Source organism: Streptomyces sp. NPDC002623, assembly GCF_053592635.1.
Genome location: NZ_JBSFWB010000028.1, coordinates 56510 through 113800, shown reverse-complemented (window position 1 = coordinate 113800; position 57291 = coordinate 56510). Strand labels below are relative to the sequence as shown.

Sequence of the window (57291 nt, the reverse complement as noted above, 5' to 3'; positions counted from 1 at the left end):
CCACGGCAATCTCGTCCGGAGTCATACACCCTCAACGTCACACCAAGCCCCAAGGACACGCACCACTCCAGCCGACCTGACCAGGCACTACTAGGGGCGAGACCCAGCCTCACCTGCATGGGGAGCCGTCTCCGCGCCGGCCGTCGGCCGCCCAGAAGTTCCAGGAGCCGACAGAGCGAACCAGACCATGCCTGGCTGAAGGGGCCAGGATCTCTCGCAGGTCGTGCACCCGTACCCGCAGTGCCGGGTCCGGTCCGTCTTGCCTGCCAGGCGGTGAAGACCGGTTCGATCAAAGCTCGACGGACGTCGGACTCGGCACTGCGGTACGGGCGACGAACACTCACGCCTTACGCCTCACGTCCGTGAATACCGATCACCCATCGAATGCATCTCAACAGGCGCGGGCGGCGGTATGCGAGCCGTGCCCGGTGCCGTGGTGCAGGGGTCGGGTGACGACCGCTCCAGGGCACCGGTGACGGCGGCTACCAGGGTCGGGCTCCCTGCGAAGGCGAGGGCGGCGCGCCTCATGGCGGCGGGGTGACCGGCTCCCTCCAGTCGCGCGAGCTTGCCCGTGGCAGCGGCGACCGGCAACGCCGGGTTCATCACGAACGCGGCTGTCAGCAGAACGGCTGCGAGGTCGGACATGACCAACTTCCTCCAGTGGTCGGATCGGTGACGCGACCCAAATTGCCGGAAAAGGTGTTCGTCATGGTTCAGCGGGAGAGGATGAACACAGATGGACACCAAGTGGGGAGAAAGGTGCAGGAGGAACAGAACGAGCGCGCGCTGAGAGAGCTGCGTGGCAGGCTCACCGACGCGGTGGACCAGGCCCGAATGACTCAGACGCAGCTGGCGGCTCGCGCGGCGGTGAGCCGTACCACCGTGTGGAACGCCCTCAGAGAGGGTGGTCCGGTTCCCGCGGGCGCGACGGTCGCGGCCTTGGCACGGGCGTTGCGTCTGAAACAACCCGACGTGAACGAGCTGTTGAGGTTGCGGCGGACCGCCGCCGCGGCAGGTGACGCCACCCGCCTGGGAGAGTCGGCGCGGGGCGGGGTGAGCGCTCGGCGGGGCCCGCAGCCGCCCGGGGCGGTGTGCCGGGTGCTCGGGGACGTGCCGCTCGAAGCGGACTGCTTCGTGCCGCGGCCGGGACTGCGCGCACGTGTGGAGACCGCGGCCACGGGCGGGACCGTGGCGCTCAGCCAGGTGGTGCTGACCGGCATGGGCGGGGTGGGCAAGACCCAACTGGCCGCCCGTCACGCCCGCACGGCGATCGACAGCGGTCAGGTTGACCTGGTGCTGTGGGTGACGGCGGCTTCGCGCACCGCGGTCGCGGACGCCTACGCCGACGCGGCCTCCCGACTGCTGGGTGCCGGCCGTGAGGACCCGCAGGCCGCGTCCGAGTTCCTGAACTGGCTGAGGCTCGGCCCGGGAACGGCAGACGGCGGACCCCGGCCCGGCCTGCGGTGGCTGGTGGTGCTGGACGACGTGCCGTACACCGCCGCGGTCCGGGGGCTCTGGCCCCCGCACGTCCCACACGGGCAGACGCTGGTCACCACTCGATTCCGGGACGTCTCGCTGCTTCGGGCGGGCAGCCGACGCGTCGAGGTCGACCGGTTCACCTCCGCGGAAGCGGTCTCCTATCTGACCGCCAAGCTCGAAGCCCTCGGCCGGGCGGACGACCTGGCGCAGCTCACGGGTCTGGCGGAAGACCTCGGGCGGCTGCCGCTCGCACTGTCCCAGGCGGTTCCCTTCATGCATGCCCTGCACCTGGACTGCGCGGGCTACCGCACGCGTCTCGCCGGCCGGGCACAGACCCTCACCACTGTCCTGCCGACCGATATCGGACTTCCCGACGATCAGAACAAGACGGTGGCGGCCGCCTGGGATCTCTCCATTGACCGGGCCGACCGGCAGCCACGCCGGGGCCTCGCCCGTCCCCTGCTCCACGTCCTTTCGCTGCTGGACCCCAACGGCGTTCCCGCCCCGGTGCTCGACTCTCCGCCTGTACGGAGTTACCTGGCCACCCATCGCACTCCGCTGTCGGACCCGGATGCCCCTGTGAGGCAACCGGGCGACGAGCCGGGCGAGGTCGGCGACATCGGTGAAGTCCTGCGGAATCTGGAACAGTTCAGTGTCATCGACTGTGCCTCGGACAACCCCCATCGTGCCGTACGCGTGCATCAGCTCATCCAGCGCGCGGTTCGCGAGCAGCTCTCCCCCGAGCACAGAGACCAAGTCGCTCGCGCGGCTGCTGACGCCCTGACGGCCGCCTGGCCTGACGTCGAGCGAGACACTGACCTCGCCGCCGCCCTGAGGGCCAACACCGCTGTCCTCGCCGGGCACGCCGGAGAGGCCCTGTACCGGCCGGTCACTCACCCCGTGCTCGGCCGTAGCGGCACAAGCCTCGGGACGTCAGGCCAGGTCGGTGCGGCCCGCGACTACTATCAGCACCTCGCCGAGCAGGCCGTCGCCCATCTTGGTGAGCACCGCCCCGACACCCTCCTGTTCCGCCAGCAGGCGGCGCGTTGGCAGGGGGAGGCGGGGGATGTAGCCGGAGCCGCGGCTGCCCTGACCGATGTGCTGGCGGAGCAGCGACGCCACCTGGACGCCGACCACCCCGACCTGCTGGCGTCCCGGAACAGCATCGCGTACACCAAAGCCCTGGCAGGGGATCTGGCCGGAGCCGTGGCCGACTTCATCGACGTGCTCGACGACACGCGGCGGGTGCTGGGCGACGACCACCCCGACACCCTCCTGTTGCGCAACAACCTCGCTCGCTTCCGTGGCGAGGCGGGGGACCCCGCCACCGCGGTGACCGAGTTCCAGGAACTGCTCGAAGACCAGAAGCGGTTGCTGGGCGACCACGATTCGGACACCCTCATGACCCTCAACAACCTCGCCTATCAGCAAGTGATGGCCGGGGACATATGCACAGCCACTGCGACGTTCGCCGAACTCCTCGATGTGCGGTCACAGGTGCTGGGCGCCGACCATCCGCACACCCTCGACACCCGCAACAATGTCGCCTACCTGCAAGCACGGGCGGGTGACGTTGTCGGGGCCGCGTCCGCGTTCGCCCGACTGGCCGAGGACAGTGCACGGATCCGGGGCGCGGGCCACCCCGCCACCCTTCAGGTCCGGTCCCATCTGGCCCAATGCTGGGGGCAGGCGGGTGATGCCGTCCGGGCTGCCACCGCCCTCGACGACATCGTGCGGGACTGTGTGCGGCTGCTGGGCCGGGAACATCCCCACACCCTCAAGAGCTGGAGCTTTCTCGCCGAGTGGCGAGTCAGAGCGGGGGACCCCTCCGGGGCGGCAGCCGCCTACGCAGACCTGCTGCCCCTGCAGACACGCGTGCTGGGTGCACACCACCCGGACACCCTGAAGAGCCGGCAGGAACTCGCCCGCAGGTCCGCGAGGTAGGCGGCGTCGGCGGCGGGGGCCAGCTCCGCCACCCAAGGAGGTGAGTTGCTCCTGGTGCGTGCGATAGGTCTGGCTGGTGCAGCGGGCGGCCGGGGCGCTGGCCCCCGCGATCAGCAACAGTGCTCGCTGTTCCTCCAGTAGGTCCGCCATGCCGTGCAGAAAGGCGCTCAGCCGCCGGCGCGGCGGTTCGCCCGCGTGCCCGGCGAACTCCTCCTGGAAGCGGGTCTCGTTCTCCTCGACGGCGACGGAGGGCGCCGCCACGTCGGCGATCGACGGGAACAGCAACTCCTCCAGCCGGAGCACCACTTCTTCCACGTGCCGAACTGGCAGCCACACCGCACCCGGTACGAGGGCTCGGGGTACTTGCCAAGGCAGCACCCGAGAACGAGCTGAAGAACCCGCTCGATGGTTCTGACCGGACGGCACCGAGGTGGAGCTGTTCTCCTCGGATCTGCAGCGCACCCGGCGGACGGCCGATGCGGTGGCCGAGCTGTTCGGCGTGAAGCCGGTCCTGGATCGCAGGCTGCGTGAGAAGTCCTACGGCGAGGCACCCGTCATCTCGACTCCGCCCAATCTGGCTGACCTCAACCTGCCGCTTCGACGGCCCGCCGCTCTCACGGACGGCGGGCCGACTGACGGCACGCAGGATCTCGTCCCGGTTCTTCGCTCGCTTGATCCATGCCGGAAGGCAGGCCACCAACGTCATCTTCCGTCCGGTGTGCCCACAACCACCCGTGCCGGGTCTCGACCTGGAGCCACAGCGGCATACCGAAGTACGGATCCGTCGCCGGTCCCCCGCCGAGTTTCCGCGATCGTGAACTACGGCCCCGTGTCGGGTAGTTACGGCTGTACGTCTTCCGTGCTTGTTCGGGTACCGCGGCAAGGAGCCTTCGCCTATGTTCACCCCACGGTGAGTGGGCATGTACACAACGAGAAGGGGGTTTGATGACTACTGAGGGCGTGGACCGGGTGTTCCAGTCGCTGAGGGCTGGTGATCCGGTCGCCATCGCGGGATACCGGATCACTGCTCGGCTGGGCGAGGGCGGCATGGGCACGGTGTATCTGTCCTACACGCCAGGCGGGCGGCCGGTGGCCATCAAGGTGATTCGGCCGGATCTGGCCGGTGACCCGGAGTTCCGCCGCCGCTTCAGGCAGGAGGTGCAGGCCGCGCAGCTCGTGCAGGGCCTGTACACCGCGCCGGTCATCGACAGCGACACGGAGGGGGAGCGCCCGTGGCTCGCCACGGCCTATGTGGCAGGTCCCTCCCTCCAGGCCGCCGTGACCCGGCACGGGCCGCTGCCCGTTCCCGCCGTGGTGCTGGCCGTCGCCGGGATCGCCGAGGCGCTGCAGGCCATCCACGGCGCCGGCATCGTCCACCGCGACCTCAAGCCGTCCAATGTGCTGCTGGCGGCCGACGGTCCGCGTGTCATCGACTTCGGCATTGCCCGCGCCGCCGACGCCACCTCACTGACCCGCAGCGGCGTCATCGTCGGCACTCCCGCCTTCATGACCCCCGAGCAGGCGTCCGGTGCGGCCTGCACGCCTGCCACGGACGTCTTCGCCCTCGGTCAGGTCGCGGTCTACGCCGCCACCGGCGCCCCGGCCTTCGGCGAGGGCACCTCGCACACCGTGCTCTACCGCATCGTGCACGAAGAGCCGAGTCTCACTGACCTGCCGGAAGAACTGAATGAGCTGGTCACTCGCTGTCTGGACAAGGACGCAGGCCTTCGCCCCTCGCCCGCCGAGATCATTGATCTATGCCAACGGGCCTCGCCGCAGACGGAACTGCGCCGCCCGGACGGCTGGCTGCCGCCCGCCGTGGCCGCCGACATCGATCGCCACACCGCCGCGCCGGTCCCCCCACCGCACCCCGCCAGACGCAAACGGATCGCGCTGGCCGTGGCGGCCGTCCTGGTAGCTGCTCTCGCGGGTGCGGGCGTCACCGCTCTCCTGGGGAACGACGACGGCGGGAACAAGGATCTCGGCCAGGACACAACCAAGCAACCAGGCCGAACCAGCAGCCCGAACAGCCCGAACCTGAGCAGCCCGAGCCCGAGCGGCCCGTCAGAGGCGAACACGGGCAGCAGCCCGGCGACGACGGAGCCACCGGCAGACCCGAAACCTGCTGAATACAAACTCAACATCCCGATGGACTACAGCATCAGCCTCGCCGACGAACCACCCCGCCCCTACACCGGAGATGGCGCCCTCTACGACGGAGACTTCGGCTATGGCGAGGGATACTTCGCCACCGACACGGGCGCCAGCAGCGAGAACACGCTCGTGCTGCTCAGGAGCGGACAGACGGGATCCCTGGACACCTGCCGCACGGACACCCGCTACACGACACAGATCTCGCGGGAGAACGTCGGCAAGGGAAGCCAGATCTGCATCACCACGGGCGCAGGCCATATTGGACTCGTCACCGTACGAAGCTACTCACCGGATGACGAGCCCGCGGTATATGTGACTGTGGACCTCACCATCTGGCGCAACGCAGTGGAACCCGAGGACGACTCGTGAGCAGCGGGACAGGCCGCGTTCGTCCAGAGCACTGGCCATGTCCCGGCCGACCGTCCGCGCGACATCGAGATCGGCCCGCAGCCGGATCGAGGCGGTGTTCCCGGACTCGATGTCCGCGATCATGACGTGGTGGCCGGCCTCGCGCGCCCCGGCAATCAGAGCGGTGAGCAGCGCGGAGCCGATGCCGAGGCCGTGACGGCCGTCGCGGACGTAGACCGAGTCCTCCACGGTGTGCCGGTATCCGTCGAGCTCCCGCCTTGGTCCGTAGAACGCGAACCCGGCCACCTCGCCCTCGACTTCGGCCACGCACGCCGAGCCGCGCTCCAGGTGTGCGGCCAGCCATGCCTCACCCTCGGGGGGGGGGGACTGCTGGGTGGTGGTCCACAGGGCGGTGGTGCTGGGGAAACTGTCGGCGGCGTTCCAGCTGAGTGTCGCCTCGCTGCTCGCGCTGGCCGAGGGCGCGCAGGACGATCCGTACGCGAAGCCGGGGGTACGTCGCGGGGCCGATGCTGCCGAGAGGACCGACCCCGCGACCGGCTACCGGCGCCGGCAGATCGTCGGCCCGGACTTCCCCGCCGAGATCGCCGAGGTCCGTCTGCCGCCCGGTGCCCGCGTGCCCTACCCGGCCGCGGCCTTCGCCTTCGTCCGGCAGGTCGTCTGGGTCCTCGACGGGCGGCTCACCTTCCACGACGGGGATACGATCCACGAACTCGCCGCAGGCGACACCATCGAACTCGGCGAGCCCGCCGAGCGCGTGTTCGCCAACACCACACAGGCGGAGTGCCGTTACGCGGTCGTCCTCACCCGAGGGGCGCGGCCGTGACCCGCGCACTGTCCCCGGGCGGTACGTTCCTGCCGGCCGCGATCGCCGGCGGGGCGATCGCCGACAACTACGCCCTCCAGCCGGCACTCACCGAGGTCGCCGCCGACCTGGACGTCCCGCTCTCCCTGATCGGCCTCGTGCCGACCGCCGCGCTGATCGGGCTGCATGGCGGGCTCAGCTACGCCCCACCTGCTCCAGGATGAGCGCGACGTCCTGGTCGCCACCCGCTGTCCGGCCTGTGACACCCCGCACGCCTGGGTCGTCGGCCGAGACACACCCCCACCAGGCGACCAGGTGGCCCATTCCCCAACCACCGCCTGCTTTGCCGAGGTCGGCCTGCAGGGATCCTTCTGGGGGCTGCCCGACTGAGTCGGGGTCTCTGCTCGGACGGCCAGAGTCTGACGGGGCCTTGTGCCCAGGGAAGTCCGGGCGGCCCGGGCTGCCGCGGTCTCTTCCGTGTCGACCGACCGAGGGCGACGAGGGAAGAGACCGCGGTGTCGGTCAGCCGGTGGTGTCGGCCGTCTGCGGTGTCGAGTGCGGACGCGCGGCGGCGGGCAGCGGAATCCTCTGTGCCAGCCTGTCGCCCTCGACATCCAGGTCGGGCAGCAGCCGGTCCAGCCGGGCGGGGATCCACCAGGCCTTCTCCCGCGCGAGTGCCATCGTGGCCGGGATGAGGGTCATGCGGATGACGAAGGCGTCGATGAGGATGCCCGCGGCGAGTGCGAAGCCGGCCTGCTTGATCATGGGCTGGGGGTTGAAGACGAACCCGGCGAAGACCGAGACCATGATGGTGGCCGCCGCCACGACGACGGAGCTCGCGCGGGCGAAGCCGGTCACGGTGGCGTTCAGGGCGGTCGCGCCGTGGACGTGCGCCTCACGCATCGAGGTCACCAGGAACATCTGGTAGTCCATGGCCAGTCCGTAGAGGACGCCCGTGATGATGATGGGCAGCAGGCTCACGACCGGTGCGGTGGCGTCGAGCCCGATCAGTCCCTGCAGCCAGCCCCATTGGAATACGGCCGTAGTCATGCCGAACGCTGCCGAGACGCTCAGCAGGAATCCGAGGGTGGCGATCACGGGTACCAGGAGCGAACGGAAGACCAGGAGCAGGACGATCAGGGAGAGTCCGAGCACGGTGGCCACATAGAGGGGCAGTACGTCGGCGAGCCGGTCGGAGACGTCGATCGCCAGGGCGGTGAAGCCGGTGACGCCGATGGCCGCGCCGTGGTCCCGGCTGATCCGCGCGCTCTCGTCCCGTACGGCGGTGACGAGATCCTTGGTCGCGTCGTCGTTCGGGCCGCTGCCGGGAACGAGGCTCAGGATGGCGGTGCTGCCGGTCCTGCTCATGCCGGCCAGGGAGACCGAGGTGGTGCCCTTCGTGTCCCGCAGGTCCGCGGCCACCGCGGCAAGGGTCGCCGGGGCGAGGGGCTGTCCGCTCGCGGTGGAGTTGACGGCGACCAGGAGAGGGCCGTTGTAGCCGGGGCCGTAGGCGTCGCTGACCAGCTCGTAGCTCTGGCGCTGCCCGGTGTCGGCGTTGTAGCTGGCGCCGGAGGGCAGGCCCAGCTTCATGTCGGCGGCGGGCACGGCCAGGATCACGGGTATGAGGACGGCGGCCGTGAGGGCGGCGTACTTGTGGCGGACCAGGAGCTTTCCCCAGCGGTCGGCCCGGGTCGGTCCGGCGTCGCCGGCGGTCGACCCCGTGCCCGCCTTCAGCCGTTGTGCGCCGCGTCGGGTCCGTGCGGGGCACACGCCCTCCTTGACCAGGCCGAGCAGCGCCGGCAGCAGGGTCAGGGCGAGCAGGACGGCGACCGCGATCGTGGCGGCCGCCACGAGGGCCATGGTGGAGAGCAGGGCGATCCGGATGACCAGCAGCCCGGCGAGGGCGATGATGACGGTGCTCCCGGCGAAGAAGACCGCGCTCCCGGCGGTGCCGATGGCTCGGCCGGTCGCTTCGTGCGGGTCCAGGCCGTCGTCCAGGATCAGCCGGCGCTCCCGGTTGACGATGAACAGCGCGTAGTCGATGCCGACGGCCAGGCCCAGCATCAGGGCCAGCACCGCGGCGAGCGAGTGGATCTCGAACACCGTGGAGAGGGTGAAGGCGCCGCCGACTCCCACCGTGACCCCGACGAGGGCGATGACCAAGGGCAGGCCCGCGGCCACCACCGAGCCCAGGGTGATCAGCAGGACGAGGGCCGCGACGGCGACCCCGACGATCTCGCCGACGCCGACGATCTCGGGGATCTCCATCATCGACGCCGACGGCAGGACCTCCAGGCCACCGCGCGCGGCCCGCTGTTCGGCGGCCTCGACGGTGCTGTCGATCGTCCCGGAGGGCAACTCGTAGGTCTGCTCGTCGAACTGGAACTGCATCAACGCCGTCTTGCCGTCGGCGGAGACGATCACGCCCGCGACGGGTTGCCCGTTCGACTGCAGGGGAGCGGGGGTCCGGCCGCCGGCCCGCGCCACCGCTGCCTGGGCCTGGAGCAGCGGGCTGTCCGCGCCCTTGGCGACCTCCTGCGCCAGGACCTGCCGGGTGTCGATCACGTGGTCGTGACGGTAGACGGCGTCCACCGCCGCCAAGAGCGCCGCATGGGGCTTCGAGTCGTCGATCCGGGCTCCGTCCGGTGCCTTGAACAGCAGCATGCCCTGGCCCCCGGACGCCTCCGGAAGCGTCGTGGCCAGATCGTCGATGACCTGCTGGGACGGGGTGCCGTCGATGCGCACCTCGTTGCTGATCCTGACGGGGTTGACCGCGAGGAGCGCGACCACGGACGCCACCACCGCCAGCCAGCCGCCGATGACGTACCAGGGCTTTCCATAGGCGAACCTGCCCAGGCGGTACAGCAGAACGGACACAGAGCTCTCCCTGTCTGTCACGGCCCGGCAGTCCAGGCCACGCGATGAAGCGAGAGGTTACTATCAAAACGATAGGAGGCTATCAATCCGATAGTCGACTATCAATGCGATAGGCTTCTATCGTGGAGAAGGACGGTCCTCGCAGGCCTTCGTCGCGGAGCGGAGCAGGGAAGAGTCACGGATGGCAGCCATGAACGACCGCACCCCCCGGCGCCGGGTCGACGCCCGCTCCAGCGTGGAGCGCATCACCGCCGCGGGGCGGATCGTGCTGGGCAAGGGCGACGGCTCGCTCGAGCAGATCGCGGCGGAGGCCGGCGTGGGCATCGCCACGCTCTACCGCCACTTCCCGAACCGGGAAGCCGTCGTCCGCGCCGTCCTCGAGGACATTCTCGAAACCGACCTGCTCCCGCTCGTCGAGCGCGCTGCCGACGCCGCCGACACGCGCCAGGCGCTTCAGGGCATCGCCACGCACCTGCTCGACCTGATCACCGAGGAGCGAGGCATGGTCGCCTTCGCGGGCAACTTCGCCGATGTCGCGGTGGACGTGCTCCAGGACTTCAGCGCCTCGCTCCACCCGCTCCTGGTGCGTGCTCAGGAGGCCGGCGAGATCCGCTCCGACCTCACCGCCGAGGACATCCCGCACTTCCTCGTCATGGCTGTGGCCGGTCTCGCGCTCCCCGGGACCGCCCCCTCGCTGCGGGCCCGGTTCATCGCCCTGCTGTTCGACTCGCTCAACCCCGCGAACGCGACCCCGCTGCCGCCGCTGCTCTCCGGTCAGGACGACCTGCGCACCGCGCTCGGCAATGCCACACGCGCGAGCCGTGGCCTCTGAAAGCGCGCCGCGCAAGGTCCTGAACGGGTGCCGCATGCGAGCTTGTGCCGCCCGTGCGGCGCCGACGGCCTCGGGGCGCCTGGGCACCGGGAAGACCGCCCGTGATGCCGACGTTGCGCCTCTGCGAGCAGGCTGAGAAGGGAGGACGGCCGGGAGCGGGTGCAGGGCCGCCGGCAGCCGTTGTCAGTGACCGGATCTACTGTGAGGCCCGTGATCGCCCGTGTCGCGGGCGGGTCCATCACAGGAGCGCTGACCTGGGGTCGGCTTGGGTCCGAGGAAGGGGCGGCCGTGCGGCGCTGGGAGCTGGCTGACGGGGGAGAAGACAGCCCGATCATGTTCTGGGAGGTCGGGTCGGACGGCGCGTTGGTGATCGTCCGTCACGGAGAGGCCGGTGCACCGGGGCGTACGCGGGTCGAGGACTGCGGCTCGGCGACGGCCGCGGAGGTGTACGTGGCCGAGGCCGTGCGGGAGAAGGAACGCGAGGGGTACGCGCCCGTGGGCGCCGGCCACCCGCCGGACGCCGGGGGCACCGGACATGCCGGAGATGCTGCGGCGGCACCCGACGAGGACTCGTTCACGCTGCCCGCCGCCTGGCGGCAGAGCCTCCGCCCGCGCTGGGGCGGCATCCCCCGGTACTCGCACTCACCCCACGAATCGGCTCTCGACTCCTGGGACAGGCGGCTCGCGGCGGCGAAGGAGGAGGAGTGGATCGGCACGGTCCTCGGCGAGGCCGTTCCGGGCGTCGCCCCTGAGCCGGCAGCCGCCGCACGCCGCTATCTGGAGGGGACGGCGGATCCGGTCGGCGCCGCGGTCCTGGCCGTGGTCACCGACCGCGGGAAGTTGCTGTACGACGCGGTCGCCGATGCCTGGCAGCTGCGGCACGGGCGGGCCTTCGCGGCCCGCGCCACGGTGGAGCTGTTCGAGCTCGACCACGAGATCGAACACGGGGACGACCAGGGCAGGACCACCAGGCTGGCCGTCCTGCCCGAGGGCGACTCGCCGCAGCGGCTGTGGTTGCGCCGGGGCGCCGCCGACCGGGTGCGGACGCTGCTCTCGATGGCCGGTGAGGACGACTACCGCGAGGTGGTGGCGGCTCTGGCCGCGCACCGCGGCGGCGCGCGGCGCCGAATCGTGGTGTCGTATCTGGTCCCGAGCGAGATCGACTGGGTCGCGGAGTGCTGCGCCGACCCGGGGGAGAGCGGCCGGGAGGACCGTGTCGTACGTGCCATGCTGTTCGAGTTGCTGAACGACGAGGAGCAACTGCGGGCTCTGCTGCGGGCGGGCGGCGTGCCCGCCTACGACGGCAGGCTCTCCACCGCGGCCACGGTCGCCGAGGGCGTCGGCCCGGCCGTCGCCGCGCTGATCGCGGAGATCTGGCGGCACCGTATGCCGTCCCGCGGGGCATCGGCGGAAGAACTGGCGGGGATCCTGGCACAGTTACCGACGGACGAGGCGTTCGAGCTGCTGATGTCCCACGCGGACGACAGGCAGGTGCATCCGGCGCTGCTGGAGGCGGCGCGCCGGTATCCGGTGCGCGCGGCACGCCTCCTGGCCGACCGGGCGGCGCCCGCCCCCGGCCGCAACTCCTTCCTGCTGGGTCAGTTGCTGACCGCGCATGTAGCCACGCACGGTGAGCTGCTGGAGTCGCGGCTCGCACAGTTCCCGCCCAAGGCGGCCGAGGTGGTGCGGGAGCTGCTGCACCCGGCCGCCGCCGACGCCCCCGCCGACGCGCTGCCCGAGCTGCTGGTGAGCCCGCCGTGGACAGGCAGGCGGACGGCGCCGAATCCGAGAACCGTCAAGGGGCTCGTCGCCGGGAAGGAGACCCGCATGCTCTGGCAGCCCGGCGAGCGCGAGGCATGGGCTGCCGCCGTCGAGGAGCCCGAGCGGCGGGTGCGGCGCCGGCAGAACGAGCCGTATCCCGATGTCCGAACCCTGCGGGAGCAGTTCGCGGACCTCGACAACTACCGTCTGGCCGCGCTGTTCGCCGACGGCCCGGACATGTACCGCCCGCTGCTGGCGCAGTGGACTCCCGAGCACATGTGGGAACTCGTGAAGGAGCTGAAGCCGGTGGCCGCCCGATGGGAGGAGGACGCGCTGCCGCCGCTGCTGCACGCCGCGGCGCGGCAGCCCGCTGTGGCCGGCGGGCTGCTCCTGCCCTATCGGCAGCTGGAGGTCGCGCGTCTGATGGCCGACTGGTTCGTGCGGCTGAAGTCCGTCGCGCCCACGACCCGCGCCTGGTTCGCCCGGCACGGCGCGGACGCCGCCGCGCTGCTGGTGCCCGACGCGGCCGGTCCGGCGGGCGCGGCCCGCCACAGCGCCGAGCACGCGCTGCGGGCCATCGCCGCCACACACGGAAAGGACGCCGTACTCGACGCGGCGGCCGGTCACGGTCCCAAGGCGGTCGCGGTCGTCCGTGACCTGCTGTCGGCCGATCGTCTGGAGCTCGCGCTGCCGTCGAGGATGCCGGAGCCCGCCGCCTGGGCGGCCCCCCGGCTACTGCCTCGAGTGCTGCTGCGGGGCCGGACCTCGGCGCTGCCCGCCGAATCCGTGCGCCATCTGCTGACCATGCTGGCGATCTCCCGGCCGGGCGCGGTCTATACGGGCGTGGAGACGGTGAAGGAGGCGTGCGATCCCGAATCGCTGACCGCCTTCACCTGGTCCCTGTTCGAGCAGTGGCGGCTGTCCGGAATGCCGGCCAAGGAAAGCTGGGCGCTGCATGCCCTGGGCTGGTTCGGCGACGACGACACGGTGCGCCGGCTGGCGCCGGTCCTGCGGAACTGGCCCGGCGAGGGAGCACACCAGCGGGCCGTGGAGGGCCTGGACGTGCTGGCGGCCATCGGCAGCGACGTAGCCCTGATGCATCTGCACGGGGTCTCCCAGCGGGTGAAGTTCAAGGCGCTCCAGACGCGCGCCAAGGAGAAGATCGAGCAGGTGGCGACCGATCTGGGGCTGTCCGGCGAGGAACTCGCCGACCGGCTGGTGCCGGACTTCGGGCTGGACGCCGACGGCTCGACCGTCGTGGAGTACGGGCCCCGGCGCTTCACCGTGGGCTTCGAGGAGCAATTGCGGCCGTACGTCCTGGGCCAGGACGGCAAGCGGCGCAAGGACCTGCCCACACCGGGTGCCCGCGACGACGCCGAGCTGGCGCCGGCGGAACGCAAGCGGTTCATGGCGCTGAAGAAAGACGTCCGGACGGTGGCCTCGGACCAGGCGCGCCGGCTGGAGGGCGCGATGGTCGCGGGCCGCAGCTGGACGACCGGTGAGTTCCGCGAACTGCTCGTCTCCCATCCCCTGCTGTGGCAGCTGGTGCGGCGGCTGGTGTGGCTGTGCATCCCGGCCGCGACTTCGGAGAGGGCCCTGTACGAGACCCCGGCCATCGGCGGCGCCGGTGCGGTGACGGCGTTCCGGGCGGCGGAGGACCGCACCTTCGCCGACGTACGGGGCGAAGAATTCACGTTGCCGGAGGACGCCTCGGTGCGGCTGGCGCACCCGCTCCACCTCGGCGAGGAGCTGACGGAGTGGCAGGAGCTGTTCGCGGACCACGAGATCCTGCAGCCTTTCCCGCAGCTCGGCCGCGCCGTGCACCGGCTCACGGACGACGAGGCGGCCGCCGACCGGTTGGGGCGGTTCGAGAACATCACCGTGCCGACCGCCAGACTGCTCGGCCTGGAACGGCGCGGCTGGGAGCGCGACAAGCCGATGTTCGCGGGTGTGCAGTGCCGGCTGTCCAAACGGGTCGCGAAGGATCGCTGGATCATCGTCAGTCCGTCGGAGGGGTTCACGATCGGCGCCGTCGACGTCTCCACCGAGCAGTCGCTGGAATTCATAGGGCTGTCGGAGCAGCCCAGTGCGTGGAACCCGCCCGGGGAACCGTCCAGGCTCGCCTTCGCCGAACTCGACCCGGTGACCGCGTCCGAACTGCTCGCCGACCTCACGGAGCTGGTGGCGCGGTGACGACGACGCACGACACCGCACGGCACAGCTCGGTGAGAATTTGTCGCTGTCACCGATCCGGCTGGCTTAGAGGGCGCACGGACAGGCGCGTTGGGGCCCGAGGGAAGTAGTACTGGCACAGATCTGGCGATCGCGGAGATACGACGCTCTGTGATCGCCGGGGCGGCCTGTGCCTGAGCTTCCGTCATGGCTGACCGAAGCTCCGTCAGCTTCGACGGCTACGTGGCAGCTGCTCCTTGGCCTCGTACTCCTGCCGGGCCTGCTCTACCTTGCCCAGGTTGGCCGACCAGTCGGCGAGTGCTGCGAACAGCGGCCCCAGGCTGCGTCCCAGCTCCACGAACCGATGCCGCCCGTATTCATGGAGCGCCCACAGAATCGGAGTGGTCCAGCGGCTGAAGACGATGTCGACCACCGGGGCGATCGGACACGCCTGCTCAGGGACGAGGTCGATACGAGCCGCCGGAGTTGTGCCGTGGGTCATAGTGAGCCTTTCTTTCCATTACTTTCGTGTAGGTACCTACTATCCCCGTGCCGGTAGCTTCCGTTGGGCCCACAGAGGACTCGTCAACGGGAGCGAACATGATTGTGGTTACTGGAGCTACTGGCAACGTCGGACAGCCGCTGGTGCGGGCGCTCGACGGCGCCGACGCACTGTTCCTGCTGACCTCGGGCGACTTCGTATCGGCCGGTGGCAGCGTCAGCGACGTCCTCGATGTCGCGCGGGCGGGCGGAATCGGCCGGGTTGTCCTGCTGTCCTCCCAAGGCGTTGCCACAGGAAGCCACCCCTCGACACTGGAGGACCCCGTCACGGAGTCGGATCTGGAATGGACACTGCTGCGGCCAGGAGGTTTTGACTCCAACACGTTGCAGTGGGCCGAGATGGTCCGCGCGCAACGGATGGTCGGCGCGCCGTTCGGTGACGTCGCACTGCCGACCATCGACCCGGCCGACATCGCCGAGGTCGCCGCCGCGGCATTACGGGACGTCGGCCACGTCGGCAGGGCGTATGAGCTGACCGGACCGGCGCCGATCTCACCTCGGCAGCAGGCGATGGCGATCGCCGACGCGCTGGGTGAGCCGGTGCGGTTCGTCGAGCAAAGCCGCGCGGAGGCTCGGGCACAGATGCTGCAGTTCATGCCCGAGCCGATCGTGGAAGCCACCCTTGACATCCTGGGCACGCCGAAAGCCGCTGAGCAGCGGGTGAGTCCCGATGTCGAGCAGGTCCTCGGCCGCCCGCCCCGCACCTTCGCCGAGTGGGCTGCGCGCAACGTCTCAGCCTTTAAATGAGGGGTCGCGCAGGCAGGCGTGGTCATGGGGGGCGGTTCGGGCGTTCGTCTCAGCAGTGGGTCGTCCATGCCTGATGGACCAGGCTGCGCACGGTGATGATGGTGTCGGCGAGGTCGAGGAAGGCGTCGATGACGGTGGCTCGGCGCCTTCTCACCCTTGTGTGCGATGCGGCCGTGCAGGCCGCGTTCGTCGAGCAGGGTGTGGGTCTTGTCCGAGTCATAGCCGGCGTCCAGGTGCACGGTGATGTCGTCGGGCAGCGTGCCCGGTGCGGTGCAGCAGTTTGCGGGTCGCCTCCTCGTCGGCCGCCGAGAAAGTAGCCACCGGGAGATGGGAAGCCTCGAAGTCGCGGCCGCCGGTGTTCGGCCGGACCGCGACCTCGAGGGTCTGGCACCCCTCGGCGGCGGCTCAGGCAGCGATCTCCGCAAGGGACAGGGAGGGGAGGCAGGCGGTCAGGAATCCGAGCTTCATGGCGCGGGTCCGTCGGTGAGAGGGATGGGGGTCGGCCGGGAGGGGGGTCACACGTGCCGGTCGGCCGGGACCGTGGTCCACGCGCGCCGGTCCGCCGAGGCCAGGACCGCGTCGACGAGGTGGGCGGACCGCAGGCCGTCGAGCACGGTGGGCAGGCCGTCCGGGGCCTCTCCGCGCAGGGCTGCGTAGGTGTCCTTGACGAAGCTCTCGAAACACTCCAGGTAGCCCTGGGCGTGTCCGGCGGGTACGAGCGAGAGCCGGGCCGCCTCGCGGGCGTTCGACGCCGGATCGCGGACCACCGTCTCGGTGCGGTTCCCGTAGCCGAGCCACAGGGACTCGGGCAGCTCCTGGTCGAAGACGGCGCTGGCGTCCGCGCCGTCGAGCTCGAACCACAGCCGGTTCTTCCGGCCGGCCGAGACCTGCGAGACGGTCGCGGACACCAGGACCCCGTCCGTCGTCCGTCCGAGCACTCCGACCGCGTCCTCCGTGGTGACCGGGACGCGTACGGAGCCGACGAGTTGCTCGCCGGAGAACGTAGGGCCTCCGGCGTCGAGCCGTTCGGCGACCGTCGTGGCGGTCTCGGCCAGCACCTCGGCGATCCGGACGCCGGCCACCCACTCCACCAGGTCGAACCAGTGCGAGCCGATGTCGGCGAAGGCCCTCGACGGGCCGCCGGCCGCGGGGTCCACCCGCCAACTGGTGCTTTCCGGCGGGAGCAGCCAGTCCTGGAGGTACGAACCGTGGAGCAGTTGCCAAGGGCCGAAGTCGCCGGCCGCGACCCGGACCCGCAGTTCGCGGACCATGGGGTGATAGCGGTAGACGAACGGCACGGTGGCGATCCGGCCTGAGGCCACAGCGGTGTCGGCGAGCAGTTGGGCGTCGGCCGCCGAGGTGGCGATCGGCTTCTCGCAGACGACATGCTTGCCTGCGAGCAGCGAGTCGCGGGTCTGGGCGACGTGGAGGTGGTTGGGCGTGCAGATGTGCACCACGTCGATGCGGTCGTCGTTCAGGACGGCGTCGACGTCCGGGTAACCGACGTCGATCTGCCAGTCACGTGCCGCCGCCCGGCTCCGCTCCGGTGAGGAGGCCAGGACGCCGACCACGTCGGCGCCTGCCGCGCGTGCGCTGCGGACATGGACTCCCGCGATCATTCCCGCACCGAGGACGGCGACCCGTGGGCGCGGGATACGCGGACGTCGTACGTGAGTCTCGGTGACGCGCGGGGTGTGCGTGTGCCCAGTCGGGGCAGCCATGCAAGATCCTTTCGGCATGTGCCGTACGGGAGCTCGCTGTTCCGGTCTCATCCGCGGCCAACAGTAAGTGGCCGACTTCTGTCCGGAAAGCCCTTTGAATATTGTCGTTTCTGGAATATTAATCGTCCGTTGGTGTCGTCGGCCTCCAGGGGAGCGAACGTGGCAGCACGACTGGGCGCACCGGGCACCGGCTCGCGCCGTCACCCCGACGCGGTCCGCAGCCAGATAGCCCGGCTGGTCGCGGCGGGCGAGGCGTCCCACCGCCTCGACCTGTCCCGGCTCACCGGGCTCTCACGGTCCTCGATCCACACGCACGTGCAGGATCTGGTGGACGCGGGCCTGTTGCACGGGGAGGACGCGGGCGGCGGAGGAAGAGGCCGACCGGCGCTGCGGCTCAGCCTCGCGGGCGACGCGGGCGTCGTGCTCATCGCCGACCTCGCCCCCTCCTCGACACGCTGCGTGGTGGCCGACCTGACCCAGCGTGTGCTGGCCGACGTGGACTTCCCCTGGCAGCTTTCCGAAGGCCCGGAGTCCACCGTGGCCCTTCTGGTGGACCAGTTCGCCGACCTGCTCGAACGGGCGAAGGTCCCGGAGGACGGGCCCCGCGTCCTGGTCGTCGGACTGCCGGGCCCGGTGGATGTGGCACGGGGCATGGCGGTCCGCCCGCCGATCATGCCGGGCTGGGACGGCTTCCCGGTGACCGAACGACTCGCGAGCCTGCTCGGCTGCCCCGTCCTGGTGGACAACGACGTCAACCTCATGGCGCTCGGTGAGGCGCGGACGGTGCCGCCCGAGCAGTTGCCCCTGCTGTTCGTGACCGTCGGCGTCGGCGTCGGCGCCGGGTTCGTGCTCGCCGACGGGACTTTGCACCGGGGTGCCGACGGCGCGGCCGGCGACATCGGGCACATCCGTGTCCCCGGTGCCGAGGAGATGGTGTGCCGGTGTGGAAAGGTCGGCTGCGTCGAGGCAGTCGCGTCCACCGCGGCACTCGCGCGGGGCCTCACGCCGACCGGTGAGCCACCCCTCGACATGGCGGAGGACGGCGACGCGATGCGGGACTTCGTGGCACGGCTGCGCGCCGGCCTGCCGGACGCACTGCACGCGGTCCGGGCCGCCGGGGCCACGCTGGGTGAGGTCATCGCCCTGTGCATCCACATGCTGAACCCGCGGCACGTCGTCGTCGGCGGCGAGGTCGTCGAGGCCAGCGACGACCTGCTCTCCGCCGTGCGCGCCGTGGTGTACCGGCACGCCCTGCCGCTCGCCACCCGCGAACTGTCCATCACCCGCAGCGACTTGGGGCGGGACGCCTCGACCGTGGGGGCGATGGTGCTCGGCATCGAGCATCTGCTCTCGCCGACCGGGATCGGGCGCTTCCTGGCTCCGCGCGGCACTTCATGAGGTGAGCGGTACTCCATGAGGTGAGCGGTACTCCATGAGGTGAGGTGACGACGGAGCGGACCGCTCAGCGGACCGTCTCTCTTTGTCTCCTCCCACCGCCGCCGTTACTTTCCATCGCGTCTCGCACGTCCGGTCTCATCCACCGGCGGACTCGCTCCGCTCGACCGCGACCTGGGAGACACGGTGAAACAGCCCACCGCTCGTGCACACATCGGCGTCGTCGGCGCAGGCATGGTCTTCGACGCCTACGCCCGGGGCCTCGCCTGGTACGGCGACCTGCCCATCATCAGGGTGGGCGACATCGACGTCGGCCGGGCCCGCGCCAAGGCCGAGCTCCACAGCATCCCCGCGTACGGCACGCCCGACGAGCTCTACGCGGACCCGGATGTCGACATCGTCGTCAACATCACGCCCCCTGTGGCCCATTGGGAGGTGACACGGGACGCGCTCGCCGCAGGCAAGCACGTCTACAGCGAGAAACCCCTCGCCGCGACGGTCGCCCTGGCCCGCGAGAACCTGGCCCAGGCGCGGGCCGCCGGGCGCGTCCTCGCCGGCGCCCCCGACACGTTCCTCGGCACGGCGGGCCAGACGGCACGCGCGGCCATAGACGGCGGCCTGATCGGCACGCCCTTCGCCGCCACGTCCTTCGTCCGCTCGTCCAGGGTCGAGACCAGGCACCCCAACCCCGGCTTCTTCTTCCAGCCCGGCGGCGGCCCGACCCTCGACTGGGGCCCCTACCATGTGGCCGCCCTGGTCAACCTGCTCGGACCCGTCGCCGAGGTCGTCGGCACCAGCACGATCCCGAGCCCCCGGATCACCGTCACCGCCCCGGACCGTGTCGTCGACGAGGTCGAGGTCACCGTCCCGACGACCACGGCCTCCATCCTGCGCACGGTCTCCGGCGCGATCGTCACCACCCTCTACAGCTTCGACATCTGGGACATGACCCTGCCCCACATCGAGGTGTACGGCACAGAAGGCACCCTGAACATCCCCGACCCCAACCGCCACGACGCCCCGGTCCTCATCAAGCGCCGTACGGACACGGACTGGTCCGAACTCCCTCCGGCCATCCCGCCCACCCGCGCCCCGGAAGCCGGACCCTTCCGCGGCCACGGCGTGAACGACCTCGTCGAGTCCCTGCGCGGTGCGCCACTGCGCGTCCCGGGCGAGTTCGCGCTGCACGTGCTCGAGGTCCTGGAAGCGATCGAGCAGGCGACGTTCGCCGCCGGCGCCCAGGCCATCACCAGCCAGGCCGAGCGGCCCGCCGCCGCGGCCCTCCCGCAGACCGCCTCCGCCTGAACCCCTCCGGCCCCGCACGTCGGCACCGAACCCGCGCACCACCCGAATCGATCTCGCACCATCTGAGAGGAAAACCCCATGCAGCGCAGAACCCGTGCAGTCGCGCTCGCGGCTGCGGCGATGCTGGCAGGCGTCGGCGTCACAGCGTGCGGTGGCGGCTCGACCTCCGCCTCCGACGACAAGACGATCACCTACTGGGCCACCAACCAGAGCACCAGCCTCGACGCGGACAAGAAGATCCTCCAGCCGGAGATCGACAAGTTCACCAAGGAGACCGGCGTCAAGGTCAAGCTCGAAGTCATCCCCTCGGGCGACCTGCTCAACCGCATCCTCGCGGCGACGACCAGCGGCAAGGGCCCTGACGTACTCAACATCGGCAACACCTGGTCCGCGTCGCTGCAGGCGACCGGAGCCTTCGTCGGCTGGGACAAGGAACTGCTGGCCAAGGTCGGCGGCGCGTCCCGCTTCCTGCCGGCGGCGCTGAAGTCCACGGGCGCCACCGGCCAGGACCCGGCGAGCCTGCCGCTCTACACCAGTTCCTACGAACTCTTCTACAACAAGAAGCTGTTCAAGGACGCGAAGATCAGCTCGCCGCCGAAGACGTGGAGCGAGTTCGTCGCAGCCGCGCGCAAGCTCACCAAGGACACCGACAGCGACGGCAAGACCGACCAGTGGGGTCTTGGCATGCAGGGCGCCTCGCCCTCGTTCGCCGCGCACTGGGCGTTCATTCTCGGCACCCAGCACGGAGCCAAGGTGTTCGACGGCCACACCCCGAAGTTCGACGAGGCGAGCATGGTCGACGGGATCGACCAGTGGCTGTCCTGGATCGGCGAGGACGGCATCGTCAACCCGTCCGACGCCGAGATGACCGACAAGGTCGCTCTCCTGCAGAACTTCTCGTCCGGCAAAGCCGGAATGATCCTCGCCCAGTCGTCGACCGGCCTGACCCTGGGCCAGTACAAGATGACGACGGACGACTACGGCGTCGTCCCGGTGCCGGCCCAGGACTCGCCGGCCGCGGGAGCCAAGGACATCGGCTCGTTCGTCGGCGGCATCAACATCGCGGTCTTCAAGAACACCGGGAACCTCGACGGCGCCACCCAGTTCGTGAAGTTCCTGACCAGCGCCAAGGAGCAGGTGTACCTCAACAAGACCTACGGGACGCTGCCCTCCGTCACCGACGCCAAGGACCCGGCGTTCGACACCCCGACGCTGGCCGTGGCCCGCGAGACGCTCGACTCCCGGGCCGTACCACTTCCGCAGATCGCCGAGGAAGCGCAGTTCGAGACCCTGGTCGGCCAGGCGATGAGCTCCTTCGCCGCACAGACCGCGACCGGGAAGCAGCCCGGCAGGGACAAGATCAAGAGCGAGATGACCGCAGCTGGCCAGAAGCTCGAAGCGGGCAACTAGGAGCAGGACGATGGCAGTCATCACTCCCTCCGGGACACGAGAGAGCCCCGGGACCCCGGACACACCGAAGCGGTCCGCGCGAGGCAGCCGCTTCCGGGGGCGCGGCCGCCGCTGGATCCCATACGCCTTCCTGCTCCCCGCCCTGGCCCTCGAACTGCTCATCCACTTCCTGCCCATCGTGCTCGGCGTGGCGATGAGCGGGCTGCGGGTGACGCAATACCAGATCAGCCACTGGTGGGAGGCGCCCTTCACCGGCCTCGAGAACTTCAGGATCGTCCTGGACTTCGACGGCCCCACCGGCAAGGCCCTGGCCCAGTCGTTCCTGGTCACCCTCGGCTTCACGGCCGTCGTCCTGTCCGGGGCCTGGCTCGTCGGCATGGCGGCGGCGCTCGCGCTGCAACGCGGCTTCCGCGGCCGGGGCCTGCTGCGGACGCTGTTCCTCGTGCCCTACGCGCTGCCCGCGTACACCGCGGTCATCACCTGGCGTTTCATCTTCCAGCGCGACAACGGAATGCTCAACCACCTGCTCGGCCAGCTCGGGCTGATCGACGGCAACCCGTTCTGGCTGATCGGCCAGAACGCCTTCTGGGCCGAGTGCCTCGTCGCGATCTGGCGGATGTGGCCCTTCGCCTTCCTGATCCTCATGGCCGGCATGCAGGCGATCCCGGGCGAGGTCTACGAGGCGTCGAGCATCGACGGAGCCGGACCGTGGCGGCAGTTGCAGATGATCACCCTGCCGCTGCTCTCCTCGGTCAACAAGGTGCTGGTCCTCGTGATGTTCCTGCACACCTTCAACGACTTCAGCACCCCGTACCTGCTGTTCGGCGGCTCGGCCCCGCCCGCGGGGGACCTGATCTCCGTGCACATCTACCAGAGCTCGTTCGCCACCTGGAACTTCGGCCTCGGCTCGGCCATGAGCGTGCTGCTCCTGCTGTTCCTGGCGCTGGTCAGCGCCTGCTATCTCGCCTTCACCCGGAGGACCGGCCATGAACAATGACACCCCGGGCTACCGGATCTTCCGGTACGTCACGCTGACGCTGCTGTCGGTGTTCGTCCTCGCCCCGCTGTACGTCATGCTGGCCTCGTCGCTGAAGACGCTCCCCGACGTGCAGGGCGAGTTCACCTGGATCCCATCGTCGCCGACGATCCAGTCCTTCATCGACATCTGGCACACCGTGCCGCTGGCCCAGTACTTCGTCAACTCGCTGATCGTGGCCGTGTCCGCCACGGTGCTGTCGGTGCTGGTGGCGGTCTTCGCGTCGTACGCGCTCAGCCGCTGGAAGTTCCCCGGCAGCGGAAGCTTCAAGTCGGCCGTGCTCGCCACCCAGATGTTCCCCGGCATCCTCTTCCTGCTGCCGCTGTACCTGCTGTTCGTCTACGCCGACCAGAACCTCGGCACCGACCTCGTGGGCACCCGCACCGGGCTCATCGTCACATACCTGACCTTCTCCCTGCCGTTCGCGGTGTGGATGCTGGTCGGATACTTCGACACGGTGCCGCGCGACCTCGACGAAGCGGCGAAGATGGACGGCGCCGGCCCGCTGCGCACCCTGCTGCAGATCATCGTGCCCGCCGCGACACCGGGCATCGTCGCCGTGTGCATCTACGCCTTCATGACCGCCTGGGGAGAAGTGCTCTTCGCCTCGGTTCTCACCGACACGCAGACCCGCACCCTGGCCGTGGGACTGCAGGCCTACTCCACGGAGGCGAACGTCTACTGGAACCAGGTCATGGCCGCCTCGCTCGTCGTGTCCCTCCCGGTGGTCGCCGGATTCCTGCTGCTCCAGCGCTTCCTCATCACCGGCTTCACCGCCGGCGCGGTGAAGTGACCAACCGGCCCCGACAGATTGGACCTTGGCATGCCGACCATCGGCTTGCAGCTCTACACGCTGATGAACGTCCTGGACGACCGTCCCGCCACGCTCGCCAGGATCGCCGACCTCGGGGTGACCACGGTGGAACCCTTCCGCCTCGGCCGCACCGAGCTGAACCGTGCGGCGCGCCTGGCCGAGGCGCGCTCGCTAAAGGCCGACATCGACGCCGCCGGCCTCACCGTCTCCTCGACCCACGCCCGCCTGCCGGACGCGGAGGATCCTGGTTGGTTCTTCGAGGAGATGGCCGAGGCGGGCGCGCCCATCGCCATCGCCTCGACCCCTGAGGCTCTGCCCGGATTCACTCGCGACGCCCTGGTCTCGGCCGACGGGGTACGCAGGTACGCCGACCGGCTCAACGCCCTGGCCAAGGCGGCGTCCGCCCACGGCCTGCGGGTCGGCTACCACAACCACTACTGGGAGTGGACCCCGCTGGACGACGGCCGCTACGGCTACGACGTGCTGTGGGACGCCCTCGACCCGTCGGTCGTCGCCGAGGTCGACCTCTACTGGGCGCAGACCGCGGGCCAGGTCCCCGCCGAAGTCGTCGCCAGGCTCGGCGAACGCGTCGAGCTCGTCCACGTCAAGGACGGCCCGGCAGTACGAGGCGAACCCCAAGTCGCCGCCGGGCAGGGATCGGTGGCCCTGGCGGACGCGCTCGACGCCGGCCGGGACGCGATCCGGGTGCACATCATCGAGGCGGACGGGATCGCCGAGGGGGCGGACATCTTCGATCTGGTCGCGGAGAGCGTGACCTGGTTGAAGGAGCGTCAGGCCGGCAGGCCGTGAGCTTCGGAGCGTCATGACCGTGGTTGCGGGCCGTCGGCGCTCACAACCAGGCAGGCAGGGCGGGTACTGCCGCCCCCTCGGCGGTGGTGGCGCCGTGGCCCCTTCCCGCCAGGTAGGCCGTGATCTCGGCGAGTGGGCCCATGACCGTGACCGTCTCCCCGGCCTCGTCAGGGGGGCCGGGGAGCTGCCAGCGGGCGGGCGTGTCGGTCGGTTCGAGGAGAACCCCCGGCCCCGGGGCGATACCCCGTTTGGCCACGATGTCGTCGCACAGCGCGGTGAGGAGGTCGGCGGGGAGGGCGGCGAAGCCGGGCCCGCTGCCGAGGTCGACGGCGTGGACCCAGACTTCGCGGGTGCGCAGCCAGGGGATCTCGGCGGCGGGGACGGTGCGGCCCTGCGCGGTCAGCACCTGGGCTGCCCACCGGCCGGCGTCCAGTGCCTCCATCGCCTTCTCCAGGGCGTCGCAGGAGAGCCGGAGCCATTCGGTGAGACGTGCGCCCGGCTGCCGGCTTCCTTCCCTGATCCCCGCCGCGCGTTCCTCGGGGGAGGCGTACATCGGGGTCGGTGTGCCGGTGGCCGCCCAGTGGACGAGGTTGGCCAGGGCGTCCGCGTTGGCGGCGACATGCGCCACCACGTGTTTGCGGGACCAGCCGGGCAGTCGCGAGGGGGCGTCGTAGGCCCTCTCGTCGAGTTGGGCCGCGGTGTGGACGAGAAGGTCGGTTCCTGCCCGCGTCCAGCGGCGGGCGTCCACGAGCGAGCGGTTCATCGGGCGCCGTCCTCTTTGACGACCCGGTTGTGGAGGCGGCCGATCCCCGCGACCTCTGCCACGACGGTCTCGCCGCCCAGCAGGAAGCGCGGCGGCTTGCGAGCCTGCCCGACGCCGCCGGGAGTGCCGGTGGCGATGATGTCACCGGGGTTGAGCCGCACGATCGTGGACACGTACTCGACGAGGGCGACGGGGTCGAACAGCAGGTCGCCGGTGGAGTCGGACTGCATGACCTCGCCGTCCACCTCGAGGCTCACGTCCAGCACGGGGCGGACACCGCCGGGCAGTTCGTCCGGGGTCACCAGGTAGGGGCCGACGGGCGTCGAGGAGTCCCACGTCTTGCCCTGGAGCCACTCGTGGGTACGGAACTGCCAGTCACGGCAGGTGATGTCGTTGAGCGCGGTGAAGCCCGCGATCGCCTCCACGGCTGCGGCGGGCGTGGCCCGGCGGACCTGCTTGCCGATGACGACCGCGAGTTCCACCTCCCAGTCGAACTTGGCGGTCTCCTCCGGTCGCGCTATGTCGTCGTGGGCACCGATCAGGCTGTCGCCGAACTTCGCGAAGAGCGTGGGGTGTTCGGGCAGGTCGCGGCCCATCTCCGTGATGTGGTTGCGGTAGTTGAGTCCCACGCACACCACCTTCGAGGGGCGGGGCACGACGGGTGCGAAGTCGGCGTCGGCAACCGGGTACGTCGTCGCCGTGTCGGCAGCGGAGGCCGCCTCGGCGCGCTCGTACCAGTCCGGCCGGGCCAGGAAGGCACCGAGGTCGGTGTCCCCGAGGTCGATCAGGATGTCGCCGTCGAGCTTGACGGCCCTGGTCGTCCCGTCGGTGCGGAGGGTGGCGAGCTTCATCGGGGGTCTCCTTCGGTGTGCGCGCGGTGGAGGCGGAGCGCCTCGAAGACCGGCGTGTCGCTGAAACGGAACAGGTCGAGGGCCCCGGAGTCGGAGTCGGTGGAGCCCGCCTCGGAACGCGCCGAGAAGGGTTGCCAGGAGGGGACGACGAACAGGTCGCCCCGCGCGACCGACCAGGTCTTCTCGCCCACCGTGACCGTGCCGGAGCCGTCGAAGACCTGGTAGACCGAGGAGCCCGTCTCGCGTACCGGGGTGGTCTCCGCGCCGCGCACGACCCGGTGCATCTCAGCCCGGATGGTGGGCAGCACGTCGGCTCCGCTCGCCGGGTCGGTGAAGCGGACGGCCGCGTGGCCCGGCTCGACGGTGGCCCCGAACCCCTCGGCCTCGATGGCGAGTTGGTCCGCCAGGGCTCGGTCGGTGTGCTCCCAGCGGTACGCCAGCAGCGGCGATCCGGGGCCGGTCGCAGCTGCCGCGAGGGGGCGGAGTCCGGGGTGGCCCCACAGGCGTTCCGACCGCGAGCGGTCGGGAGTGGTCCGCTCGGCGTCACTGATCCGGTCGCGGCCGAACTCGAAGAACTGCGCCTCCGTGACGTACTGGAAGGGGATGTCCAGGCCGTCGATCCAGGCCATCGGCTCGGCGGTGGCGTTGTGATGGGCGTGCCAGTTCCAGCCCGCCTGGGGCAGGAAGTCGCCCCGGCGCATCGGCACGGGGTCGCCGTCGACGACCGTCCACACGCCTTCGCCCTCGACGACGAAACGGAAGGCGTGCTGGGTGTGGCGGTGCTCGGGGGCGTCCTCCCCGGGCATCAGGTACTGGACCGCCGCCCACAGGGTGGGCGTGGCGAAGGGACGACCGCCCAGCGCGGGGTTGGCGAGGGCGATCGCGCGGCGCTCGCCGCCGCGGCCCACCGGGACCAACTCGCCTGCCTCGTGGGCCAGTTCCCGCAGCCGGTCCCAGCGCCACAGATGGGGTACGGCCCTGGACCGCGGGTGGGCCGGCATCAGGTCGCCGATCTCGGTCCACAGGGGGACGAGGAGCTCGCGTTCGAAGCCGCGGTAGAGAGACTGAAGCCCGGGGGTGACCTGCGGCTGGCCGGGCGCGTCGACGGCCTTGATCCGGACGGGGGTGTCGGTTCCGCTCATGCGACGGGCCTCCTGCTGTTTCTTGACGGCGGATGGGTGCGTAGGGTCAGCCGGCGGTGGCGGACCGGTCCTGGCGCAGACCGGTGCGTACGACGGCCAGATGGTCGGTCATGGCCACGCGGGCGGCCTCGGCGTCGCCCCGGGCGATCGCGTCGTAGATCACCTGGTGCGCGGCGTTGGTGTGGGCGGTGGCGGTCTCGTCCGTGCCGGCCGCGTAGTGCCGGTGCCGGGCGTGGACCAGGGTGTCGAGCGCCGCGCGGATGGCGGGATTGCCGCTGGCCCGGCCCAGCGCGGTGTGGAAGGCGACGGCCTCGGCCGTGAACGCCTGTGGATCGCCTGCCGCCTGATGGGCGCGGAGCATGGTCTCGCGCAGCGTGGCGAGCGTGTCCGGGTCACGGCGGAACGCGGCGAGCTCGGCGGCCACCGGCTCCAGGGCCAGCTGGGCGTCGATGAGGTCCGCCGGCGACAGGCCCGAGGCGCTCAACTGCTCGGACAGGGCGGCCGACAGAGGGGCGATCCGGTCGTCCGGGGAACCGGGATCCGTCGGGTCCAGGCGCCGGTAGCCGCCCGACCAGTAGACCAGCGGCTCGCCCTCGCGACGGCCCGCGGCCTGGACGGTCCCCACCAGGGTCTCGTGGTCGCCGGCCGGAAGGATCGCCTCCACCGTCGCGTCGAACCAGGCGAGGCTGCCGTCCAGCACAGGTGCGCCGGTGACCTCGGCGCGGCTCGGGATGCCGGGAAACGCGTCCTGGCTGAACCCTCGGCCACGCGTCGCGAAGTACTTCGACACGGCCTGCTGGTCCTGGCCCAGCACGTTCACGGAGAACGCCCCGGCGGCGCGCACCTCCTCCAGCAGGGCGCTGCCGGTGTTGACCGACACCGACACCAGCAGCGGGCGCAGCGACAGTGAGACGAACGAGGTCGCGGTGAGGCCGTAGAGGCCGCTGGGTCCGCGCAGGGTCACGACGGTCACGCCGGAGGCGAAGCGGCCGGCGGCGCCGCGGAAGGCGTCCTCCAGGCTTTCGGCCGGTGTCGGGTCCTGAGCCGGTGGGGCCGGCGGGGTGGTCGAACGGGTGGCGGTCATCGGTGCTCCTCTGGTTGTCCCAGTTCACGGAAGCCGTAGAGGTCGAGGGTGAGGGCGCCGTCGCGCAGCCGTGCCATGTACCGGTCCTCCTTGGCGCCGCGGGCTCGCGACGCGTCCAGGACACGCCGGGCAGCTGCGGCGGGCAGTACGGCGATTCCGTCGGCGTCCGCGACGATCAGGTCGCCCCGTGCGACGCGGTGGCCGCGCAGCTGGACCGGAGAGCCGACCCGGCCGGGCCAGGACTTGCCGGTGCCCAGGATGGAGACCGACGTGGAGAACGCGGGGAAGTCGAGCTCGCGCAGCCGGTCGGTGTCGCGCACCCCGCCGTCGATGACCAGTCCGGCGACGCCCTGGGCGAGGGCGGAGGCGGCGAGGACCTCGCCCCAGTAGCCGTGCTCGCTGCCGCCGGCGTCGACGACGAGAACTTCACCCGGCTTCGCCGCCTCGAGGGCCCAGTGCAGGGGCAGGTTGTCGCCCGGCGCGGCGGCGACGGGCAGGGCGGTGCCCACGCAGCGTGCGCCCGCCCAGGCCGGCCGGAACACCGGGGGCAGGGCGCACGGCAGTCCGGAGGCCTCGTAGGCGGTGGCGGAGCCGAGTTCAAGCAGCTCCTTCAGCTCGGCGGCGTCGAGAGCGCTCATGACGACCTCCGCTGGAGCAGGTGGTAGCCGTAGCGGGCCCTCGCCTGGGCGATGGTGGCCCCGTCGAGAGCGGCGGCCAGGATGCCGGCCTCACGCTGCTCGATCTCGCGCGCCGCGCCGAGGACCTCCTCGGCGCGGTCCCAGGGCACGCCGACGACGCCGTCCTCGTCGCCGATCAGCAGGTCGCCCGGCCGCACCTGCACGCCGCCGACCGTGACCGGTCCCTGGACCTCGGCGACTTCCACGCGGTCCTTGCCGGTGCGCATGAAGCGGCCGCGGCTGTAGACGGGGTAGCCGAGCCCGAGAGCGCGATGGGTGTCGCGGCAGACGCCGTCGATGACGGTGCCGGCCACCTCGCGCCGGTGGGCGACGGCGGTGAGGATGTCGCCCCACACGGTGGCGTCCTTGCGGCCGGCGTTGTCGAGGACGACGACCTGTCCGGGCGCGACATCGTCGAGGTAGTCGCCCACTGTGCCCGGTGGGGATCCCGCGGCCTGGTAGCGCACGGTGAAGGCGCGGCCGACCAGCCGTTGCCCGGCACCCAGGGGCGCCAGGCCCAACAGGGCGCCGGGCAGCATGAGTCGGTCGAGGGCATCGGAGACGGTGGCCGTGGAGAGGCCGGACCACTCGGCGAGATCGGTCATGGGGTCGGCTCCTGGAAGCGGGCGGCGGTGAACTGTGAGTCGTGCATGACGTCGACGACGGAGCGCCCGGCCCGGACGGCGTCGCCCATGAGCCGTTCGCGCCGCACGATCCGCAGTCCGGCGGCGATGACGTCGTCGCGGCGGGTGTGCGGGATGAAGGCGAGACCGTTGCGGTCGGCGACGAGCCAGTCCCCGGGCTCGACCCGCACGCCGCCGACCGACACGGGGACGTCCATGGCCTGCTGGACGATCCGGCCCCGCGCGCTGACCGGCACGGCGGCGCGGGCGAACAGCGGCAGGCCGAGCTGTTCGCACTCCTGCACGTCGCGGCAGGCGCCGTCCACGATGACGCCCGCGACCCCGCGGACGGTAGCGGCCTCGGCCAGCAGGCCGCCCCAGCAGGAGACGTCCGTCCGGCCGTCGTTGTCGACGACCACCACGTCACCGGATCCCACGACGGCCACCAGGGGCGACGCGATGTGGGTGGTGGGGCCGTCGGTCCCGACCGGCACGGCCTTGACCGTGCGGACCCGCCCCACGGTGACGTCCGGCACCGCCCACATGGGGGCGATGCCGATGACGGCGCCGGGCAGGCCCAGGGAGTCCAGCGCGTCGGAGACGGCGCAGGCGTCGAGGTCGCGCAGCCGCTCGAGCACCAGTGGATCGGCGGTGTCCGTCACCGCGGTCGTCGTCACGCCGGGCTCCAGGTGACGAAGCCCATCGCGTTGCCGGTGCCGGCCTCGGTGCGGTAGCAGGGCTCGTAGTGCACGGAGTCCACAGCGAGGCCGGTGGCGTTCGCGGCCGCCGCCACGGTGATCCAGTTCCGCAGCTCGGAGCTGCCCGAGCGCATCTCCTCGGGGGTGAACCCCGCCAGGGCGGCGGTGTCCCCGGCCCGCAGGGCCGTCAGGAACCGCTGGTCGAGCTCCTCGTCCACGACGAAGTGCGACAGACCGCCGGAGGCGACCAGCCCGACCCGCAGGTCCTCGGGGAAGGAGGCGATGGCGGCGGCGAGCGCCTCGCCGAAGGCGACGCACCGCCGGGCCGTCGGCGGGTTGGGCTCGTAGAAGGTGTTCACGAACACCGGCACGAACGGCACCGTCGAGGTCTCGCCCAGGATCCGCTGGTAGATGAAGCCGAAACCGTGCGGAATGCTGTGGTTGTCGTAGTCGCCCGCGGGCAGCCGCTTGGAGGCGGCCGTGTCGAAACCCGAGCCGACGGTCTCCTCGATGAGATGGCGGGCCAGCGCCGAGGCGGTGGGGCGGACGATCAGCTGGTCGGGAACGTCCCCGAAAGCGGCCTCCGCCAGGCCGGGCGGCATGGCGTCGAGCTGCTCCTCGGTGAACGGCACATGCGCCACCTCCTCGCCCCAGTAGATGGCGAAGGCCGGCAGCAACTCGTCGTCGTAGACCTCCTTGTGGTCACTGGAGACGATGACCAGCACATCCACCCCGGCCTTCTCCAGATGCCGGCCGAGGTTGTCCAGAGCGCCCTGGCAGGAGGCCGCGCGTCGCGCCTGGACATCGGCGGTGCACTCGTCGGAGAAGTCCTCGCGCAGCTCGGCGAGTTCGGAGAAGGTGTATGTCCCGCCCCGGAAGGCGAGAGAGGTGCTGCGGCGGTCGGCGGTGCCGCGGACGTGCCACAGCTCCGGTGCCATCTTCAGCTGGGGGCCGTGCGACGAGCCGATTCCCGTGACGATACGAGCCATTGTTCTTCCCTCAGATCCTGAAGAGCGAGACGGCGTTCTTCTCGTAGAGCGCCTGACGGTCCCCGTCGCTCAGCCACTCGATGCCGTCGACCAGGGTGTGGATGTCGTCGAACCAGCCCCCGGTGGCGGGGTTGATCTGCGAGCCGGTGCCGGGTTTCTCCGTGCCGAACAGGCAGCGGTCCACGCCCACGGTGCGGATCAGCAGCTCGATGGCGTCCTGCGTGTACAGGCAGGTGTCGAACCACAGCCGCCGCAGCCGGTCGACGTAGGACCCTCCACCGGAGCGCACCAGGTCCGGCTGGAAGCGCCCTACCTGGTACGGGATCGCGCCGCCGCCGTGTGACACCACGATCTTCAGGTCCGGGAAGTCGGTCAGCACCGAGGAGGAGAGCAGGCTCCAGACGGCGACCGTCTCCTCCTGGATGAAGTGCAGGCTGTAGGGCTCCCGGGTCGGCGGACGGCACCCGGCGGAGTGGATGACCGCGGGCACGTCGAGTTCGCACAGCGCTTCGTACAGCGGGTACCAATAGCGGTCCCCGAGCGCGGGGGGCGTGCGGGTGCCCTCGTACGGGTCGGGGTTGAGCAGCGCTCCGACGAAGCCCAGTTCCGTGACGGTCCGGCGCAGCTCCTTCGTCCACTCGGCCACGTCCGTGTCCGGAGTCTGCGGCAGGCCCGCGATGCCGCGCAGCCGGTCCGGGAACAGCTGGACGGACTGGTGGATCGTGTCGTTGACCGCCTCGGTGAACGCCGTGACGATCCTGGCGGGCTGCTCGCTGTGCATCATCTGGTACGGCCGCGGCGAGATCAGTTGGACGTCGATCCCGGCCTCGTCGAGGTGGTCCATGTGGGAGACGTGGCCGAAGCTCGGGTTCGGGGCGTGCCAGGCCGCGCGGAGCTGGTCGTCGCTGACGGACGGCGGTCGCACGCCGTGCGCACCACGGTGGGACAGCAGGCCGGACTTCCACACGTAGAGCGAGTCGGGCGCGGTGACGTGCCCGTGGACGTCGATGATCACGGGGGCTCCTTACAGGGGTTTCAGGGGCGGGAGATGAGGTCGCGGATCTGCGCGTCGACGGCCGAGCTGTCGTAGGACCGCCACAGCCGGGTGCGGCCGGCGCCCGGCTCGCCGCGGTGGAGGTACTCGTACAGCTCCTGTCGCGAGCCGAAGCCGGAGCCCACCAGGTCCCAGGCGATGCGGAAGAGCCGGGACTTCTCGTCCACGCCGATGTCGTGGCCGCGCATGTACGTCTCAAGAGTCGGGCGCAGTTCGGACGCCAGATCGGCCTCGCTCGGCTGCATGATCAGCCCCGAGGAGCCGATCTGGCGCAGGATCTCCGCCACCCGAGCCGACACGCCGGCCGACCAGAAGCCGAGGCCGTAGCTGACGCGCGGGGCCAAGAGCCCGCCTGGCGTGCGCTCGGCCGCCGTCTCGGCGCCGATGATGCCCAGCTCCAGGGTCTCGGCGTACGAGATCAGCTCGCCGAGCTGCTCCTGGATGCCGCGGAAGGTGTCCACGCCGATCGAGTGGGCCACCATCTTCGCGACGGAGACGAACACCCGCAGCCGCTGGAGGAACCGGATGTGGGTGCTCTGCAGGCTCCACGCGTTGATGCGGACCAGCCCCTTGATCGCGGTGATGCTGTCGCCGCGCAGGAACAGCCGGTCCCAGGGGATGAGCACGTCGTCGAAGAACAGCATCGCGTCCTGTTCGTCGAAGCGGCGTCCCAGCGGATGCGTGTGGCCCTCGGTGTCCAGGCTGTACGGCTCGCGGCAAAGGATCTTCAGCCCAGGGGCGTTCATCGGCAGCGCGAACCAGAGCACGAACTTCTCGGCTCCGCGCGCGGCGGTGACGCCGTTGAGGTAGACGAGGACCTCGTGCGAGAAGGGGGCCAGCGTGGCGAGCTGCTTGGCGCCGCGCACGACTACGCCGTCCGCGTTCTCCTCGACGACGTGCAGTGACAAGGTGTCGTCCACGAGCGGGTCCGCGCTGCGGTCGATCTGGGGGTCGCCCAGGGCGTGGGTGAGCACGAGGTCGTGCTCGCTGGCGTATCGGTGGTAGGCGACGGCGTGCCGGCCGAACCCCTCCCGGGCGGCGTCGAGTTCGGGCGCGTAGTCGCGCAGGCCGACGACGACGTTCGACATGAAGTCGGGGGAGCGCCCGAGCTGGCCGAGGCTCTCGCGCATCCACCACTCGCTGGCCGCGAACTTGGCGCGCAGCTCCTCGGGCGTGGACGGCATCGAGTACGCCTGGCTGACGCGGTTGCCCGTCTCCGGCGACCGATAGGTCGACAGCTCGACGTGCTCGGGGGAGTGGCGCAGGTCCAGCAGTCTCGCGAACTCGTCGACGACGCCGCGGAAGGCCGGATGCGTGGCCACGTTGTCCACGCGCTTGCCCGACAGCCACACCTCGCGGCCGTCATCGAGGCTCGCGCGGTACTGGTCTCCGGTCAGGATGCCGGTGGCGCCGCCGATGTCGGCGATGGCATCACCCGCTCCGGCGAGGGCGCCGGGGGTGTCGGCCGGTACTGAGGTGGTCATGTGTGCTCCTACGGACCTGGACCCTGCGAGATCTGTGTCCTGCGGAGTCAACGCCAGACCTCGGGGCGGGCACATCGGATGCGGTGGACCACATGGGGCGCGGGAATTCCGACACCGTGTCGGAGAACGCGGGAGGGCCTGAGTTTCGGGTCGCGTGCCTCAGACGCCGGGTGAAGGCGGCAGGATCCCCGCCAGCCGTGCGACACGCAGTCCGGTGTGCAACTCCCTGCGGACTGCGCCGTCCCGCAGGTCGACACCCGTGACCTTGCGGGCGCGGTCGAGCCGGTAGTACAGCGTGCTGCGGTGGATCATCAGGTGCCGGGCGGTCTCCTGGCCGTCCGCACCGCAGTCCAGGTAGGCCTCCAGGGTGACGGCGAGATCAGGCCCGGACGCCGGGTCGATCAGCCCGGCGACCGAGGCGGGGAGGTCGTCCACCGTCAGCCGTTCCAACGGCAGTTGCAGCAGGAGCCGGTCCAGGCCGAGGTCGTCCCACGAGACGACCGGGCCGTAGCGGACGGGGTCCAGTTCGCCTCCCCGCACGGCGAGCCGGGCCTGCCGCACTGACGACACGGTGTCGGTCAGCTCGTGCACCGGGGAGCCCAGCCCGACCAGCACCCCCTCGCGGGCGGGCGGCCGCCCTGGCGTCCGGGGTCGGCCCGCACCGTGGGCGAGGACGGCCACGGCCCGGTCGCCGATCACCGCACCCGCCACCGCTTCGCGCGTCGAGCGGGCGAGACCGCCCAGCGCCGCCTCCAGGGTGGTGCGCCGCTGCGCGGCCGACGCGCCGCCCGCACCGGGGGTGACCATCACGACTCCGGTGTACTCCGCCGCGTCGGGCAGGGTGCCGTCGGCCACCAGCGCGCGGGCCGCCTCGCCACGCCTGGCCGCGTCGTCCGACACCAGGTCCGACACGAGCATGCGCAGGCGTAGCCGCGTCTCCTGGCTGTCCAGGGCCCGTACCGCGAGCAGACGGCCGAGATCCGGTCCGAACCGGTCGAGGAGCTCGCGCACCGCACCGGGGACGTCACGCGGGGCGCCGGGCTCGACCCACACCAGGTAGCCGAACAGCTGACCGTCGTGACGCACCGCGACCGCGATCCGCTCGGGAACCCCGTCCGCAGCCGGCAGCCGTACCGGGGCGGACGCCTGGGCCGCCCCGGAGGCGCGCAGCATGTCCCGGACCGTGGCGCTGCCGCGCCGGGAGAGGATTGTCAGCCGACGGGCCTGGTCGACGTCGGCGTCATGGGCGCTGTAGGCGGCCACGTGCAGATCGACGTCGTACAGCACCAAGGGGCGTTCGAGCAGTTCGGCGAGGTGTTCCACCACCGTGTCGATGTCCATGTGCGGCCTCCTTGCTCCGGCCCGGCCTCGGACGGCCCGCCCGTCCGGCGCCGGGGAACGTGCCCCGCACCATGATCGCATCCGACACCGTGTAGGAAACAGAGGGCGCAGGTTGGCGCAGTGGGCCCAAGGCGGCGAGACGCGGTGGATCTTAGCGTGGAGCCGTACGCCGAGAGGGGAGTCCATATGTCCGCCCTGAACCTGACCTCGCTCCAGGGGCTGATCTTCTCCGACGGGTGGTCTGTCCCATCCGGCGGTGAGCGGGAGGTGCACAACCCGGCGGACGGGTCACGGGTGGCCACGATCGGCCTCGGCGACCCCGCGGACGTCGACCGCGCGTGCGCCACGGCCGCGAGCGCCCAGCCGCAGTGGGGTCTCAGCTCCGCCACCCACCGCAAGCAGGTCCTCGTCGCTGCGGCCGCCGCTCTGGCCGAGGTCCGCGCCGAGGTTGTGTCGACGCTGATCGCCGAGACGGGCAGCACCAGGGGGAAGGCCGAGCAGGAGATCACCAAGTCGCTCGACGAACTCTCCGCGGCGGCCGCGCTGACGGACCACCCGACGGGGGAGCTGCTCCCGCACGACACGCCGGGCACGCTCAGCATGGCGCGCCGCATCCCGGTCGGCGTTGTAGGCGTGATCGCGCCCTGGAACGCCCCGCTCCTGCTGGCGCTGCGTTCTGTTGCGCCGGCACTGGTACTCGGCAACGCCGTGGTGCTCAAGCCCGACCCCAAGGCGGCGCTGTCGGGCGGCTGGGTGATCGCCCGGATCTTCGAACGGGCCGGGCTGCCGTCCGGTGTGCTGCACGTCGTTCCGGGCGGGCCGCAGACCGGCGAGGCGCTGGTCGCCGACCCTCGGGTGCCGGTGATCTCGTTCACCGGTTCGTCGGCCGCCGGACGTCGGGTCGGTGCCGCGGCCGGGGCGCTCATCAAGCGCGTGGTGCTCGAACTCGGCGGGAACAATCCGGTGCTGGTGCTCGACGACGCCGACCTCGATGCCGCTGTGAACAACGCCGCCTGGGGGTCTCTCCTCCACCAGGGCCAGATCTGCATGGCCACCGGCCGTCATCTGGTCCACGAGAGCCTTGCCGACGCCTATGTCGAGAAGATCACGGCCAAGACCGAGGCCTTGCGCGTGGGAGATCCGGCGGATCCGGCCGTGAACGTCGGCCCGCTGATCAACGAGGACCAGGCCGGTCGTGTCGAGAAGATCGTGAGCGAGGCGGTTTCGGCAGGCGCGCGCCTGGTCTCGGGTGGTGCCCGAGATGGCAACTTCTTCACCCCCACCGTGCTGGCCGACGTGGAATCCACGTCCCCCGCCTTCACCGAGGAGATCTTCGGCCCCGTGATCGCGGTCACCCGGTTCACTGACGACGACCACGCGGTGGCACTCGCCAATTCCAGTGAGTACGGCCTGTCCGCCGCCGTGCACACCAGGGACTTCGCCCGTGGACTCGCCGTGGCGGGCCGGATCAGGGCCGGCATGGTCCACGTCAACGGACAGACGATCAACGACGCCGCGCACATCCCCATGGGTGGTCTGGGTGGGTCGGGCAACGGCGGCCGCCACGGCGGTCACTGGAACCTCGACGAGTTCACCTACTGGCAGTGGGTGACGGCGAGTCCGACAGCCCCCACCTATCCGATCTGAACCCTGGGGCTCTGCCCGGAGGAAAGGAGCCGACGATGCGATCGGCGACGCAGAAACGCGAGTTGTTCCGGTCCGTGCTGGCCCGCAAGGGACTGACCGTCGTGCCCGGCGGATTCAGCCCGATGGATGCCGCCATGACCGAACGCGCGGGTTACGACGCGTTCTTCCTCGCCGGTTCCCAGGCGGCGGCGTTCCTGTACGGCGCTCCGGACGTCGGAGTCCTCGGCCTCAATGACATGGCCGGCCACGCCGGTCGAGTCGCCGGTCACACCGACATCCCCGTCCTCGTGGACGGGGACACCGGCTACGGCAACGCGGTGAACGTCTACTTCGCGGTGCAGCGGTTCGTCCGGTCGGGCGCGGCCGCGGTCCAGATCGAGGACCAGGAAGCACCGAAGAAGTCCGGCACCGACGCGGGACGCCGTCTCGTCTCGGTGGACGAGGCCGTCGGCAAATACCGAGCCGCCGTACGAGCCCGCGACGAACTGGACCCGCTCTTCGCGATCTGCGCGCGGTGCGACGCCATCGGGGCCGAGGACGGCGGCTTCGACGAGGCCGTCCGGCGTTGTATCCGCTATGTCGAGGACGGGGGAGCCGATTTCGTATGGCTGAACTCGCTCCAGACGCGGGAGCAGATCGCCGAGGCGTGCGAGCGTATTCCGGCCCCGGTGATGACCGTATGGGGAGGCGAGGGCCCGGGGCCCACCCTCGACGAATACGAGCGCCTGGGCCTGCGGATCGCGCTCTTCCCGGTCCTGGCCTCGAAGTCCGGTCTCCAGGCCGCGTGGGATCTGCTGCACGCCTTCCGGCAGCGGGGCACGCCCGCCCTCGACGACTGGTCGCGGAAGGTTTCCGAGAGCCCCTGGGGGCCGGCTCCGTTGCCGTCCCTCACCGGTACCGAGAGAGTGCGGCAGCTGGAGGACGAGTTCCTGCCGACCGATTTCCGGCGCGACTACGACTCGACATTCGGCCACACGCCGTCCACGTGAGCAGTGCGGGCGGGCCGAGTCGTCGTGGACATACGCGGTGTTGAAGACCGCGGTGCCGGCCCGCTCAGCGGCTGCCGACGCCCCTTCGGCCCACCGGTACGCGCATCAGATCCTGGCCCAGGACCGTCCGACCGCCGAAGTCGGCACGGCGCGCGCTGTCCCGCAGGAGCCGGCGCCAGGTGGCGTCCGTGGTGGCGGCCGGGTTTCCCGGGCTGAGGTGGGTGGCGACCAGCGTCCTCACCCCTGCCTCGGCCGCGATCCGCCCGAGTTCGGACACGTCGGTGTGCGTGGCGAGGATGTGGTCTATGAGGAACTGCGGCAGGCCGAGGGCCGCCAGCCCCTCGGGGTGGAGCGCTTCGTGCACCAGGACGTCGGCGTGCCGGGCGAGCCTGATGACGTTCGGGCTCGGGGTTGTGTCGCCGGAGAAGACGACGCTGCCGTGGTCGGTGTCGAAACGGTAGGCGTAGGCAGGGTAGACCGCGCCGTGCGGGACGAGCACGGCGGTGACCTTTACGTCGTCGTTCTCCATGATCGTGAAAGGTGCCATGGCGGGGGCGGTGTCGGTGGCGGAGGCACCGGTGCCCGTAGGCGGAAGCACGTCGTGGACCCGTAGCAAGGTGGCCGGGTCGATGCCGATGTGTTCGGTCATGAAGAAGGTGGGGGCCGCGGCGTACGCCTGTCCTGCCAGCCTGGTCATCGCGACGGTGCCGGGAACGGGGCCGGGGGCTCCGGCGACGGTGGAAGTGATGCCTGCCGGGCCGGGGCCGTACACGTCGACGGGACTCCGGAAGCCCTGTGCGCCCGCGGCGCCGGCCGCGAGCATGGGGAAGGCGTAGTAGTCGACGACGTGGTCGGCGTGGAGGTGGGTGAGGAAGACGGCCGTCAGTGAGGGCATCGACAGCCCGGCGCGCATGTACTGGCTCACCGCGCCCCGGCCGCAGTCGACCACGTACGTCCGGCCGTTGACCACCAACGCCTGGGAGATTCCGTACCGGGCCGCGAGCGGAGGCGGCCCGGAGTTGGTGCCGAGGAGGGTGAGCGACAGACCCGTGTCGGAGGAGGCGGCCGGGGTCGCGGCCACGGCCGGATCCCCGCTCAGGATCGGTACGGTGACGGCCGCCGCGGACGCGGCCACCGCGCCGAGCAGGGTTCTGCGGGACGCTGACGCGCCTGTGCACTCGGTCGAAGACTCACACATGAGGCAATCGCTCCTTCACGGTTCCTGGTACGCGGTGTCACCCTCACCAGGACCGGAGCGGCTGTCCACCTCCCGGTAGGAACTCGGTCTTCGCGCCGCGCACCATGAGATTGCGTACCGCGAAGGACTGCCCGCGGAGGCGCGATGCCGGGGCAGCTGCCTTTGGCCAGGCGGCGAGGCGGCCGCTGGAACGACCGTCGCACGGTGGTCGGACGGGGCGAGTCCACCCGGCCGGGAGCGCGGCCCGTGTGCCTCGATCGCGAACTGGTCCGCGCTGGAGTACGCGTGAGCGTCGACATCGTGCACGCACCCGTGGTCCGTGCCGTGGTCAGGACGGGGTCCGCCCGGTCGTCGAGAACGGGGGACCTTGACGAAGTCGGAGATGCAGACAATATGCAACAGTCCGGCGGTTGCTCTCCTGATCGCGTTTCTCTTCCGTCGCGCGCCGTACCGATTTCGCGGGGTCGATTCTCCACGAGCGGACGCGTGCCGGCGGGTGGTGCGGGTACCCCGCCGGCCTTCTCGCCTCAGGCCTCGGAATCCGTTCGCTGGTAAGGGGCCAGTCCCGGCTTGATCTCCTTCGTGTCCAGGAACTGTGAGAGGCCCTTCTGCCGGCCGTCTTCGTGGTCGCGGGTCAGCAACTGGGCAGACTTGGCCGCCATGTAGTCGGTGGCCTGCTCGTAGTTCATCGTTGCCGCGTGCCGGAACGTCTCCTTCGTGGAGCGGAGCACCTCGGGGTTGAGTTTGCACAACTTGGCAGTGAGCTCGCGAACCGCCTCGCCCAGCTGCTCCTTCGGCACCGAGCTGTTGACGAGCCCGATCTCCTGAGCGCGCCGGCCGTCGAAGGTGTCACCGGTGAGCGCGTAGTAGAGCGCGTCGCGGTAGCCCAGTGCCATCGCGATGTCCCTGGTGACCAGGCCACCGGGCAGAATGCCCCAGTTCACCTCGGACAGCCCGAACCGGGCTTCGTCCGCGGCGATGGCGAGGTCGCACGACACGAGGGGCATGAAGGCTCCGCCGAAGCACCAGCCGTTGACGGCGGCAATGGTCACCCGGGGAAAGAAACGCAGCCGGTTGTAGGACCACTCCCGCATGGTCCACCTCGCCTTGTCGGCGAGGACCGGGTCATGATCGGTCTCCCGGAAGTACTCCTTGAGGTCCATTCCGGCACTGAAGGATTCCCCCGCGCCGGTGAGGACCAGGACGTCCGTCCCGCTGTCCGTGGACAGACGGGTGAGAGCGTCCAGCATCTCGTCGTTGAGCTGGGGACTCATCGCGTTGCGCTTGTGCGGTCTGTTGAGGGTGACCGTGGTGACACGGTCTTCGGTCTCAACAGAGATGCACTCGTAGTGGGGCATGTCGTAGCTCCTCGACCACTAGGCTTCGAGGAGCAATGTATAACAGCAAAACGACTGCCGCCATGGTCATGTTATTTATTGCTGAGTGGAGGCCTTCGCGTACGGATCGGTCGACATGGCGGCGAGTGCGTCGTGGGCCTGCGTGAAGAGCCGGTATGCCTCGTCGCCGGTCCAGCCGGGCGGCTGGAGCTCCGTCGGGAGCTGCGGGTCGCGCTGCACGACGTGCCGGTACGCGTTGACGAGCCGGACGCGCTCGGCCAGTGCCGCGGCGGCGTCGAGTGCGCGGGCCCGGTAGTCCGCGTGGCCGGTGCGGAGCCGTCGTACGAACTCGGCGTAGTCGGCGGCGATCTCGTCCAGTTCCCAGCACTGGGCGGCCATGGCGCGGTCGGCCGGCAGACCCGTCGTGCGGGTCGTGAGCAGGGTCAGCCGGGCGGTGGGCAGGAGTGCCGCGGCATTGGCGACCGCGTCCAGGCGGGGGTGGGGGCAGACCCAGGTGGCGGCAGCGAGTGAGCCGAAGCCGAGCCAGGCCAGCTTCTTGCGCAGGTCGTCGCGAGTCTGACGATCATTCTCCGGCACCGTGTAGATGACCATCGACCATTCGCCGTTCCAGGGGGTGGCCGGATCGCGGAAGATCTTCCGGCGTCCTTCGTCGAGTGCCTGGAGGGCGGTCGGCGTGAAGCGGTAGATCGATTCGCGGCCCTCGCGGCGCACGTCGAACCAGCCGCGCTCGCGCAACCTGGCCAGGGTGACCCGCATCACCGGGCCGGAGATGTCGAGTGCCTCGCCCAGGGCGACGAGGGCCTTCAGTCGGATCTCCCGTCCGCCCGTGCGGTCGAAGTCGCCCAGCAGGTCCATGGCCAGGGATGTCGGCTTGGGTGAGTTCTCGGTGTCCACCATGCGTCCCATCCTAAGGGGGTGCGTGGAACGTGTAACAGATCATCGTCAGTGCTTTCGAGGATCCGCTGGGTCTGTGGTGCCCAGTGATGGGGGTGCTGGGAGCGCTGGGCTTGGGGAATCGCGCAGGTCGAGGATCTATGTTTAACGAAAGTGTGTATGGCGTTCCAAAAATGTTTCGTGAAGAGTATGGTGCTCACCGGATGCACAGCGCGGTCGCGGTTGCCGGCCGTGTCTCGGATCTGGAGCGGCCTCGTGCGCCGGTCTCCAGCCGCAGCGTTTCGCCACTCTAGGAGTCTCTGTGACCGAAGCCGTGATCGTCGCCACTGCCCGTTCTCCCATAGGCCGAGCCTTCAAGGGGTCGCTCAGGGAGGTGCGTCCCGACGACCTGACCGTGCAGATGGTGCGGGCGGCTCTGGCCCAGGTTCCCCAGCTGAAGCCGGGCCACATCAATGACCTCATGCTGGGGTGTGGTCAGCAGTCCGGTGTCTCAGGGTTCAACATGGCCCGGATCGTGGCGGTGCTCGCCGGCCTCGACCAGGTGCCCGGCACCACTGTCAACCGGTTCTGTTCCTCCAGTCTGCAGACCACCCGGATGGCGCTGCACGCGATCAGGGCGGGCGAGGGCGACGTCTTCATCTCCGCAGGGGTGGAGACCGTGAGCCGCTACGGCGGCCCGGAGTACTCCGACCTGCGTCCCGACGCCCTTAACCCGGCATTCGCCGACGCGAGGGCGCGGACGGAACGGATCGCTTCGGAAGGCCGGACCTGGACGGACCCGCGGCACGAGGGGGCCCTGCCGGACGTCTATATCGCGATGGGGCACACCGCCGAGAACGTCGCGGAGCTGCACGGAGTCGCACGCGAGGAACAGGACGCGTTCGCGGTGCGCAGTCAGAACCGAACCGAGAAGGCGATCGCAGAGGGCTTCTGGGCCAAGGACATCACGCCGGTCACCCTCCCCGACGGCACGGTGGTGAGCCGCGACGACGGCCCCCGTCCCGGGGTCACCGTGGAAGCGGTGAGCGAACTGAAGCCCGTCTTCAGGCCGGACGGGACCGTGACCGCGGGCAACTGCTGTCCCCTCAACGACGGAGCGGCCGCGGTCGTGATCATGTCCGACACGAAGGCTCGGCAACTCGGCATCACCCCGCTCGCCCGCATCGTCAGCACCGGCCTGACCGGCCTGTCGCCCGAGATCATGGGCCTCGGCCCGGTAGAGGCGACCCGCCAGGCGCTGGCCCACGCGGGGATGGGCATCGGCGACATCGATCTCGTCGAGATCAACGAGGCCTTCGCGGCGCAGGTCATTCCCTCGGTCCGTGAACTCGGCATCGACGAGGACAAGGTCAACATCAACGGTGGTGCCATCGCGGTCGGGCATCCCTTCGGCATGACCGGAGCCCGGATCACCAGCACGCTGATCAACTCGCTGCGGCACCACGACAAGCAGGTGGGGCTGGAGACGATGTGTGTCGGCGGCGGGCAGGGCATGGCGATGATCGTCGAGCGGCTGAGCTAGGACCCTGCGGACCTGCGGGAAGAGAGAAGAGGAGGAAGACATGACAGGACGCTTCACGGGCAGGACGGCCGTCGTCACCGGAGCGAGCCGCGGGATCGGGCTGGGTATCGCCCAGCGTCTGGTGGACGAGGGCGCCCGGGTCGTCGTCACGGCCCGTAAACAGGAGGCGCTGGACGAGGCGGTCGCCTCGCTCGGCGGACCGGAGCACGCTCTGGGCGTCGCCGGAAAGGCCGACGACCCCGACCATCAGGCGGAGACGGTGAAGCGGGCGGTCGAGACGTTCGGAAGTCTCGACTTCCTGGTCAACAACGCGGGCATCAACCCGATCTTCGGGCCGCTCGTCGAGGTGGACCTCGCGGCTGCGCGGAAGATCGTCGAGGTGAACTGCATCGCGGCCCTGTCCTGGGTGCAACAGACGCACCGGGCGTGGATGGGGGAGCACGGCGGCGCCGTGGTGAACGTCGGCTCCGGTACCTCGCTCCGCCCGGCGCCCGGGATGGGCGTCTACGGCTCGAGCAAGGCGCTGCTCACCTATCTCACCCAGCAGCTCGCGGTGGAGCTGGGTCCCTCCGTCCGTGTCAACGAAGTAGCCCCCGCGGTGGTGAAGACCCGGTTCGCTGCCCCGCTGTACGAGGGACGCGAGGAAGAGGTGGCCGCGGCCTATCCGCTCAAGCGGCTGGGCGTCCCGGAGGACATCGCCGGCGTCGTCGCGTTCCTGCTGTCCGAAGACGCCGCCTGGCTCACGGGGCGGCAACTGGTCGTCGACGGCGGTGTCACGTTGACCGGTGTCGGATGAGCCGGCAACGGCCCGGACGCGACGGGAGCGCTCCGTTCGCCCGCGAGGCAAGGAGAGTCGCATGATTGTTCATGTGGATGTCGGCCGTCGGCACTGCGAGGTGCGCGATGCCGGCGACCTCAAACGGTTGAGCGTCGAGGTGGCCGGCGAGGCCCCCGACGATGAGATCGACCGGACCGCGGCCCCTCTGGTGCGGCTGCAGTCGCCCACGCACGCATGGGTGTCCGTCCGGGAGCTGCGCGCCGCCTGTGCCCGAGAGGGCGACCCTGCCTGGGTGCGGGAATTCGACGCGATGGTGGCGTACGCCGCGTCCAAGGGCTGGGTCGACGACGCCGGTACGAGCCTGCGCGCTCACGTGGTCCGCGAGGCGGGTCCAGAACCGCAGAAAAGCTAAACAAATCTGCCACGGCAGTCGTGACATTGTCATTCGAAGAAGTTACGGTCCTGTTCAGGGGCCTTTTCCATCACAACGACGTGTACGCGCTGAGCCGCCTGGCTGATGTCGCACCTGAGCGACGGAGCCGGTGACGCGCGGGACGGAGGCAAGTTGAACACCACCGTAGTCCCCGCAGGTCTCTCGAGTGCAGAGCTCGAAAAGGCCCTTGACGCATTCCGAGCCGTGGTGGGCGGAGCACACGTGCTCACCGGTGAGGACGCCCTGGAGTTCCGGGACCCGTTCTGGCACCGGGACTGGCCCCAGTTCGAGGCGTCGGCCGTTGTCCAGCCGGCCTCCGTCGAGGAGATCCAGGCGATCCTGCGCATCGCCAACGAACAGCGCGTACCGATCTGGACCACCTCCACCGGGCGCAACAACGGCCTCGGCGGCAGCTCGCCCCGGGTGCAGGGCTCCGTGGTCGTGAACCTGCGCCGGATGAACCGGGTCCTTGAGATCAACGAGGAGATGGGATACGCCGTCGTCGAACCCGGCGTGACCTGGTCCCAGCTGTACGAGGCCATCGAGGCCGGCGGACACAGACTGATGGTGTCGACCACGGACCTGGGCTGGGGGAGCGTGATCGGCAACTCCCTGGAGCACGGCACGACCTACCTGCCCTACGGCGCCGACTTCCAGGCCCCCTGCGGCATGGAGGTGGTCCTGGCCAACGGCGAGGTGCTGCGCACCGGCATGGGAGCCCTGCCCGGCAGCAAGGCCTGGCACCTCTACCGGCGCGGTCTCGGCCCGACCCTCGACCCGCTGTTCATGCAGTCCAACTTCGGCGTCGTGGTGAAGATGGGCGTCTGGCTGATGCCGAAGCCCGAGGTGTACGCGCCGTTCTGGATGCACGTCCCGCGCGAGGCGGATCTCGTTCCGCTGATGGACACCATGCGCCGGCTGCGCATGGACCGGACGATCGAGGGCGTCCCCGTCATGTACAACACCCTCACCCTCGCGTCGATCACCGGAGAGCGGTCGCGCTGGTACGAGGGCGACGGGCCGACCCCGGACCACGTCGTGGACCAGATCGCGGGCGACCTGGGGATCGGCCGCTGGATCGTGCACGGCGCCCTGTGGGACGACAACGCGGTCACCGACCACAAGATCGAGAAGATCACCGCCGCGATCGGGCAGATCGAGGGCGGCCGGGTGCTCTTCAGCAAGCACGCCCCGGAGGACATCGCCGGCTTGGAGAGCTTCCCGGACCGGGTGCTCGGCGGCGCACCGAGTCTGGAGTGGTTGAGCTTCCTGCGCTGGTACGGGACGGACGCCGGTGCCCACACAGGCACGGGTCTTGTCTCGCCGCTGGAGGGAAACGAGGCCTTCCGGCTGCACACCCTCCTGAAGAACTTCATCGAGCGGGAGATGGGCCTGGACTACTTCGCCAATCCCGTACTGATCAACTCCCGTAGCTACATCCACGTGTTCGGAGTGATCTTCGACGTCCTCAACGCGTCCGACACCGAGCGCGGCTACGAGGTGTGCCGCCGCGTGGTGGAGGACGCGGGACGAGAGGGCTTCGGCGAGTACCGCGCCCACCTGGCCAACATGGATCTGGCGCAGGCGCAGTACAGCTTCGGCGACAACGCCTATCTCCGCTTCGTGGAGAGGATCAAGGACGCCGTCGACCCGAACGGGATCCTGTCCCCCGGCAAGCAGGGGATCTGGCCGAAGTCCTTCCGCAACGGCCAGGGCTGAGCACCTGCCTCGAACACAAGGAGCAACCCGTGCCCATTCAGTTCGGGATCTTCGATCACATCGAGATGAGCGGTGACCAGGGCGTCCAGGCCCTCTACGAATCCCGCATCGCCTTCCTCAAGCGGGCCGAGGAGTCCGGTTTCTACGGATTCCACCTCGCCGAGCACCACGGGCACAGGCTCTCGGCCTCCCCGTCCGCCTCGGTGTTCCTGGCCGCGCTCGCCCGTGAGACGACAAGGCTGAAGCTGATCCCCACCGTGGTCTGTCTTCCGCTGCACCATCCGGTCCGCGTCTACGAGGACCTGGCGATGGTGGACGTGCTCTCCAACGGCCGCCTGGAGGTCGGGCTCGGCAAGGGCATCACCAAGTTCGAGCACCTGCAGTTCGGGCACGACCCGGAGGAGGCCTCGGCACGCGCCAAGGAGATCTCCGCGATGCTGCTGCAGGCGTGGGAGACCGGCGTCATCTCCAGCGAGGACTCGACCTTCTACGACTTCATGGAGATGAAGCTCCCGTTCGAACCGGTCCAGCACCCATACCCGCCGCTGTGGACCGCCGGCAACGTGGAGGTCGCCGGGCGCGGCGGGCACAACTTCGTGACCACCGGCCCCGTCACGGCCGCGGCCCGGGCGCGCTACGACGAGCTGCGCGCGGCCAGCCGGGAAGTGCCCGGGCACCAGAACCCGCACGTCAAGGCCCCGCTGATCGGCCAGACCCAGTCGGTCGTCATCGCTCCCACCGAGGCCGAGGCCAAGGCGACCCTCCGCCGTGCGTGGTCCTACTACCAGGAGTCCATCACGCGGGCGCGCGGCAGCGTTCCGCCGCACCTGCAGACCGAGCTGCCCGCCATGGACAACCCGGTCGCCCAGGCCGTGCTCGACCAGGACCCCCTGGAGTCGGGCATGGCGGTCGCCGGCACCGTCGAGCAGGTGCGCGACTACTGCGTCGAGCAGGCGCGGCGCGGACACGCGAACTACTTCGTCCTCATGATCCCGTTCGGCGACATGACGACCGAGGAGGGCACCCGCACTCTGGACGCCTTCGCCGAGCACGTCATCCCCGCGGTGCGCGAGGCGGTGGACGAATGACGTTCACAGGCACCACCGTCGACGTGTGGGGGAGGCCCACGCAGGTACGCGTGGACGGCGCGGGCGAGCCGCTCGTCTACCTGCACGGTGGCGGAATCGTGGAGGGATTCGACTTCCTGACGCCCCTCTCCAGCCGCTTCCGGGTCGTGGCCCCTCTCCTGCCCGGATACGGATCCACCCCGCTCGACCCTCCCGTGAGGAGCCGCGACGAGGTGGCCCGGCACACGCGTGACGTGCTCGACGCGCTCGGCATCGAGCAGACCGTGCTGGTCGGGCACTCGCTGGGCGGATGGCGGGCGGCGTACTTCGCGGCCCTGTTCCCGGAGCGGGTGAGCCTGCTGGTCCTGGGAGCGCCCTGGGGCATGAACGTCCCGGAGTGTCCGGCGGCAGACCTCGCGTCGATGAGCCCTGTGGAACGCCTCGCCGCGATGACCACCGAGCCGCGGATCTACGAGGGACGCTATCCCAGCGGACCGGATCCGGAGTTCCGGGCGGCCCGCGAGCGAGAGCAGGAGTCGCGCACCCGGATCATGCCCGGCGCCCACGACCCGGAGCTGGCGGACGTCCTCGCGCGGATCACCGCGCCGACGCTGCTGCTGTGGGGCGAGGAGGACCGGGTCAGCCCGCTGCCGCATGCCGCCGCCTGGCAGAAGGCGCTGGCGCAGGCCACATTGCGGACCTTTCCCGGGCGGGGACACCAGCTCTTCCACGAGAACCCGGGGATCCTTCCGGCCGCCGTACCCGACACGAGTGAGGAGGCCGGCCGATGACCGGACGCCTTGGGGGAAAGGTCGCCCTCATCACCGGAACCGCGAGCGGCATGGGCCGGGCGGCCGCCATCCGGTTCGCCCAGGAGGGTGCGCTGGTCATCGGCTGCGACCTTTCCGAGGAGGGCAACCGGGAGACGGTCGAGCTGGCGGCGGCCGCCGGCGTCAAGATGACCGGCATGGCACCGGTGGACCTCGGCGACCCGGAGGCCGCACAGGCCTGGGTGGAGGAGTCCGCAGCCGTCCACGGACGGATCGACGTGGTCTTCAACAACGCCTCCGCGCCCCGCTTCGCGCCCCTGCCGGACATGACGGTGGAGGACTGGCGGTACGCCATCCGCAACGAGCTCGACCTCGTCTTCTACGTGACCAGGTTCGCTTGGCCCCACCTCGCCGAGCGCGGCGGTGTCGTCATCAACACGGCGTCGACGTCGGCGTACGTCGCCACACCGGGCCAGGGATTCGCCGCCCACTGCGCGGCCAAGGGCGGGGTACTGGCCTTCACCCGCCAGGTCGCGTCCGATGGCGCCGCTTACGGGATCCGGGCCCTCACCATCAGCCCCGGCGCCATCAAGACCCCCGTCGTCGATCGGAACTACCTGTCCAAGAACCCCGGGGCGGAGCAGGAGCTGATCGACCGGTCGCTGATCGCGAACCGGATGGGCACCCCCGAGGACGTGGCGTCGCTGGCCGTGTTCGCGGCCTCCGAAGAGGCGGCGTATCTGACAGGCGTGGACCTGCTCATCGACGGCGGCATGACCGCTCTGTGACCGGCTCCGGCATTCACGCACCGGAGGGGACGACGATGTCCGACAGGGAGAGGACGACGATGTCCGACAGTTCGACCGTCTCGACACCAGCGCTGCTGGGTCGCGGCATGACCCTGGCCGACCAACTGGCCCGGCACGCCCGCACGATCGGCGATGAGGTCGCCTTCCGCTGCGCGGGGACACAGCGGACGTACGGCGAGATCGACGAGCGGGTCAGCCGCCTCGCGAACGCCCTGCGGGACCGCGGGGTGGGCCCGGGCGACCGAGTGGTCGTGCTGGGGTACAACACACTCGAGGTCCTGGAGGCCTACTTCGCCTCCTGCCGGCTCGGTGCGATCTGCGTGCCGGTGAACTTCCGGCTGGTCGCCCACGAGATCGCCTACGTCCTGCGGGACAGCGGGGCCGCCGCCGTCGTCGTACAGGACGTGCTGGCCCAGACGATGGCCCAGGCTCGCAAGGAGGTCGGGGACACCGGTCCTTGCCTGGTGTACGGGGCCGAACACGACGGCTCCGGTGAGGACTACGAGGAAGCGCTGCGCACGGCCTCGCCGCAGTACGCGGGTCTGCCGGTCGACGAGCGGGCCCCCGCCTTCCTCATGTACACCTCGGGCACGACCGGCCGTCCCAAGGGGGCCGTGCTCACGCACCACAACCTGCTGATGCACGCGTTCAGCGTCATGACCCACCTCGGTCTCCCGCCCGACGACAAGGTGTGGCTGGCCGCGACGCCCCTGTTCCACATCGCGGGGCTGTCGGGCATGCTGCCCACCGTCATGCGCGGCGGGCTCGTCGTGGTCCTCCCGTCCGGCGGGTTCGACCCGGCGGCCGTGGTCGACCTCCTGGAGAGCGAACGTGTGTCGTCCTGCTTCTTCGTCCCCGCGCAGTGGGAGCTGATCTGCGCCGTACCCGGTATCGCCGGACGTGATCTGTCGGCGCTGCGGCGCGTTGCCTGGGGCGCGGCTCCCGCGACGACCACGTTCCTGCGCAAACTCATCGGAGCGTTCCCCGGGGCCTCGGTCGAGACGGCCTTCGGGCAGACCGAGTCCAGCGCCATCGTCACCATGCTCCGCGGGGATGAGGCCCTGAGCAGGATCGGCTCGGTGGGCACCCCGCTGGCCAACGTCGAGGTTCGCATCGTCGACGACGACATGAACGACGTGCCACGCGGCGAGATCGGCGAGATCGTCTACCGGGGCCCGGCGGTCATGAAGGAGTACTGGAACAAACCGGCCGAGACGGCGGAGGCGTTCCGGGGCGGCTGGCTCCACTCCGGCGACCTGGGGCGGCAGGACGAGGACGGCTACTACTACGTGGTCGACCGGAAGAAAGACATGATCATCTCTGGTGGCGAGAACATCTACTGCGCCGAGGTGGAGAACGTGCTCGCCGCCCACCCGAAGGTCCGCGAGGTCGCGCTGATCGCGGTGCCCGACGAGAGGTGGGGCGAGAGCCCGCTCGCGGTCGTCGTGGCCGGCGCCGAGGACGACCCGCCCACGCCCGCCGAACTCGCGGAGTGGTGCGCGGACCGCCTGGCCCGTTACAAGCACCCGCGCCACATCGCGGTGGTGCCGCTTCTGCCGCGCAATCCGAGCGGCAAGGTGCTCAAGACCCAGCTGAGGTCCGACCGCGCGGCCGGACGGCTCGACATCCGGTCGGCCTGACCGCGCGGGAACGAGGAGAACCATGAACCGACACCGACCGGACGGGAAGCCGACGACCATACCGGACACGTCCGGCGCCTCCTGGGGCGGCATGGACGCCGCGGACCTGGACGCCCTGCGCGAGTCCGTCCGCGGCGCATGCTCCCGCCACTGGCCGACGGCCACCGCCGCCGAGGACGGCGACCTCGCCGCACTGTGGGCGGTGGCCGCCCGGCAGGGCTGGACGGACCTCGCCGGCCCGGAACTGATCCCGGCGGCTATCGCCGTGCAGGAGGAACTCGGCCGGACCGCCTGTCCGCTGCCCGTCGTCGACGCCGCGCTGGCCGCGGGCGTTCTGGAGGCGCGGGGCCATGGCTCAGCCGTCCGCGAGATCGCCCAGGGCTCCCTCCGCCCGGTCCTGGCCCACGTGGCGTGGGACCGGGACGGCGGCGACACCGTCGTACGACACATCGAGGCCGGCCCGGTCGCCACGCACCTCCTGGCCGTCGACCAGGAGGCGGGCCTGCTGGCCTGGCACGCTCTGGACGATGCCGTCGTCACGCCGCTGCCGGGGCTGGCCGTTCCGGCCTGGTCCGAGGCGCGCCTGTCCGGGCCCGCAGAGTGGACCGCCAAACTGGAGGATCATCCCGACCTGCTCCTGTTGAGGCGCACCGGCCTGGCCGCCCGAGCCGTCGCCGCGGTGCGGCGCACCCATGAACTGGCGGTCCAACACGCTTGCCAGCGTGAGCAGTTCGGCAAGCCGATCGGCTCCTTCCAGGCCGTTTCCCACCGGCTCGTCGACGTCGAGACGGCGCTCACCGCGGCCCGGCGGCTGCTGGACCACGCCATGGTCCTGCTCGGCGCGGGCGATCCGCAGTGGCGGACGGCGGCGGAGATCCACCTGGAGTTCGTCACCGGCGTCCTGGCCGGGCTCCAGTTCGACGGGCACCACACGCTGGCCGCGGTGGGCTACTTCGAGGAGCACGAGGCGCCCTGGCTGTTCCGTCGGACCCACGCCGACCTGGCCGTGCTGGCGGCCACCGCCGGTACGACCGGGGTGGGCGACCGCCTGCTCGACGAGGGCGCGCGGTTGCCCGACTTCGACCTCGGCCCCGAGGCGGAGCAGGTGCGCCACGAGGTCCTGGAGGCGTTCGCGCCCTGGACCGACGGGCCGCCGGCGGGACTGAGCTCGTGGGACGACGACGCGCGGGCCGTACTGCGCGACCGCGGCTGGATCGGCGTCGGCTGGCCGCAGGAGCTGGGCGGCGGTGGTTTCACGACGACCGAGGCGGCCGCCTTCTCCGAGGCGATCGCCTACAGCGACCCTCCGGTCGGCAACATCTGGATGGGTATCAACTCCATCGCGCCGATGCTCATCAAGACGGGCCCGCCGAGCCTGCGGGACCTCCTGTTGGCGGAGATCCGACGCGGCGACCTCTCTGTCGCGCTGGGCTACTCCGAGCCCGGCGCGGGATCCGACCTGGCTTCACTGCGGACCCGCGCGGACCGGGTGGAGGGCGGGTGGCGCGTCAACGGCCAGAAGCTGTGGGGCACCTGCGTGCCCGACTCCCGGCTGATCGTGCTCGCCGCCCGGACCGACTCACAGGCCATCCCGTCGCACGCGGGGATCAGCCTGTTCCTGGTCGACCTGGACTCCCCGGGCATCACCGTCCAGCGGCACCGCTCCCTCGGCGGCGACGTGTCGGCGACGACCTTCTGGGACGACGTCTTCGTCCCCGAGGAGCGTCTCATCGGCGAGGAGAACCAGGGATGGGCCGCCCTGAGCGCCGCGCTCGCCGGCGAACGGGTTCTGATCGGTGCCAGCGTCATGAAGGCCCACCGGTCGTTCGACAGGCTCGTGCGGCTGGTGACCGACCACCCTGAGCTGGTGCCGCCGGCGCGCAGGGCGGACCTGCGGCCGGAGATCGGCCGCCTGGCCGTCCGGCTGCAGGCGGCCCGTGCCCTGGTCAACGCTGCGGTGGAGGCCATGGCCTCGGGCGACGGCGCGCGCAAGGAGGCTCCCATGGCCAAGATCACCGCGACCGAGCTCGCCGAGAACCTCAACGCCACGGCCGTCGCACTGCTCGGCCCGGACGCTCTCCATCAGCACGGGGCCAAGGGCGCGGCCGGCGACGGGTACTTCGAGGACGGCCTCCGCGCGTCGATCATGGGAGTGATCGCCGGCGGTACCGGCGACATCCAGCGCAACCTCGTCGCCCGGGGCATGGGGCTGCCGCGCTGACCGAACAGCTCGGCGATGACGCACCCCTCACTCACCTCACCCGTATTCGTTCGTACTCGTACCTCACTTATCACTCGTCACTCGTACAAGGAGCGCTGCGCGCATGAAGGCATGGCAGTTCACCGCGGTCCATGAGCCCCTCGTCCTGAACGAGGTGGCGGAACCCGTCGCCGTCCCCGGCGAAGTCGTGATCGACGTCAAGGCCGCCGGCCTGTGTCACTCCGACGTCGGCATGCTGGAGGACGAGAACTGGCCCCGTCACGGGAGCAAGAACCCGATCACCCTCGGACATGAGATCGCCGGTGTGATCAGCGAGGTGGGCGAGGGCGTCACCGAATGGAAGACCGGTGACTCGGTCAGTGTCTTCCTCACCTACGCGTCCATGCCCGGCCACGAGCGGGACGGCGGCTACGCCCCCAAGATGCTCGCCCGTGCCGAGGACCTGATCCGCATCCCCGCGGGCGTCTCCTGGGAGCACGCGGCCGTGGGCGCGGACGCCGGCGCCTGCTCCTACCACGCCCTGGTCGGCGTCGGGCAGGCCAAGCCCGGCGACAAGGTGGGCATCATCGGCTTCGGAGGTCTGGGGCAGATCGCCACCCGGATCGCGGTCCTCAAGGGCTACGAGGTCTACGTCGCCACACGCAACCAGAACGTCTGGCCGCTGGCCAAGGAGATCGGGGCCAAGCGGGTCGTCAGCGACATCAGGGAACTGACCGACGAGCAGCTGGACGTGATCGTGGACTTCGCCGGCGCAGGCACGACGACTGCGGCAGCCGTGGACGTCGTCCGGCGTTTCGGGCGGGTGGTCCTGCCGGGGATGGCGGCGCTGGAGACCACGATCAGCACGAAGTCGCTGATCATGAAGCAGGTCACCCTGGCCGGCGCGTTGGGCGCTTCCCCGCACGCGCAGCGGGGTGTCTACGACCTGATGGCCACCGGCGAGCTGAGCCCGGTCACCGAGACGATCGCCTTCGAGGAGATCGGCGCAGGCCTCGCCCGTCTGTCGAAGGGCGGACTGGACGCACGTCTGGTCGCGCGGATCGGGAACTGACCCGACAGCGGTACCGGGTTGACGCCGTGGGCGTCCCCGCTTCGCGGAACGGCACCGGCCGAGTCGGTGCCGTTCCGACGACTTCCTGACCTTCGATCCGACAGGAGAGCTGACATGAGCACCCACAACGGACGCGTCGCCATCGTGACCGGCGCGGCGCGTGGCATCGGCGCCGGTGTGGCCCGGCGTCTGGCACAGGACGGTTTCGCGGTCGCCGTACTGGACCTCGACGAGACCGCCTGCAAGCAGGTGGTGACCGACGTCGAGCAGGCAGGCGGCCGGGCCCTCGCGGTGGGCGTCGACGTCGCCGACGAGCAGGCGGTGCAGGCAGGCGTGGAGCGAGTGGCCGAGCAGTTGGGCGCGCCGACCGTGCTGGTGAACAATGCCGGCGTCACCCGGGACAACCTGCTGTTCAAGATGAGTGCACAGGACTGGGACGCGGTGATCGACGTCCATCTGCGCGGCTCATTCCTGATGACCCGCGCGGCTCAGCGGTACATGACAGAGGCCGGCTGGGGCCGGATCGTGAACATCTCCAGCGTTTCGGCCCTGGGCAGCCGCGGCCAGGTGAACTACTCCGCGGCCAAGGCCGGCCTCCAGGGGTTCACCAAGACCCTCGCGATCGAGCTGGGCAAGTTCGGCGTCACCGCCAACGCCATCGCCCCGGGTTTCATCGAGACGGAGATGACGGTGGCGACCGCGGCGCGGCTGGGCGTCACGTTCGAGGACTTCAAGAAGGCCGTGGTCAGCACGATCCCGGTCTCCCGCGGTGGCATGCCGGCGGACATCGCCCATGCGGCGTCCTTCTTCGTGGGTGAGGCCGCCGGCTTTGTGTCGGGCCAGGTCCTGTACGTCGCCGGCGGCCCGCAGGGCTGAGCGCGGGGCTGGACGTCCCCAGGAAGGACCTCGCCCGATGACGGGCGCCGATCTGGGCCTGGCGGGGCTTCTCCCAGAGGCACGCGGAGCCATGGCCTCGACGTGCGAGGCCGGGTCGTGGTGGAGCTGGGGGAGTGCCTTGGCACTGGTGCCGTTCTTGACCGTCGCCGTCGTAGGGGCGGCGCCGATGTCGCCGTCCGGGCGGCCGAGGAGTCCGTCGAACTGCAGAGGGAGATCGGTATGACCTGGGAGCACCCCGGCGACGTGTATCCCGAGCGGGCGAGGGCCGCCCGGAGCGTCTTCGGCAGGCCCGGTTTCCACCGCGCCCGGCCGGCAGACCTGGCCGGGCCGCCCCTCGCGGTCCGATGACACTGCGGAGCACGACCGTCGATGTGAAGGGCCGGTCCACGGAAGTCCTCATGGCGGGCTCGGGCTCCGGCACGCCGCTCGTCTTTCTGCACGGCGGCGGCATCATCGCGGGCTTCGCCTTCCTGACCGCCCTGCCGGACCGCTTCCGGGTCGTGGCCCCGCTCCTGCCCGGGTACGGCGCCACCGCGCTCGACCCCCTGCTGACCAGCCGTGATGAGGTGGCCGCGCATACCCGCGACGTGCTCGACGCACTCGGGATCGAGCGGACCGTCCTCGTCGGACATTCCATCGGGGGATGGCTGGCGGCCGCGTTCACCGCGCTCTTCCCGGAACGCGTGAGCACGCTCGTCCTGGCCGCACCGTTCGGCCTGCACCTGCTCGCGCACCCGGTCCCCGACCTGGCGGCGATGAGTCCCCAGGAGCGCGCCGCGGTGATGACCAGCGATCCCGGCATCCTGCGGGGGCGCCTGCCCACCGGGCCGGACCCGCTGTTCGCCGCTGCCCGCGCCCACGAGCGGAGAGCTCTCCGCGCCTTCATGCCCGGCCCGTTCGACCCGGAACTGCCGGGCGTCCTGTCACGGATCGCCACACCGACGCGGTTGCTGTGGGGCGAGGACGACAAAGTCGGAGCGCTCGCCCTCGCGGACGAGTGGCACAAGGCGATGCCGCACTCCGTGGTGCGGACCTTCCCCGGCGGGGGCCATCTGCTCCTCAACGAGCGCTCCGACATTCTTCCGGCCGTGATCGGTGTTCCGCCGGCGCGGTCCGACTGACGACCGGGTCCAGACCGGAGTCGGCGACAACTCGGTTGCATGCGCTTTCTGTAAATGGCAGCCGCAAAATTGTTATTGATCACTTCCGCGAGAGCCGTGCTGATTATTTAGTTGCCCTGGCAGACATGAGCTCGGAGGGGTGTGCCGTCTCCCGTCATATGTGAAACAAAAAACTTAATGGCGACGTAGAACCGTTGTTCTTTTGTCGAGTGGCCCCTATCGTCATCGGCGTCACGTGGTTCCAGAACGTCACGTGATCCTCATTCCACCTGCAACGAGGCAGGAGAAGTACATGAAGGTCGCCGTGCAGCCACTGGCCCGCAATCGACGGGCGTCTCGCTGTATCACTCTGACAAGGTCACTGGTCCTGACAAGGTCACTGGTCGGCGCACTGGCGCTGACAACACTGGCCGCATGTTCGTCCGGTGGGGGCGATGCCCCTGCCGGTGCCTCGACCAGCGGGGGCGGCGACTACGTAGCGCAGTCGCGAGCCCTGCTGGAAAAGGCCGCCGAGGGCGCGGTGACGGGTCCCTCGGTCGGGGCGGTCAGCGCCGACAAGCTCGTGGCGTGGAGACCGGAAGACATGCCCACCCCCAGCGCGCTGCCCACCGGCAAGAAGATCAAGGTGGCGGTGGTGTACGCGTTCCCCGTGGGCAGCCCCGTGTACCAAACGCACTTGATCGAGAAGATCGGCCCGAAGCTCGGCTGGGACGTGAAGGTCTTCCAGGCCGCGACCCCCACTCAGCAGGGCGCGCTGGCGGCGATGCAACAGGCGATCCTCTACAAGCCTGCCGCCATCATCGCCCCCGTCGTCCCGGCCACCTGGATCGCCCCCGCGTTGGACAAGGCCCGGGCCCAGGGCATCCACACCGTCGGCATCCATCAGGACGCCACCGGCGGTGGCGGCTACGACGCCTACGTCCCCGCAGCCGAAGGAGTCCAGAAGGCGCTCCTCGCGGCATGGGCGGTCGAGCAGAGCAACGGCAAGGCCAAGACCCTGCTGGTCAGCGCGCCCGGTTTCAGCGACGCCAACGTTCCCGCGGCCGAGAAGTATCTCAAGGGCTGTTCCGGTTGCTCGACGAAGAGCATCCAGTTCAACCCCGACGTCTTCATCGACCCGACGAAGACGCAGAGCAGCGTCGCCGCGGCCCTGGCCGCGAACCCCGACGTCGACTACGTGATGTGGCCGAACGGGTCCGCGCCGCTGCCTGGAGCCCTGAACGGCATCAACGCCTCCCGGGACCGGGACGCCAAGCTCATCGTCAACACCGCGGGGCCGGGCAGCATTCAGCTGCTCAAGGACGGCAAGCTGCCGGTCGTCGTGCACCACCCCGAGGCGATGCTGGCGTTCGCCGCGCTCGACCAGGTCAGCCGCCTCGTCCAGGGAGAGCAGCCCCTGGCCCAGGACGCGCTGCGGCTGCCGATCACGTACTGGACGAAGGAGACCTCCTCGGCCCCGGACTTCGCGTCGATCACGACGGCCGAGCTGACGGCGAACGACTGGCTGTCTCCGTACGAGAAGGCATGGAACGTCTCTCTCAAGGACACGGTCATCGGGGTCAGGAACTGAGATGACCGGAGAGAACCCGCTCAACGGCGCTTCACCCGGCGGCGGCCCGGTCGCCGAGCCGGCGGTCGACGCGGTGGGCCTGCGCAAGGTGTACGGCCCGACGACTGCGCTCGCCGGAGTGGACTTCCAGGTCCGTGCCGGCGAGATCCACGGCCTGCTGGGGGAGAACGGTGCGGGCAAGTCGACGCTGGTACGACTCCTGGCCGGCGTCGAACGGCCCGATGACGGAGAGCTGCGGTTCTTCGGAGAGCCCGCCTCGGGCGGCCCCGGCGAACGCCGGGGGGCGGGTCTGGCCTTCATCCATCAGGATCTAGGCCTCTTCCCGGAGTTCTCGGTCGCGGACACCATCGCTCTGTCCAGTGGGTACGTCCGGCGCGCCGGACTGATCGACGAGTCGGCCTCGGTGGCGGCGGCCCAGGCGGTGGTCGACCGCCTGGGGTTCGAGTGCGACGTGACCAGGCCCGTGGGTGAACTGCCGCTCGCCGACCAGACGCTGGTCGCTGTGTGCCGGGCACTGGCCCACGGTGCTCGGCTCATCGTCCTCGACGAACCGACGGCCTACCTGGAGGCCCGCCAGGCCAGGAAGCTGTTCGATCTCCTGGCGGGGTTGCGCGCGGACGGGGTGGCCTGCGTCCTCATCACCCACCGCAGCGAGGACGTCCTGCGGGTCTGCGACCGGGTGACCGTCCTGCGCGACGGACGAACCGTCGCA

Annotated in this window: 50 protein-coding genes and 1 pseudogene (1 of these 51 running past the window's edge); 31 read left to right on the top strand and 20 right to left on the bottom strand. The window is 70.4% G+C overall.

Translation table 11 applies throughout. The features are described 5' to 3' along the window. Nucleotides 1-354: 354 nt before the first annotated feature. Nucleotides 355-645 (bottom strand): hypothetical protein, encoded by a 291-nt coding sequence (locus ACWD4O_RS36940; protein ID WP_451286840.1) that lies wholly within the window; start codon nt 643-645, stop codon nt 355-357. A 189-nt stretch (nt 646-834) separates the two neighbouring features. On the opposite strand from ACWD4O_RS36940, the gene fxsT reads away from it, so the two are divergent. From fxsT to ACWD4O_RS36925, 3 genes are all read left to right on the top strand, one after another. Continuing rightward, the gene (fxsT, locus tag ACWD4O_RS36935; RefSeq protein ID WP_451286838.1) at nt 835-3423 is read left to right on the top strand and encodes an FxSxx-COOH system tetratricopeptide repeat protein; all 2589 of its coding nucleotides are present in this window, start codon (nt 835-837) and stop codon (nt 3421-3423) included. A 430-nt stretch (nt 3424-3853) separates the two neighbouring features. Further along, nucleotides 3854-4369: a histidine phosphatase family protein gene (locus tag ACWD4O_RS36930; protein ID WP_451286836.1), complete on the top strand. Its 516-nt coding sequence runs from the start codon at nt 3854-3856 to the stop codon at nt 4367-4369. Then, entirely contained in the window at nt 4369-5946 is a 1578-nt protein-coding gene (locus tag ACWD4O_RS36925) for a serine/threonine-protein kinase (protein ID WP_451286834.1), read from the top strand. The genes ACWD4O_RS36930 and ACWD4O_RS36925 overlap by 1 nt, the downstream gene beginning before the upstream one ends. Here the strand turns inward: ACWD4O_RS36925 and ACWD4O_RS36920 are convergent. Continuing rightward, a complete protein-coding gene (locus tag ACWD4O_RS36920) occupies nt 5863-6273 on the bottom strand; it encodes an N-acetyltransferase family protein (protein ID WP_451286842.1) in 411 nt (136 codons plus the stop codon). The two genes, ACWD4O_RS36925 and ACWD4O_RS36920, sit on opposite strands and share 84 nt — an antisense overlap. A 46-nt stretch (nt 6274-6319) precedes the next feature. Here ACWD4O_RS36920 and ACWD4O_RS36915 point away from each other — a divergent pair, with 46 nt between their 5' ends. Next, on the top strand, nt 6320-6769 hold the full coding sequence (locus ACWD4O_RS36915; RefSeq protein WP_451286832.1) for a cupin domain-containing protein: 450 nt from the start codon (nt 6320-6322) through the stop codon (nt 6767-6769). Next, nucleotides 6766-6972 (top strand): hypothetical protein, encoded by a 207-nt coding sequence (locus ACWD4O_RS36910; RefSeq protein WP_451286830.1) that lies wholly within the window; start codon nt 6766-6768, stop codon nt 6970-6972. The genes ACWD4O_RS36915 and ACWD4O_RS36910 overlap by 4 nt, the downstream gene beginning before the upstream one ends. A 298-nt stretch (nt 6973-7270) precedes the next feature. On the opposite strand, the gene ACWD4O_RS36905 is transcribed toward ACWD4O_RS36910, so the two are convergent. Continuing rightward, nucleotides 7271-9625 carry an MMPL family transporter gene (locus tag ACWD4O_RS36905; RefSeq protein ID WP_451286828.1) on the bottom strand — a complete coding sequence of 785 codons (2355 nt, stop codon included), beginning with the start codon at nt 9623-9625 and terminating at the stop codon, nt 7271-7273. A gap of 181 nt (nt 9626-9806) precedes the next feature. On the opposite strand from ACWD4O_RS36905, the gene ACWD4O_RS36900 reads away from it, so the two are divergent. Both ACWD4O_RS36900 and ACWD4O_RS36895 read left to right on the top strand, forming a co-directional pair. Further along, a complete protein-coding gene (locus ACWD4O_RS36900) occupies nt 9807-10457 on the top strand; it encodes a TetR/AcrR family transcriptional regulator (protein ID WP_451286826.1) in 651 nt (216 codons plus the stop codon). A 210-nt stretch (nt 10458-10667) separates the two neighbouring features. After that, nucleotides 10668-14411 carry a WGR and DUF4132 domain-containing protein gene (locus ACWD4O_RS36895; protein WP_451286824.1) on the top strand — a complete coding sequence of 1248 codons (3744 nt, stop codon included), beginning with the start codon at nt 10668-10670 and terminating at the stop codon, nt 14409-14411. 205 nt (nt 14412-14616) lie between these two features. On the opposite strand, the gene ACWD4O_RS36890 is transcribed toward ACWD4O_RS36895, so the two are convergent. Next, a complete protein-coding gene (locus tag ACWD4O_RS36890) occupies nt 14617-14892 on the bottom strand; it encodes a winged helix-turn-helix transcriptional regulator (RefSeq protein WP_451286822.1) in 276 nt (91 codons plus the stop codon). 98 nt (nt 14893-14990) lie between these two features. On the opposite strand from ACWD4O_RS36890, the gene ACWD4O_RS36885 reads away from it, so the two are divergent. Continuing rightward, the gene (locus tag ACWD4O_RS36885; RefSeq protein WP_451286820.1) at nt 14991-15698 is read left to right on the top strand and encodes an NAD(P)H-binding protein; all 708 of its coding nucleotides are present in this window, start codon (nt 14991-14993) and stop codon (nt 15696-15698) included. A 49-nt stretch (nt 15699-15747) separates the two neighbouring features. On the opposite strand, the pseudogene ACWD4O_RS36880 reads toward ACWD4O_RS36885, so the two are convergent. After that, nucleotides 15748-15961 (bottom strand): annotated as a pseudogene (locus tag ACWD4O_RS36880) (IS5/IS1182 family transposase); the annotation flags it as partial. 252 nt (nt 15962-16213) lie between these two features. Next, complete coding sequence (locus ACWD4O_RS36875) at nt 16214-17419, bottom strand: Gfo/Idh/MocA family protein (RefSeq protein ID WP_451286819.1); 1206 nt, start codon at nt 17417-17419, stop codon at nt 16214-16216. A 159-nt stretch (nt 17420-17578) separates the two neighbouring features. Between ACWD4O_RS36875 and ACWD4O_RS36870 the strand changes: the two genes are divergently transcribed. From ACWD4O_RS36870 to ACWD4O_RS36845, 6 genes are all read left to right on the top strand, one after another. Further along, nucleotides 17579-18817 carry an ROK family protein gene (locus ACWD4O_RS36870; protein ID WP_451286817.1) on the top strand — a complete coding sequence of 413 codons (1239 nt, stop codon included), beginning with the start codon at nt 17579-17581 and terminating at the stop codon, nt 18815-18817. 183 nt (nt 18818-19000) lie between these two features. Next, entirely contained in the window at nt 19001-20119 is a 1119-nt protein-coding gene (locus ACWD4O_RS36865) for a Gfo/Idh/MocA family protein (protein WP_451286815.1), read from the top strand. Nucleotides 20120-20197: 78 nt separating this feature from the next. Further along, nucleotides 20198-21529, top strand: coding sequence for an ABC transporter substrate-binding protein (locus tag ACWD4O_RS36860; RefSeq protein WP_451286813.1), 1332 nt, complete (start codon nt 20198-20200; stop codon nt 21527-21529). Nucleotides 21530-21539: 10 nt separating this feature from the next. After that, nucleotides 21540-22526 (top strand): carbohydrate ABC transporter permease, encoded by a 987-nt coding sequence (locus tag ACWD4O_RS36855; protein ID WP_451286811.1) that lies wholly within the window; start codon nt 21540-21542, stop codon nt 22524-22526. After that, a complete protein-coding gene (locus tag ACWD4O_RS36850; protein ID WP_451286809.1) occupies nt 22516-23358 on the top strand; it encodes a carbohydrate ABC transporter permease in 843 nt (280 codons plus the stop codon). The genes ACWD4O_RS36855 and ACWD4O_RS36850 overlap by 11 nt, the downstream gene beginning before the upstream one ends. 30 nt (nt 23359-23388) lie before the next feature. Continuing rightward, nucleotides 23389-24189, top strand: a complete 801-nt coding sequence (locus tag ACWD4O_RS36845; protein WP_451286807.1) for a sugar phosphate isomerase/epimerase family protein — start codon at nt 23389-23391, stop codon at nt 24187-24189. A 40-nt stretch (nt 24190-24229) separates the two neighbouring features. On the opposite strand, the gene ACWD4O_RS36840 is transcribed toward ACWD4O_RS36845, so the two are convergent. The 11 genes from ACWD4O_RS36840 to ACWD4O_RS36790 form a co-directional block, all read right to left on the bottom strand. Further along, entirely contained in the window at nt 24230-24952 is a 723-nt protein-coding gene (locus tag ACWD4O_RS36840; RefSeq protein ID WP_451286805.1) for a maleylpyruvate isomerase family mycothiol-dependent enzyme, read from the bottom strand. Beyond that, nucleotides 24949-25803: a fumarylacetoacetate hydrolase family protein gene (locus ACWD4O_RS36835; RefSeq protein WP_451286804.1), complete on the bottom strand. Its 855-nt coding sequence runs from the start codon at nt 25801-25803 to the stop codon at nt 24949-24951. The genes ACWD4O_RS36840 and ACWD4O_RS36835 overlap by 4 nt, the downstream gene beginning before the upstream one ends. Beyond that, entirely contained in the window at nt 25800-26945 is a 1146-nt protein-coding gene (locus tag ACWD4O_RS36830; protein WP_451286802.1) for a cupin domain-containing protein, read from the bottom strand. The genes ACWD4O_RS36835 and ACWD4O_RS36830 overlap by 4 nt, the downstream gene beginning before the upstream one ends. Nucleotides 26946-26991: 46 nt before the next feature. Further along, nucleotides 26992-28029: a flavin reductase gene (locus ACWD4O_RS36825; RefSeq protein ID WP_450953149.1), complete on the bottom strand. Its 1038-nt coding sequence runs from the start codon at nt 28027-28029 to the stop codon at nt 26992-26994. After that, nucleotides 28026-28667, bottom strand: coding sequence for a 4-carboxy-4-hydroxy-2-oxoadipate aldolase/oxaloacetate decarboxylase (locus ACWD4O_RS36820; protein WP_451286800.1), 642 nt, complete (start codon nt 28665-28667; stop codon nt 28026-28028). Before ACWD4O_RS36820 ends, ACWD4O_RS36825 begins: the two co-directional genes overlap by 4 nt. After that, a complete protein-coding gene (locus tag ACWD4O_RS36815) occupies nt 28664-29311 on the bottom strand; it encodes an RraA family protein (protein WP_451286799.1) in 648 nt (215 codons plus the stop codon). Before ACWD4O_RS36815 ends, ACWD4O_RS36820 begins: the two co-directional genes overlap by 4 nt. Beyond that, nucleotides 29308-30006 (bottom strand): RraA family protein, encoded by a 699-nt coding sequence (locus tag ACWD4O_RS36810; protein WP_451286796.1) that lies wholly within the window; start codon nt 30004-30006, stop codon nt 29308-29310. The genes ACWD4O_RS36815 and ACWD4O_RS36810 overlap by 4 nt, the downstream gene beginning before the upstream one ends. Then, nucleotides 30003-31016 (bottom strand): DODA-type extradiol aromatic ring-opening family dioxygenase, encoded by a 1014-nt coding sequence (locus ACWD4O_RS36805; RefSeq protein ID WP_451286794.1) that lies wholly within the window; start codon nt 31014-31016, stop codon nt 30003-30005. The genes ACWD4O_RS36810 and ACWD4O_RS36805 overlap by 4 nt, the downstream gene beginning before the upstream one ends. Before the next feature lie 10 nt (nt 31017-31026). Continuing rightward, nucleotides 31027-32031 carry an amidohydrolase family protein gene (locus ACWD4O_RS36800; RefSeq protein ID WP_451286792.1) on the bottom strand — a complete coding sequence of 335 codons (1005 nt, stop codon included), beginning with the start codon at nt 32029-32031 and terminating at the stop codon, nt 31027-31029. 20 nt (nt 32032-32051) lie between these two features. Then, on the bottom strand, nt 32052-33554 hold the full coding sequence (locus tag ACWD4O_RS36795; RefSeq protein WP_451286790.1) for a 4-hydroxyphenylacetate 3-hydroxylase family protein: 1503 nt from the start codon (nt 33552-33554) through the stop codon (nt 32052-32054). Nucleotides 33555-33713: 159 nt separating this feature from the next. Further along, entirely contained in the window at nt 33714-34895 is a 1182-nt protein-coding gene (locus ACWD4O_RS36790; RefSeq protein WP_451286789.1) for a PucR family transcriptional regulator, read from the bottom strand. A gap of 186 nt (nt 34896-35081) precedes the next feature. On the opposite strand from ACWD4O_RS36790, the gene ACWD4O_RS36785 reads away from it, so the two are divergent. Together ACWD4O_RS36785 and ACWD4O_RS36780 are read left to right on the top strand one after the other, a co-directional pair. Then, entirely contained in the window at nt 35082-36542 is a 1461-nt protein-coding gene (locus ACWD4O_RS36785; protein WP_451286787.1) for an aldehyde dehydrogenase family protein, read from the top strand. A 35-nt stretch (nt 36543-36577) separates the two neighbouring features. Continuing rightward, the gene (locus ACWD4O_RS36780; RefSeq protein ID WP_451286785.1) at nt 36578-37531 is read left to right on the top strand and encodes an isocitrate lyase/PEP mutase family protein; all 954 of its coding nucleotides are present in this window, start codon (nt 36578-36580) and stop codon (nt 37529-37531) included. A 64-nt stretch (nt 37532-37595) separates the two neighbouring features. Here ACWD4O_RS36780 and ACWD4O_RS36775 read toward each other — a convergent pair whose 3' ends face one another. From ACWD4O_RS36775 to ACWD4O_RS36765, 3 genes are all read right to left on the bottom strand, one after another. Beyond that, nucleotides 37596-38729 carry an MBL fold metallo-hydrolase gene (locus tag ACWD4O_RS36775; protein WP_451286784.1) on the bottom strand — a complete coding sequence of 378 codons (1134 nt, stop codon included), beginning with the start codon at nt 38727-38729 and terminating at the stop codon, nt 37596-37598. Between the two features lie 527 nt (nt 38730-39256). Beyond that, the gene (locus ACWD4O_RS36770; RefSeq protein WP_451286782.1) at nt 39257-40087 is read right to left on the bottom strand and encodes a p-hydroxycinnamoyl CoA hydratase/lyase; all 831 of its coding nucleotides are present in this window, start codon (nt 40085-40087) and stop codon (nt 39257-39259) included. Between the two features lie 75 nt (nt 40088-40162). Then, on the bottom strand, nt 40163-40984 hold the full coding sequence (locus ACWD4O_RS36765; protein ID WP_451286780.1) for a PaaX family transcriptional regulator: 822 nt from the start codon (nt 40982-40984) through the stop codon (nt 40163-40165). Between the two features lie 298 nt (nt 40985-41282). On the opposite strand from ACWD4O_RS36765, the gene ACWD4O_RS36760 reads away from it, so the two are divergent. The 15 genes from ACWD4O_RS36760 to ACWD4O_RS36690 form a co-directional block, all read left to right on the top strand. Next, the gene (locus ACWD4O_RS36760) at nt 41283-42503 is read left to right on the top strand and encodes an acetyl-CoA C-acetyltransferase (RefSeq protein ID WP_451286778.1); all 1221 of its coding nucleotides are present in this window, start codon (nt 41283-41285) and stop codon (nt 42501-42503) included. A 40-nt stretch (nt 42504-42543) separates the two neighbouring features. Then, nucleotides 42544-43299, top strand: a complete 756-nt coding sequence (locus ACWD4O_RS36755) for an SDR family oxidoreductase (RefSeq protein WP_451286776.1) — start codon at nt 42544-42546, stop codon at nt 43297-43299. A 61-nt stretch (nt 43300-43360) separates the two neighbouring features. Then, a complete protein-coding gene (locus tag ACWD4O_RS36750) occupies nt 43361-43693 on the top strand; it encodes a hypothetical protein (RefSeq protein WP_451286775.1) in 333 nt (110 codons plus the stop codon). A gap of 243 nt (nt 43694-43936) precedes the next feature. Beyond that, nucleotides 43937-45433 carry an FAD-binding oxidoreductase gene (locus ACWD4O_RS36745; protein ID WP_451286773.1) on the top strand — a complete coding sequence of 499 codons (1497 nt, stop codon included), beginning with the start codon at nt 43937-43939 and terminating at the stop codon, nt 45431-45433. Between the two features lie 29 nt (nt 45434-45462). Further along, entirely contained in the window at nt 45463-46521 is a 1059-nt protein-coding gene (locus ACWD4O_RS36740; protein ID WP_451286771.1) for an LLM class flavin-dependent oxidoreductase, read from the top strand. Continuing rightward, nucleotides 46518-47291, top strand: coding sequence for an alpha/beta fold hydrolase (locus tag ACWD4O_RS36735; protein ID WP_451286769.1), 774 nt, complete (start codon nt 46518-46520; stop codon nt 47289-47291). Before ACWD4O_RS36740 ends, ACWD4O_RS36735 begins: the two co-directional genes overlap by 4 nt. Continuing rightward, on the top strand, nt 47288-48058 hold the full coding sequence (locus tag ACWD4O_RS36730) for an SDR family NAD(P)-dependent oxidoreductase (protein WP_451286765.1): 771 nt from the start codon (nt 47288-47290) through the stop codon (nt 48056-48058). The genes ACWD4O_RS36735 and ACWD4O_RS36730 overlap by 4 nt, the downstream gene beginning before the upstream one ends. Nucleotides 48059-48117: 59 nt before the next feature. Beyond that, nucleotides 48118-49719, top strand: a complete 1602-nt coding sequence (locus ACWD4O_RS36725; protein ID WP_451286764.1) for a long-chain-fatty-acid--CoA ligase — start codon at nt 48118-48120, stop codon at nt 49717-49719. Nucleotides 49720-49741: 22 nt separating this feature from the next. After that, nucleotides 49742-51940 (top strand): acyl-CoA dehydrogenase family protein, encoded by a 2199-nt coding sequence (locus tag ACWD4O_RS36720; RefSeq protein WP_451286762.1) that lies wholly within the window; start codon nt 49742-49744, stop codon nt 51938-51940. A 103-nt stretch (nt 51941-52043) separates the two neighbouring features. Next, complete coding sequence (locus ACWD4O_RS36715; protein WP_451286760.1) at nt 52044-52991, top strand: zinc-binding dehydrogenase; 948 nt, start codon at nt 52044-52046, stop codon at nt 52989-52991. 114 nt (nt 52992-53105) lie between these two features. Then, a complete protein-coding gene (gene fabG, locus ACWD4O_RS36710) occupies nt 53106-53867 on the top strand; it encodes a 3-oxoacyl-ACP reductase FabG (RefSeq protein WP_451286758.1) in 762 nt (253 codons plus the stop codon). Between the two features lie 240 nt (nt 53868-54107). Next, complete coding sequence (locus ACWD4O_RS36705; protein ID WP_451286756.1) at nt 54108-54236, top strand: hypothetical protein; 129 nt, start codon at nt 54108-54110, stop codon at nt 54234-54236. Next, a complete protein-coding gene (locus ACWD4O_RS36700) occupies nt 54233-55009 on the top strand; it encodes an alpha/beta fold hydrolase (protein ID WP_451286754.1) in 777 nt (258 codons plus the stop codon). The genes ACWD4O_RS36705 and ACWD4O_RS36700 overlap by 4 nt, the downstream gene beginning before the upstream one ends. Nucleotides 55010-55592: 583 nt before the next feature. Beyond that, nucleotides 55593-56579 (top strand): sugar ABC transporter substrate-binding protein, encoded by a 987-nt coding sequence (locus ACWD4O_RS36695; RefSeq protein WP_451286752.1) that lies wholly within the window; start codon nt 55593-55595, stop codon nt 56577-56579. A gap of 1 nt (nt 56580) precedes the next feature. Then, nucleotides 56581-57291, top strand: the start of a protein-coding gene (locus ACWD4O_RS36690; RefSeq protein ID WP_451286750.1) for a sugar ABC transporter ATP-binding protein. Its footprint extends 831 nt past the window's final position; only the first 711 of its 1542 coding nucleotides appear in the window; its start codon is at nt 56581-56583; the stop codon falls past the right edge of the window.

What these genes read in the sequence shown, in the direction of transcription:
- ACWD4O_RS36900 (WP_451286826.1), top strand. Translation starts at nt 9,807, where the DNA reads ATGGCAGCCATGAACGACCGCACCCCCCGGCGCCGGGTCGACGCCCGC.
- ACWD4O_RS36830 (WP_451286802.1), bottom strand. Translation starts at nt 26,945, where the DNA reads ATGAGCGGAACCGACACCCCCGTCCGGATCAAGGCCGTCGACGCGCCC.
- ACWD4O_RS36855 (WP_451286811.1), top strand. Translation starts at nt 21,540, where the DNA reads ATGGCAGTCATCACTCCCTCCGGGACACGAGAGAGCCCCGGGACCCCG.
- ACWD4O_RS36860 (WP_451286813.1), top strand. Translation starts at nt 20,198, where the DNA reads ATGCAGCGCAGAACCCGTGCAGTCGCGCTCGCGGCTGCGGCGATGCTG.
- ACWD4O_RS36705 (WP_451286756.1), top strand. Translation starts at nt 54,108, where the DNA reads ATGACCTGGGAGCACCCCGGCGACGTGTATCCCGAGCGGGCGAGGGCC.
- ACWD4O_RS36730 (WP_451286765.1), top strand. Translation starts at nt 47,288, where the DNA reads ATGACCGGACGCCTTGGGGGAAAGGTCGCCCTCATCACCGGAACCGCG.
- ACWD4O_RS36775 (WP_451286784.1), bottom strand. Translation starts at nt 38,729, where the DNA reads ATGTGTGAGTCTTCGACCGAGTGCACAGGCGCGTCAGCGTCCCGCAGA.
- ACWD4O_RS36755 (WP_451286776.1), top strand. Translation starts at nt 42,544, where the DNA reads ATGACAGGACGCTTCACGGGCAGGACGGCCGTCGTCACCGGAGCGAGC.
- ACWD4O_RS36825 (WP_450953149.1), bottom strand. Translation starts at nt 28,029, where the DNA reads ATGACCGCCACCCGTTCGACCACCCCGCCGGCCCCACCGGCTCAGGAC.
- ACWD4O_RS36750 (WP_451286775.1), top strand. Translation starts at nt 43,361, where the DNA reads ATGATTGTTCATGTGGATGTCGGCCGTCGGCACTGCGAGGTGCGCGAT.
- ACWD4O_RS36925 (WP_451286834.1), top strand. Translation starts at nt 4,369, where the DNA reads ATGACTACTGAGGGCGTGGACCGGGTGTTCCAGTCGCTGAGGGCTGGT.
- ACWD4O_RS36725 (WP_451286764.1), top strand. Translation starts at nt 48,118, where the DNA reads ATGTCCGACAGTTCGACCGTCTCGACACCAGCGCTGCTGGGTCGCGGC.
- ACWD4O_RS36850 (WP_451286809.1), top strand. Translation starts at nt 22,516, where the DNA reads ATGAACAATGACACCCCGGGCTACCGGATCTTCCGGTACGTCACGCTG.
- fxsT (WP_451286838.1), top strand. Translation starts at nt 835, where the DNA reads ATGACTCAGACGCAGCTGGCGGCTCGCGCGGCGGTGAGCCGTACCACC.
- ACWD4O_RS36785 (WP_451286787.1), top strand. Translation starts at nt 35,082, where the DNA reads ATGTCCGCCCTGAACCTGACCTCGCTCCAGGGGCTGATCTTCTCCGAC.
- fabG (WP_451286758.1), top strand. Translation starts at nt 53,106, where the DNA reads ATGAGCACCCACAACGGACGCGTCGCCATCGTGACCGGCGCGGCGCGT.
- ACWD4O_RS36875 (WP_451286819.1), bottom strand. Translation starts at nt 17,419, where the DNA reads ATGGCTGCCCCGACTGGGCACACGCACACCCCGCGCGTCACCGAGACT.
- ACWD4O_RS36700 (WP_451286754.1), top strand. Translation starts at nt 54,233, where the DNA reads ATGACACTGCGGAGCACGACCGTCGATGTGAAGGGCCGGTCCACGGAA.
- ACWD4O_RS36805 (WP_451286794.1), bottom strand. Translation starts at nt 31,016, where the DNA reads ATGGCTCGTATCGTCACGGGAATCGGCTCGTCGCACGGCCCCCAGCTG.
- ACWD4O_RS36835 (WP_451286804.1), bottom strand. Translation starts at nt 25,803, where the DNA reads ATGAAGCTCGCCACCCTCCGCACCGACGGGACGACCAGGGCCGTCAAG.
- ACWD4O_RS36790 (WP_451286789.1), bottom strand. Translation starts at nt 34,895, where the DNA reads ATGGACATCGACACGGTGGTGGAACACCTCGCCGAACTGCTCGAACGC.
- ACWD4O_RS36695 (WP_451286752.1), top strand. Translation starts at nt 55,593, where the DNA reads ATGCCCACCCCCAGCGCGCTGCCCACCGGCAAGAAGATCAAGGTGGCG.
- ACWD4O_RS36815 (WP_451286799.1), bottom strand. Translation starts at nt 29,311, where the DNA reads ATGACCGATCTCGCCGAGTGGTCCGGCCTCTCCACGGCCACCGTCTCC.
- ACWD4O_RS36735 (WP_451286769.1), top strand. Translation starts at nt 46,518, where the DNA reads ATGACGTTCACAGGCACCACCGTCGACGTGTGGGGGAGGCCCACGCAG.
- ACWD4O_RS36720 (WP_451286762.1), top strand. Translation starts at nt 49,742, where the DNA reads ATGAACCGACACCGACCGGACGGGAAGCCGACGACCATACCGGACACG.
- ACWD4O_RS36940 (WP_451286840.1), bottom strand. Translation starts at nt 645, where the DNA reads ATGTCCGACCTCGCAGCCGTTCTGCTGACAGCCGCGTTCGTGATGAAC.
- ACWD4O_RS36820 (WP_451286800.1), bottom strand. Translation starts at nt 28,667, where the DNA reads ATGAGCGCTCTCGACGCCGCCGAGCTGAAGGAGCTGCTTGAACTCGGC.
- ACWD4O_RS36890 (WP_451286822.1), bottom strand. Translation starts at nt 14,892, where the DNA reads ATGACCCACGGCACAACTCCGGCGGCTCGTATCGACCTCGTCCCTGAG.
- ACWD4O_RS36795 (WP_451286790.1), bottom strand. Translation starts at nt 33,554, where the DNA reads ATGACCACCTCAGTACCGGCCGACACCCCCGGCGCCCTCGCCGGAGCG.
- ACWD4O_RS36770 (WP_451286782.1), bottom strand. Translation starts at nt 40,087, where the DNA reads ATGCCCCACTACGAGTGCATCTCTGTTGAGACCGAAGACCGTGTCACC.
- ACWD4O_RS36780 (WP_451286785.1), top strand. Translation starts at nt 36,578, where the DNA reads ATGCGATCGGCGACGCAGAAACGCGAGTTGTTCCGGTCCGTGCTGGCC.
- ACWD4O_RS36840 (WP_451286805.1), bottom strand. Translation starts at nt 24,952, where the DNA reads ATGAACCGCTCGCTCGTGGACGCCCGCCGCTGGACGCGGGCAGGAACC.
- ACWD4O_RS36715 (WP_451286760.1), top strand. Translation starts at nt 52,044, where the DNA reads ATGAAGGCATGGCAGTTCACCGCGGTCCATGAGCCCCTCGTCCTGAAC.
- ACWD4O_RS36765 (WP_451286780.1), bottom strand. Translation starts at nt 40,984, where the DNA reads ATGGTGGACACCGAGAACTCACCCAAGCCGACATCCCTGGCCATGGAC.
- ACWD4O_RS36885 (WP_451286820.1), top strand. Translation starts at nt 14,991, where the DNA reads ATGATTGTGGTTACTGGAGCTACTGGCAACGTCGGACAGCCGCTGGTG.
- ACWD4O_RS36845 (WP_451286807.1), top strand. Translation starts at nt 23,389, where the DNA reads ATGCCGACCATCGGCTTGCAGCTCTACACGCTGATGAACGTCCTGGAC.